The 48075-nt window shown below is 63.0% G+C and carries 43 protein-coding genes, 1 other RNA gene and 2 pseudogenes; 24 read left to right on the top strand and 22 right to left on the bottom strand.

Annotated elements, in window-relative coordinates; all coding sequences use genetic code 11:
* The 3 genes from ligA to smc all read right to left on the bottom strand — a co-directional run.
* The coding region (gene ligA / locus ABT24_RS06465) for an NAD-dependent DNA ligase LigA (RefSeq protein ID WP_286737543.1) at window positions 1–1149 on the bottom strand (1149 nt) is incomplete at its 3' end.
* 33 nt (window positions 1150–1182) lie between these two features.
* Entirely contained in the window at window positions 1183–2238 is a 1056-nt protein-coding gene (locus tag ABT24_RS06460; protein ID WP_276729918.1) for a cell division protein ZipA C-terminal FtsZ-binding domain-containing protein, read from the bottom strand.
* 46 nt (window positions 2239–2284) lie between these two features.
* Complete coding sequence (smc, locus tag ABT24_RS06455) at window positions 2285–5818, bottom strand: chromosome segregation protein SMC (RefSeq protein ID WP_276729916.1); 3534 nt, start codon at window positions 5816–5818, stop codon at window positions 2285–2287.
* A gap of 133 nt (window positions 5819–5951) precedes the next feature.
* Here smc and nth point away from each other — a divergent pair, with 133 nt between their 5' ends.
* From nth to ABT24_RS06375, 16 genes are all read left to right on the top strand, one after another.
* On the top strand, window positions 5952–6593 hold the full coding sequence (nth, locus tag ABT24_RS06450) for an endonuclease III (protein ID WP_276729914.1): 642 nt from the start codon (window positions 5952–5954) through the stop codon (window positions 6591–6593).
* A complete protein-coding gene (locus tag ABT24_RS06445; protein WP_276729912.1) occupies window positions 6590–7480 on the top strand; it encodes a cobalamin-binding protein in 891 nt (296 codons plus the stop codon). Before nth ends, ABT24_RS06445 begins: the two co-directional genes overlap by 4 nt.
* Before the next feature lie 154 nt (window positions 7481–7634).
* A complete protein-coding gene (locus ABT24_RS06440) occupies window positions 7635–8516 on the top strand; it encodes a 4'-phosphopantetheinyl transferase family protein (RefSeq protein ID WP_276729910.1) in 882 nt (293 codons plus the stop codon).
* Between the two features lie 5 nt (window positions 8517–8521).
* Window positions 8522–9340: a serine aminopeptidase domain-containing protein gene (locus ABT24_RS06435; protein WP_276729931.1), complete on the top strand. Its 819-nt coding sequence runs from the start codon at window positions 8522–8524 to the stop codon at window positions 9338–9340.
* The gene (locus ABT24_RS06430; protein ID WP_276729909.1) at window positions 9333–10253 is read left to right on the top strand and encodes a serine aminopeptidase domain-containing protein; all 921 of its coding nucleotides are present in this window, start codon (window positions 9333–9335) and stop codon (window positions 10251–10253) included. Before ABT24_RS06435 ends, ABT24_RS06430 begins: the two co-directional genes overlap by 8 nt.
* The gene (locus ABT24_RS06425) at window positions 10250–11380 is read left to right on the top strand and encodes a glycosyltransferase family 2 protein (protein WP_276729907.1); all 1131 of its coding nucleotides are present in this window, start codon (window positions 10250–10252) and stop codon (window positions 11378–11380) included. The genes ABT24_RS06430 and ABT24_RS06425 overlap by 4 nt, the downstream gene beginning before the upstream one ends.
* Window positions 11377–12183: a polysaccharide deacetylase family protein gene (locus tag ABT24_RS06420; protein ID WP_276729905.1), complete on the top strand. Its 807-nt coding sequence runs from the start codon at window positions 11377–11379 to the stop codon at window positions 12181–12183. The genes ABT24_RS06425 and ABT24_RS06420 overlap by 4 nt, the downstream gene beginning before the upstream one ends.
* On the top strand, window positions 12180–13709 hold the full coding sequence (locus tag ABT24_RS06415) for an O-antigen ligase family protein (protein WP_276729904.1): 1530 nt from the start codon (window positions 12180–12182) through the stop codon (window positions 13707–13709). Before ABT24_RS06420 ends, ABT24_RS06415 begins: the two co-directional genes overlap by 4 nt.
* Window positions 13702–14868: a glycosyltransferase gene (locus tag ABT24_RS06410; RefSeq protein WP_276729901.1), complete on the top strand. Its 1167-nt coding sequence runs from the start codon at window positions 13702–13704 to the stop codon at window positions 14866–14868. Before ABT24_RS06415 ends, ABT24_RS06410 begins: the two co-directional genes overlap by 8 nt.
* A gap of 3 nt (window positions 14869–14871) precedes the next feature.
* Window positions 14872–15720: a polysaccharide deacetylase family protein gene (locus ABT24_RS06405; RefSeq protein ID WP_276729898.1), complete on the top strand. Its 849-nt coding sequence runs from the start codon at window positions 14872–14874 to the stop codon at window positions 15718–15720.
* Window positions 15717–16880 carry a glycosyltransferase gene (locus ABT24_RS06400; RefSeq protein WP_276729895.1) on the top strand — a complete coding sequence of 388 codons (1164 nt, stop codon included), beginning with the start codon at window positions 15717–15719 and terminating at the stop codon, window positions 16878–16880. The genes ABT24_RS06405 and ABT24_RS06400 overlap by 4 nt, the downstream gene beginning before the upstream one ends.
* A 134-nt stretch (window positions 16881–17014) precedes the next feature.
* Entirely contained in the window at window positions 17015–17644 is a 630-nt protein-coding gene (locus ABT24_RS06395) for a YdcF family protein (RefSeq protein WP_286737537.1), read from the top strand.
* Window positions 17645–17666: 22 nt separating this feature from the next.
* Window positions 17667–18377, top strand: coding sequence for a bifunctional 2-polyprenyl-6-hydroxyphenol methylase/3-demethylubiquinol 3-O-methyltransferase UbiG (gene ubiG / locus ABT24_RS06390; protein WP_276729889.1), 711 nt, complete (start codon window positions 17667–17669; stop codon window positions 18375–18377).
* Complete coding sequence (locus tag ABT24_RS06385) at window positions 18377–19045, top strand: HAD family hydrolase (protein WP_276729887.1); 669 nt, start codon at window positions 18377–18379, stop codon at window positions 19043–19045. The genes ubiG and ABT24_RS06385 overlap by 1 nt, the downstream gene beginning before the upstream one ends.
* A gap of 46 nt (window positions 19046–19091) precedes the next feature.
* Window positions 19092–19451, top strand: a transfer-messenger RNA (tmRNA) gene (gene ssrA, locus ABT24_RS06380).
* A 158-nt stretch (window positions 19452–19609) separates the two neighbouring features.
* Complete coding sequence (locus ABT24_RS06375) at window positions 19610–19732, top strand: hypothetical protein (protein ID WP_276729885.1); 123 nt, start codon at window positions 19610–19612, stop codon at window positions 19730–19732.
* Between the two features lie 29 nt (window positions 19733–19761).
* Here the strand turns inward: ABT24_RS06375 and ABT24_RS06370 are convergent, their stop codons facing one another.
* Complete coding sequence (locus tag ABT24_RS06370; protein ID WP_276729883.1) at window positions 19762–20565, bottom strand: exodeoxyribonuclease III; 804 nt, start codon at window positions 20563–20565, stop codon at window positions 19762–19764.
* Between the two features lie 165 nt (window positions 20566–20730).
* Here ABT24_RS06370 and ABT24_RS06365 point away from each other — a divergent pair, with 165 nt between their 5' ends.
* Window positions 20731–21351, top strand: coding sequence for a DUF4124 domain-containing protein (locus ABT24_RS06365; RefSeq protein WP_013105657.1), 621 nt, complete (start codon window positions 20731–20733; stop codon window positions 21349–21351).
* Window positions 21352–21393: 42 nt separating this feature from the next.
* Here ABT24_RS06365 and ABT24_RS06360 read toward each other — a convergent pair whose 3' ends face one another.
* The gene (locus ABT24_RS06360; protein ID WP_276710312.1) at window positions 21394–21837 is read right to left on the bottom strand and encodes a DUF2844 domain-containing protein; all 444 of its coding nucleotides are present in this window, start codon (window positions 21835–21837) and stop codon (window positions 21394–21396) included.
* A 230-nt stretch (window positions 21838–22067) separates the two neighbouring features.
* On the bottom strand, window positions 22068–22616 hold the full coding sequence (locus tag ABT24_RS06355; protein ID WP_013105655.1) for an acetate uptake transporter: 549 nt from the start codon (window positions 22614–22616) through the stop codon (window positions 22068–22070).
* 122 nt (window positions 22617–22738) lie between these two features.
* Between ABT24_RS06355 and ABT24_RS06350 the strand changes: the two genes are divergently transcribed.
* Window positions 22739–23665 (top strand): sulfite exporter TauE/SafE family protein, encoded by a 927-nt coding sequence (locus ABT24_RS06350; protein ID WP_286737530.1) that lies wholly within the window; start codon window positions 22739–22741, stop codon window positions 23663–23665.
* A 133-nt stretch (window positions 23666–23798) separates the two neighbouring features.
* Window positions 23799–24296: a hypothetical protein gene (locus ABT24_RS06345; protein ID WP_276729882.1), complete on the top strand. Its 498-nt coding sequence runs from the start codon at window positions 23799–23801 to the stop codon at window positions 24294–24296.
* Window positions 24297–24330: 34 nt separating this feature from the next.
* On the opposite strand, the gene rimO is transcribed toward ABT24_RS06345, so the two are convergent.
* From rimO to pgeF, 6 genes are all read right to left on the bottom strand, one after another.
* Entirely contained in the window at window positions 24331–25731 is a 1401-nt protein-coding gene (gene rimO, locus ABT24_RS06340) for a 30S ribosomal protein S12 methylthiotransferase RimO (protein WP_276729879.1), read from the bottom strand.
* Between the two features lie 60 nt (window positions 25732–25791).
* Window positions 25792–26337, bottom strand: coding sequence for a polyhydroxyalkanoate synthesis repressor PhaR (gene phaR, locus ABT24_RS06335; RefSeq protein WP_013105651.1), 546 nt, complete (start codon window positions 26335–26337; stop codon window positions 25792–25794).
* A gap of 125 nt (window positions 26338–26462) precedes the next feature.
* The gene (gene phbB, locus ABT24_RS06330) at window positions 26463–27203 is read right to left on the bottom strand and encodes an acetoacetyl-CoA reductase (protein ID WP_013122985.1); all 741 of its coding nucleotides are present in this window, start codon (window positions 27201–27203) and stop codon (window positions 26463–26465) included.
* Between the two features lie 45 nt (window positions 27204–27248).
* On the bottom strand, window positions 27249–28427 hold the full coding sequence (locus ABT24_RS06325) for an acetyl-CoA C-acetyltransferase (protein WP_276729876.1): 1179 nt from the start codon (window positions 28425–28427) through the stop codon (window positions 27249–27251).
* Window positions 28428–28487: 60 nt separating this feature from the next.
* A complete protein-coding gene (gene phaC, locus ABT24_RS06320) occupies window positions 28488–30221 on the bottom strand; it encodes a class I poly(R)-hydroxyalkanoic acid synthase (RefSeq protein ID WP_276729874.1) in 1734 nt (577 codons plus the stop codon).
* Window positions 30222–30335: 114 nt separating this feature from the next.
* Entirely contained in the window at window positions 30336–31175 is an 840-nt protein-coding gene (gene pgeF / locus ABT24_RS06315; protein ID WP_276729871.1) for a peptidoglycan editing factor PgeF, read from the bottom strand.
* Between the two features lie 152 nt (window positions 31176–31327).
* On the opposite strand from pgeF, the gene ABT24_RS06310 reads away from it, so the two are divergent.
* A complete protein-coding gene (locus tag ABT24_RS06310; RefSeq protein ID WP_276729868.1) occupies window positions 31328–32152 on the top strand; it encodes a glycosyltransferase family 2 protein in 825 nt (274 codons plus the stop codon).
* Window positions 32153–32175: 23 nt separating this feature from the next.
* Here the strand turns inward: ABT24_RS06310 and ABT24_RS06305 are convergent, their stop codons facing one another.
* On the bottom strand, window positions 32176–33204 hold the full coding sequence (locus ABT24_RS06305) for an RluA family pseudouridine synthase (protein ID WP_276729929.1): 1029 nt from the start codon (window positions 33202–33204) through the stop codon (window positions 32176–32178).
* A gap of 58 nt (window positions 33205–33262) precedes the next feature.
* On the opposite strand from ABT24_RS06305, the gene ABT24_RS06300 reads away from it, so the two are divergent.
* Window positions 33263–34084: an outer membrane protein assembly factor BamD gene (locus ABT24_RS06300; RefSeq protein ID WP_276729866.1), complete on the top strand. Its 822-nt coding sequence runs from the start codon at window positions 33263–33265 to the stop codon at window positions 34082–34084.
* A 7-nt stretch (window positions 34085–34091) separates the two neighbouring features.
* Here the strand turns inward: ABT24_RS06300 and yoaA are convergent, their stop codons facing one another.
* A complete protein-coding gene (gene yoaA, locus ABT24_RS06295) occupies window positions 34092–36122 on the bottom strand; it encodes a DNA repair helicase YoaA (protein WP_276729864.1) in 2031 nt (676 codons plus the stop codon).
* A gap of 136 nt (window positions 36123–36258) precedes the next feature.
* Here yoaA and ABT24_RS06290 point away from each other — a divergent pair, with 136 nt between their 5' ends.
* A complete protein-coding gene (locus ABT24_RS06290; RefSeq protein ID WP_276729863.1) occupies window positions 36259–37119 on the top strand; it encodes a PP2C family protein-serine/threonine phosphatase in 861 nt (286 codons plus the stop codon).
* Here the strand turns inward: ABT24_RS06290 and ABT24_RS06285 are convergent.
* The 5 genes from ABT24_RS06285 to ABT24_RS06265 all read right to left on the bottom strand — a co-directional run bounded on the left by ABT24_RS06285 (window position 37108) and on the right by ABT24_RS06265 (window position 43275).
* The gene (locus ABT24_RS06285; RefSeq protein WP_276729862.1) at window positions 37108–37914 is read right to left on the bottom strand and encodes an enoyl-CoA hydratase; all 807 of its coding nucleotides are present in this window, start codon (window positions 37912–37914) and stop codon (window positions 37108–37110) included. The two genes, ABT24_RS06290 and ABT24_RS06285, sit on opposite strands and share 12 nt — an antisense overlap.
* 62 nt (window positions 37915–37976) lie before the next feature.
* Window positions 37977–38384 carry a lysozyme inhibitor LprI family protein gene (locus ABT24_RS06280; RefSeq protein ID WP_276729860.1) on the bottom strand — a complete coding sequence of 136 codons (408 nt, stop codon included), beginning with the start codon at window positions 38382–38384 and terminating at the stop codon, window positions 37977–37979.
* A gap of 67 nt (window positions 38385–38451) precedes the next feature.
* Entirely contained in the window at window positions 38452–39384 is a 933-nt protein-coding gene (locus tag ABT24_RS06275) for a dimethyl sulfoxide reductase anchor subunit family protein (protein WP_276729858.1), read from the bottom strand.
* A 4-nt stretch (window positions 39385–39388) separates the two neighbouring features.
* Window positions 39389–40216 (bottom strand): 4Fe-4S dicluster domain-containing protein, encoded by an 828-nt coding sequence (locus ABT24_RS06270; protein ID WP_276729856.1) that lies wholly within the window; start codon window positions 40214–40216, stop codon window positions 39389–39391.
* On the bottom strand, window positions 40213–43275 hold the full coding sequence (locus ABT24_RS06265; protein WP_276729854.1) for a molybdopterin-dependent oxidoreductase: 3063 nt from the start codon (window positions 43273–43275) through the stop codon (window positions 40213–40215). Before ABT24_RS06265 ends, ABT24_RS06270 begins: the two co-directional genes overlap by 4 nt.
* A 198-nt stretch (window positions 43276–43473) precedes the next feature.
* Here ABT24_RS06265 and ABT24_RS06260 point away from each other — a divergent pair, with 198 nt between their 5' ends.
* Complete coding sequence (locus ABT24_RS06260) at window positions 43474–43641, top strand: chloride transporter (RefSeq protein ID WP_276729852.1); 168 nt, start codon at window positions 43474–43476, stop codon at window positions 43639–43641.
* Between the two features lie 91 nt (window positions 43642–43732).
* Entirely contained in the window at window positions 43733–44851 is a 1119-nt protein-coding gene (locus ABT24_RS06255; RefSeq protein ID WP_276729850.1) for an alkene reductase, read from the top strand.
* Between the two features lie 103 nt (window positions 44852–44954).
* Here the strand turns inward: ABT24_RS06255 and ABT24_RS06250 are convergent.
* The 3 genes and pseudogenes from ABT24_RS06250 to ABT24_RS06240 form a co-directional block, all read right to left on the bottom strand.
* Window positions 44955–45968: pseudogene (locus ABT24_RS06250) on the bottom strand (SDR family oxidoreductase).
* 6 nt (window positions 45969–45974) lie between these two features.
* Window positions 45975–47242 (bottom strand): annotated as a pseudogene (locus ABT24_RS06245) (nucleotide sugar dehydrogenase).
* Between the two features lie 24 nt (window positions 47243–47266).
* Window positions 47267–48075, bottom strand: an 809-nt coding sequence (locus ABT24_RS06240; RefSeq protein WP_286737528.1) for a TIGR03013 family XrtA/PEP-CTERM system glycosyltransferase, incomplete at its 5' end; no start/stop codon positions are given.

The raw sequence follows: 48075 nt of genomic DNA, 5'->3' as shown, positions 1-48075 counted from the left end.
GCCCACGCGCACGTCTTTGCGGCGCACTTCGTCTTCGTTGTGCAGGGTGGCGTTGGTCACGGTCACGCCGCCGACGAACACCGGCTCGAGCTTGGCGACAGGGGTGAGCTTGCCGGTGCGCCCGACCTGAATGTCGATGCCGATGACCTTGGTACTGCGCTCCTGCGCGGGGCATTTGTGCGCCACGGCCCACACTGGCTCGCGGTTGCGAAAGCCCAGTTCGCGCTGCAGAGCGAGACTATCGACCTTATAGACCACGCCGTCGATGTCGAAGGGCAGGCTGTCGCGCGCGGCGGCGATGCGGGCGTGGAAGTCGATGAGGGTTTGCGCGCCGGGGCCATGCACGCGCTGCGGCGCGACGGGCAGGCCGAAGGTCTCGAAGGCATCTAGCATGGCGTGATGCGTGTCGGGCTGCTGCGCCCAGCCGGCAATCTCGCCCCAGCCGTAGGCGTAGAAGGCCAGCGGGCGCTGTGCGGCGATGGCCGGGTCGAGCTGGCGAATGCTGCCCGCCGCGCCGTTGCGCGGGTTGACCAGGGTGGGCAGGCCTTTGTCGCGCTGGCGGGCGTTGTAGCGCTCGAAGTCGGCGCGTTTCATCAGGGCTTCGCCGCGCACTTCGAGCACCGCCGGTGGGTTGCCGCGCAATTGCAGCGGCACGCTGCGTATGGTGCGCACGTTCTGCGTGACGTCTTCGCCGGTTTCGCCATCGCCACGGGTGGCCGCCTGCACCAGCTGGCCGTGCTCGTAGCGCAGGCTGATGGCCAGGCCGTCGAACTTCAGTTCGGCGCAGTAATTCACGGGCGGATCGTCGGCGCTCAGGCCGAGGCGGTTGCGCACCCGCTGGTCGAAAGCCGCCGCGCCTTCGGGCGTGGTGTCGGTTTCGGTCTGGATGGACAGCATGGGCACGGCGTGCCGCACCGGGGCGAACTCGGGCAGGGGCGCGCCGCCCACGCGCTGGGTCGGCGAGTCGGTGGTGCGCAGCTCGGGGTGGTCGGCCTCGATTTGCTGCAACTCCCGAAACAGCGCGTCGTAGTCGGCGTCGGGCGCCAGCGGGGCGTCGAGCACGTAGTAGGCGTGATCGAGGCGGGCGATTTCGGCGCGCAATTGCGCCGCGCGCTCGGCGGGCTGCGCGAAAAGATCGGGCTGGGTCATCAGGAAAGCAAGCGGGTCGTCAAAGCCTGTGCGTCAAGAAAACAGCCGCTGCGCGGCGGCGGAGCCTGCGGGCAGGCCGCGTTGTTCCAGCACTTCGTACAGCAGATCGAGCTGTTTTTCGATGTGGTCAAGCGCGGCGTCGGGCAAGGGGGCGTTGTTGTCGTCCACCACGGCGGCGTCGAGTGCGGTCGCCAGTTCACGGGCGGCCTGGCGCATACGGCTGAAGGGCTTTTGCGCGGCCGGAGCCTGCGGCACTTCGAGCAGCAAGGTGGCATGGCTGACGGCGGCAGCGCTGTCGGAAAGATCGGCGCGGGCGTCGAATTGCAGATGCACCAGCGGCGTGGGCGCCTGCTCCACGTCTTGATAGAGCAGCACCATGCGCCCGGCCTCGGCGCCGGGAACGAAACCGGCGGCCTGGGCGCGCTGACGCAGGAAGTCGATGCCCCAGGGCACGCTGCGGGCGCGCAGGGTGATGGAGAGCTGCGCGTCGTTGTCGTTGGCGAAGGCGTCGAGCGACCGGGCCTGTTCGAGGGCCTCGGCCATATCGGGCAGATCGGGCGCCACGTTCAGCGCCTCGCCGAGTTCGTGGCACTTGGCGATGAACTCGGAAAACTCGATGGCATTGATCGGCCCGGCCCGGTTGCTCAGTTGCACCGCGGCCTGAAGTTCGGCATAGGGATGCTGCGGCTGCAGCGGCTCCCATTGCCCGGTTTCGGCGTTGCGGCCCTCGAACAACATGCGCTTGGCCCCGGCGCGCGCGGTTTTGGGCAGGCGCGGCAGCAGCACCTCGCCCGAACGCACGGGTTCGAGCAGGTAGCTGGCGATGGCGTCGATCAGCGGGTCGATCTGCAAGGGCATCAGCCGCGGCCTGGGGGCGACTTCGGGGCTGAGCGCGACGGGTTCGAGCGTGTGGCCGTGGGTGTCTGGCGTCAAGGTGTCGAGCCCGGCTGGCTCGATCGCGGTCTGCACATCGTCTTCGACGGCGGCGCGCTGGCGCTTGAATTTGCCGGATTGCCAGGTGTTGTAGGCAATGACGGCGGCGATGATGATGGCGCCGATGACGATCAAGGCGATTTGCAACTGTCCCATCCAGTAATCCTCGGGGTTTGAGTGTGTGCGCGGCTTAGTGTGTGGATCAAGCGGCCTGGGCAAAGCGTAGCGCCGCGTCCATTTCCACGGCAACGGTGCGTGAGACGCCCTGCTCCTGCATGGTCACGCCGATGAGCTGGTCGGCCATTTCCATCGCGATTTTGTTGTGCGAGATGAACAGGAACTGCGTGCTGGCCGACATGTCTTTGACCAGCCGGGCGTAGCGCTCGGTATTGGCGTCGTCCAGCGGCGCGTCCACTTCATCGAGCAGGCAGAACGGCGCGGGGTTGAGCTGAAAGATGGCAAACACCAGCGCAATGGCCACCAGCGCCTTTTCGCCGCCGGAGAGCAGGTGAATCGAGCTGTTCTTCTTGCCCGGCGGCTGCGCCATGACCTGCACCCCGGCGTCGAGAATTTCCTCGCCGGTGATGATGAGCCGCGCATTACCGCCGCCGAACAGCAGCGGAAACATGCGGCCGAAGTGGTCGTTGATCTGCTCGAAAGTCGTGGCCAGCATGTCGCGGGTTTCGGCGTCGATCTTGCGGATGGCGTCTTCGAGGGTGGTGATGGCGGTTTGCAGGTCTTCGAACTGGGCGTCGAGAAACTGTTTGCGTTCGCGCGCCTGACCCAGCTCGTCGAGCGCGGCCAGATTCACCGCCCCCAGCGCGGCGATGTCGCGCTGCAGCCGTTCATGCTCGCGCGCCAGCGCCGGGGCCTGGGCATCGGTCGGCAGACTGGCGCGCACCGCTTCGATATCAGCCTGCGCCTCGGCGAGCTGCTGCGCGAACTGCTCGGCCTGCAGCCGAAACTCCTGCTCCTTGAGCTGCAATTCGGTGATGCGCTGCCGCAGCGGATCGAGGTCGCGGTCGAGCGTCAGCCGAGCCTCCTCCTGCTTTCGCAGTTGCTGGGCGATGTCGTCGGCTTCGCTGCGGCGGGCGCCCAGCACGGCTTGCGCGCTTTGCTGCTCGGCCAGCGCCGATTGCAGGCCGGTCTGCGCGCCTTGTTCACTCAGCCGCGCGAGTTCGGCCTGCGCCGCTTCACGCGCGCTGGCCTGACGCGCGATCTGTTCCAGCGCCATCTGCGCCTCGCGTTGCAGATCGGCCCGCTTTTGTTGCAGGCTGCGCACCGCATAGCCGCTCTCGGCCGCTTGCGATTCGAGCTGGCGCTGCTGCGCCCGGGCATCGGCGAGCGCCTGCTGCGCGGCCATCACCTCGGTTTCGAGATCGGCCTGCAGCTGCTGCTGGTCGGCCAGGCGCGCGTCTAGCTCCTCGAATCGCGCTTCGCTCTCGGCCTGCTGCGCCTGCAATTCATCGAGTTGGGCGTCGATGTCGCCAAGGTCGGTGGCGATCTGCTGATTGCGCGCGGCGCTTTGCTCGGCCTGCTGGGTGAGTTTGAGCAGTTCCACCTGCACGGTGTGCAGTTGCTGGGTGTCTTGTTGCTGGCGGCGTTGCAGCGCGGCGAGCTGCTCCTGCGCCTGCCCCAGATCGTGTTCGGCCTGATGAAGCTGGGCGCGGCTTTGCTCGCCGATGAGCTGCTCGGCCTTGATCTGGCGCTCCAGATTGTCGATTTCCTGCTGCCGCGCGAGCACGCCGGACTGCTCGGAATCCGGGGCGTAAAAACTCACGCTCTGGCGCGACACCGTGTGGCCTTCGCGCGTGAGCAGCACGGTCTGCGCAGGCAGAGTGGCGCGCAGCGCCAGCGCCTGCTGCAGCGACGGTGCGATAAAAACGGTGGCCAGCCAGTCGTCGAGCAAGCTGGCCAGCCCCGCATCACCGCTGCGCACGCCGTCGCGCAAGGGCCGACAGCCCGCGGGCGGGACGGAAATCGCCCGCGTCTCGGCAGCCGGGGGCTGCACCGCTGCTGAATAGAACGCCAGCTTGGCCGGCGGCGCGTCTGCGGCAAAGCCTTCGGCCATGTCGAGCTGGCGCAGTTCCAGCGCGGACAGGCGCTCGCGCAACACGGCTTCGAGCGCGGTTTCCAGTCCGTTTTCCACCTGCAGGCGCGACCAGAGTTGCGACAGGCCGTCGAGCCCGTGCTTCGCCAGCCAGGGGCGCAGCTTGCCTTCTGTGAGCACCCGCTCCTGCAGCGCTTTGAGCGCAGCCAGGCGCGCGCTGGTCGCGGCAAGCTGCGCGGCGGCGGCCTGCTGCGACTGCTGCGCCTGCTGCCGCGCCTGTTGCAGCTCGGGCAAGGTGTCTTCGAGTTGTTCGCGCTGCGCGCGGGTGGTGTCGAGCACGTCGCTCAGGCTCTCTTGCTGCCGCTGCAGATCGGCCAGACGCAGACTGTCGGGCGCGACCACGGCGCGTTGCTCGGCGCGCAGCCGCTCGGCGCGCTGTTGCAGCTGCTGGATTTGCTGCCCCAGGCCGCGCTGCCGTGAAGCCTCGGCCTGCAGCGCCTGCTGGGCCGCGGCGGCCTGCGCGCGTTCGTCGGCGGCGCGCAGCTGCGCGTCGCTCAGGGCGGCTTCCAGCGTGGGCAGGCGTTCGCTTTGCTCCTGCACGCGGGCCTGCGCCACCTCGGCCTGCACCTCGGCATCGGCTAGGCGCTCGGCGGTGTCGGCGGCCTGCGCCACGGCGGTGTCGTGGCGTTGCTGCCAGTCCTGCGTTTGCGCGTCTATCGACTGCAGCGCGGCCTGAGCGCGTTGACGGCCCTCAACGACGAAACGAATTTCCGCCTCGAGCTGGCTGACGCGCGACTGGGCGGCGTAGAAAGCGGCCTGCGCCCGGTTGAGGGTATCGCTGCTGGCGAACTGTGCCTGCCGCAAGGTTTCGATTTCGGCCTCGATTGCGCGCTGCTCGGCGATGCGGGCTTCGAGCGCATTCATCGCCTCACCGCCGGCCAAGGTGATCTGCTGGCGTTTGGCCTGCGCTTCTTCTTGACGCAGCAGCCAGAGCTGCTGCTGCACCAGAGTCGCACTGGCCTGCAGGCCCTGGTAACGGGTGGCGACTTCGGCCTGTTGTTCGAGCCGCCCCAGGTTGCTGCCGAGTTCGCGCAGGATGTCCTGCACGCGGGTGAGGTTCTCGCGGGTGTCCTGCAGGCGGTTCTCGGTTTCGCGGCGGCGCTCCTTGTATTTGGACACGCCGGCGGCCTCTTCGAGCATCATGCGCAGGTCTTCGGGGCGCGACTCCAGAATGCGGGTGATGGTGCCCTGGCTGATGATGGCGTAGGAGCGCGGCCCCAGGCCGGTGCCGAGAAAAATATCCTGCACGTCGCGGCGGCGTACCGCCTGGTTATTGATGAAATAGCTCGACGTGCCGTCGCGGGTGAGCACGCGCTTGATGGCGATTTCAGTGAATTGTCCCCACTGCCCGGCGATGCGGTGATCGCTGTTGTCGAACACCATTTCCACGCTGCAGCGGCTGGCCTGTTTGCGCTGCCCGCTGCCGTTGAAAATGACGTCTTGCATGGACTCGCCGCGCAGCTCGCTGGCCTTGCTCTCGCCCAGCACCCAACGCACCGCATCGATCACGTTCGATTTGCCGCAGCCGTTGGGCCCGACGATTCCGCTGATGCGGCCGGGAAAGGGCAGCGTCACGGGTTCGGCAAACGACTTGAATCCGGCCAGACGGAGTGAGGTCAAACGCATCGATATGTTCTAACTCTATGATTTACAAAAGAAATTGTGAATCTCACAACGGAAGGAAATCATACCATCGCCCCTCTACCCGCTGGCATGGCCGCCAGAGGGCGAAAACTCGCCGCGTCTATCATCGCGCCGCATGAAACCCGCCCAGATCCAGACCCTGTTCGAGCGCTTCGCCGCCGCCAACCCCGAGCCGCGCACCGAGCTGGAATACCGCACGCCCTTCGAGCTGCTGGTCGCGGTGGCGCTTTCGGCCCAGGCTACCGATGTCAGCGTGAACAAGGCCACCCGGCCGCTGTTCGCCGTGGCCAACACCCCGCAGGCGCTGCTCGACCTCGGCGAAGACCGGCTGCGCGAGGCGATCCGCACCATCGGGCTGTACAAAACCAAGGCGAAAAACATCATCGCCACCTGCCGCATTCTTATCGACCAATACGGCGGCGAAGTGCCGCGCAGCCGCGAGGCGCTGGAATCGCTGCCGGGCGTAGGCCGTAAAACCGCCAATGTGGTGCTCAACGTGGCCTTCGGGCAAGACACCATCGCGGTGGACACGCACATTTTCCGCGTGGCCAATCGCCTCGGGCTGGCCAAGGGCAACACCCCGCTGGCGGTGGAGACCAAGCTGGAGAAGGTCATTCCGCCGCAGTTCCGCCTGCATGCCCACCACTGGCTGATTCTGCACGGCCGCTACGTCTGCAAGGCGCGCAAGCCGGAATGCTGGCGCTGCGGGGTGGCCGATCTGTGCGCCTTCAAACCCAAAACCCCCGCACCGACATGATCCTTTCTCGATGGCTTGGGGCGCTTCTCGCCTTTGCCCTGCTGCCCAGCGCCGCCTGGGCGGCCCCGGTGCGGGTGACCGACGACACCGGCCAGGTGGTTTCCCTGCCCGCACCGGCACGGCGCATCATCGCGCTATCGCCGCAGTTGCTCGAACTCAGCGCGGCGGCCGGGGCCAGCAAATTCGTGGTCGGCCAGATTCAGGGCGCGGGCAATGTGTTCTGGGCGCGCAAACTGCCGGTCGTGGGCGACGCGTTCGCCCTCAATCTGGAAGCCATCGTTCGCCTCAAGCCCGATCTGATTCTGGCCTGGCAATCGGGCACGCCCCCGCGCGAAGTGGCAAGGCTCAAAGCGCTGGGCATTCCGGTGTACTGGAGCCAGGCCAACACCTTCGAGTCGCTGGCGTCCACAGTCAGCCGCATCGGCGAACTGGCAGGCACCGAGCAGCAAGCCGGGCGCTGGGTGCGCGATTTCAACACGCGGCTGGCTGCCATCCGGCAGCGTTACGCCGCCCAAAAACCGGCTGTACGGGTGTTTTACGAGGTGTGGAACCAGCCGCTGATCACCGTGGGCCACAAGCAACTCATCAGCCAGGCCATCACCCTGTGCGGCGGGCAGAACGTGTTTGGCTCGCTGGCGGTTCTGGCGCCCACCATCAGTGCCGAAGCCGTGCTGCAGGCCGACCCGCAACTCATCGTGACCTCCAGTCCCCAAGGCGCGCAGTGGCTCAAGTCGTGGAAGCAGTTTCCGCGATTGAGCGCGGTACGGCACGACCAGTTGGTCGCCCTCTCCCCCAACACCCTGCCGCGCATGGGCGTGGATGTGCTCGACGGGGTGCAGCAGCTTTGCACCGCCATCGCAACGACCCGCCGGGCGTTGCACGAGTGAGCCCAGTTTCCCTCGAAAACTGTGCAGAAGTTGTCACGGAACAACGACGACTCTTGCCTATGATCCGGCCAGAACGGCCTCTAATCCGTATTCCTTGAGGCTCTTGTTTGCCCCCGCTTGACGGGATTGTCTGCAAGACGGCGACGCCTGCATCATGCCGGTCGATGACCTCGAAAACGATTTTTCTGATGCGCAACCTGCTTCATCCGGCCGCGTGAAAACCTTGTCCACCCCCCTGTCACAACAGGTGCGAAGCGCCCTGCGTCTGGGCTCCGCCGCCCGCGCGCACGACCCGGCCGCGCCGCTGTCGCGACCGCAACAGCGCGACGTGCACGTCTGGGAACTCGATCTGCGCCGCCCGCCGGCATGTGCCCTCGATCTGCTCGACGCCGCCGAACAGGAGCGGGCACGACGTTTCGTCTTTGCCGTCGACCAGACCCGTTTCATCGCCGCGCATGGCTGGACCCGGCAGATTCTCGGCCGCTACCTGAAGCGTGCGCCACAAGACCTGCAGTTTGCCCTCGGCCCTCACGGCAAACCGGCGCTGACCGGGCACTCGGGCGATGCGACGCTGTGCTTCAACCTGAGCCACAGCTTGGACAAGGCGCTGCTGGCCGTGAGCAACGGCGTGCCGCTGGGGGTGGACATCGAAGCCATCCGCCCCGATCTGCCCGACGCCGCATTGGCCTCCGGCGTGCTGACCGCAGACGAATTTGCAGAACTCGTGCAACTGCCGCCGAGGCAACAGACCGGGGTGTTTTTCGCCTGCTGGGCCCGCAAGGAGGCCTGCATGAAAGCGCTGGGCCTCGGTCTGGCCCTCGAACCCAAAACCCTGCATATCGGAATGGCCGTGACGCGGCAGCGGGTCGTCCTCAAAGACCTGCTCATTCCAGCGGACCCTCAAATCGCCGCCGCCGATTTCATCGACCTTTCCGCCCTTCAGAGCCCGCCCGGCCATGCCGCCGCGCTGGCCGTGCTGGGCGGTTTTGGCAAAGTGCTGTATCGACAGGCTCTCGCTTCAGGGAGAACCCATTGACTCCCGTGCGTCTTTTCAACGGCAACCGCGAGTTGGTTGGCCTCTATCTCGAACCGGCTGAGGATGCCCAGCCGCAGCAGCATGCCGTGCTGCTGTGCAACCCCTTCGGGCAGGAAGGCATACGCGCGCACCGGCTCTACCGGGTGATGGGCGAACGCCTTGCTGCGGCCGGTTATCACGTGCTGCGATTCGACTATTACGGCAGCGGTGACTCGGCCGGAAGCGATGAGGAGTGGGATGTGCAGGGCAGCATTGCCGATGCGCGGGCGGCGCTGGCGGAGTTGCTTCGCCGCAGTCGTGCGCCTCGCTGGTCGGCCGTCGGCCTGCGTCTGGGCGGCACCATCGCCCTGGAAGTGGCGCGGCTGGCGCCCACACCGGCGCAGCTGTTGATGCTCATCGAGCCGGTGCTCGATGGCAGCGCCTATCTGCGCAGCCTGGCCGACTCCAGTCTCGAATCGCTCCACCGGGGCTATGGCGTGCGCTGGCCGCTGAGTGCCCGCCTGCGCGACACCATGCTGCCAACCCCAGAGAGCGAGGCCCTCGGTTTTTACCTCAGCCCTGCAACCCGCAGCCAGATCGACGCCATCACCCCGGCCTGTCTGGAAACCGTTCTGGCCAGCACGCTGCGTCTGCTCTCGCCCGATTCGCAGGCGACTCGACAGTTTCTGCAACGCGCTGGCGTAACCCTGCCGCCTGCCGTGGAGTTCGTCGATAGCGACGCCCGGATCGACTGGGCCACCGACAGCGCTGCCGCCACGTCCATCGTCCCCATGCACTGGATACGCGATCTGCTGGACCATCTTGCCGAGAGCGCCCATGCGTGAAACCACACTGACCTTCGGCCCGCAGGCCGATCTGCTGGGTACCGTGACATTTACGGACAACGCCGCCGCGTCGCCGCCTCCTTTCGGCGTGCTGCTGTTCAACGCCGGGGTCATCCACCGGGTCGGTGCGCACCGTGTGAACGTCAAACTCGCCCGCGCCCTCGCCGCTGACGGCGTCGCCACCTTGCGTTGCGACTTGCACGGCATGGGCGACAGCCTGCGTGCCGACGGCAGGCTGTCCTACAAAGACCAGGTGGTGGCCGATCTGCGCGCCGCCATGGACGTGCTGCAAAGCACCACGGGCGCACAGTACTTCGCGCTCGTCGGGTTTTGCAGCGGCGCCATGCCCAGCTACTGGACGGCGCAGGTCGACCCGCGAGTGAGTGCCATCGTGATGTACGACGCGCTGAATTTCACTACCCCGCTGAGCGTGGTGCGCTACCTGGGCGTGCGGCTGATGCGCCACGGCTACGGGCCCAAGGCCTGGGCGGTGTGGACGCGCGTGGGTCTGCGTGGCGTGGCCGCAGTGGGCGCCCAGGCTGCTCGAATTTTCACCAAGGGTGCCCGCTTCACCACGATGCAGGCCAGCAGCGCAGCATCGGTTGACGAAGAAAGGGTCGATCGCCGCACCCTGGGCCGGGGCCTGCTTGCGCTGGCCGAGCGCGGCGTCGGGGTGATGGTTTTCAGCGCGGGCACCGATTTCAGCGCGGTGAATTACGCCGATCAGTTGCGCAACGCTCTCGGTCTGCGTCAAGCCCGCAACCCCCGTCTGCTTTTTGCCCACCTGCATGACATCGATCATGCCGTCACCACCCGCGTCGCCCAGCAGCAGTGGATCGACACCGTCCAACGCGGCCTGCGGCAACTCGCCCCGCTCAGAGCGCAGGCGGCCTCGCCCCCGTCCTCGTCATGATCCTGCTTGTTCTGTTCTGGGCCGCGGCCCTGTTCATCCTCTACACCTACGTCGGCTATCCCGTTTTGATCGGCTTGCTGGCCAGGCGGCGCCCGCAGCTTGCCTGCCCCCTGCTCGACAACGAGTCACTTCCCCGCCTCACCGTGGTCATGGCGGGCCATAACGAGGCGGTGCGCCTGCCCGGCAAGATCGCTAATCTGCGCGCGCTCGACTACCCGAAGGACAAGATCGACATTCTGGTGGTCTCCGACGGATCGACCGACGCCACTGCCACCGTGCTACAGGGCGCCCCCGGCGTGCGCACCCTCTCTTATGCCCAGCGACAAGGCAAGGCGTATGCGCTCAACCTGGCGCTCGCTCAGGTGCAGACTGAATTCGTCGTGTTCTGCGACGTGCGCCAGGATCTCGAAGCCGGATCGGTGCGTCGGCTGATTTCCGATTTCTGCGACCCCGCCGTCGGAGCCGTGAGCGGCGAACTGGTGCATCGTCCCAGCAGCACCCAGACCGGGCAGAACATCGGGCTGTACTGGCGCTACGAAAAAGCCATCCGCAAATCCGAAAGCCGCTTTCACTCGACCGTGGGCGCAACCGGAGCGCTCTACGCCATTCGCACCCGCGACTTCTCCCCCATCCCGCCGGACACCATCCTCGACGACTTCGAGATTCCCATGCAAATCACCCGCGCGGGTAAACGAACCCTGATGGAACCCCAGGCCCACGTCTACGACACCCTGCAAACCGAGTCCGCCGCGGAACAAAAACGCAAGATTCGAACCCTCACAGGCAATTTCCAGACCTTTTCGAGAAATTTTTGGCTGTTCAGCCCCATGCAGAACCCGGTATGGTTCCAGTTCCTGTCCCACAAGGTTTTCCGGCTCTTCGTGCCCTACGCCCTCATCATCACCCTGTTCACCAGCGCCTTCATCCCGTCGGCGTTCTACCGCCTTGCGCTGCTGGCGCAGCTTGCGTTTTACCTCCTGGCTGCCGCCGGACACTGGGCGCCCGCGCTGCGCAAAAACAAATTCGTCAGCTTCGCCCATGTGTTTTTCGACATGAATGCCGCCGCCATGCTGGCCCTGCTGAAATTCGCCCAGGGCCGCGCCGACGCCAAGTGGGAAAAAACATGAAGCGCCTGAGCATTCTGATGTACCACGGGCTTTACGCCACCGAGGCGCAGCGTCTGGCCATCGACCCGATCGACCGGCCCTATGCCCTCTCCACGGAGACGTTTGCCAGACAGCTCGATCTGCTAGCCGCAGCCCACATTCCAGTCATCCCCCCGCACGCTCTCGAGCAAACCGGCTCGCCCATTCCCGGCGGCGTGCTACTCACCTTCGACGACGGCCACGCCAGCAATGCTGAACTCGCCCTGCCCTTGCTCAAGCAACGCGGTCTGAGCGCGCTGTTTTTCGTCACCACCGACTTCATCGGTCAGCGAGCGGGTTTTTGCACCTGGGATCAGGTTCGCCAGCTCGCGCAACAAGGCATGGTGGTCGGCGGGCATGGACACACCCACCGCTTTCTCAGCGACCTGCCAGACGACACGCTCAAAAGCGAGCTGCAGCAATCGCATGCCCGCCTCGAAAATGAGTTGCAGATAACAGTCAGGCAAATGTCCTTCCCCGGGGGGCGTTACGACGATCGCGGCCTGCGGTTGGCACAAGACGTGGGCTACACCGTCCTTCATGGATCGGCCATTGGCACCCTGAGCACTCGCCCGATTGCCTCAACGCGCCCCCTGCCCCGCCTGGCCATCCGCGCTGGAACGACAGACGCCACTTTCATGGCCTATGCCCGGGCCGACGCGACCACCTTGCTTCGCGCGCAGATCATTTCGCTCGCCAAAACAGGGACCAAACGCCTCATTGGCAACGCGCGCTACCACCAACTCTATGCACGCGTCAAAGGCGTGCCACACCAGCAGCCATGAGCGTGACCACCCCGCACCCACGCCAAAAACCTGGGGGATTGAACAACAGGCGGCCCGCTTCAGCCCCATCGGTTGAAAATCCGGCTGAAAACCCGGTTGAAAATGCGAACTGGGCTGGCAAGGAGCTGTACTCCATTCTTCGACTGCTCGCCGTACCCGCTTTATTTATTCTCAGCATCATCGTTTTCAAACTCCATCCAGGGAAAATTGGCCTCTACGGTTTTGCCTTGATCTTTGGCCTGCTCCTGCTGGTTCAATTGCGCAAAGGTCCAGAGCCCCTTCTTGCACTGGTCATCATTTATTACCCTTTAAGCAAACTCTACCCAGTTCTGATTGCACCCGGCATCAACGGCACCAATTTGCTGGAATTGTTTTTGATTTCATTCTGGGTCCTGCATGCCTATAAAAATCAAAGGAAGATGTTCAACCCCTTGCCGTTCACGCGATTGGTAGGCATCTGGTTTTTCCTGAGCGTTATTTCTGTTTTTACAGCAATTTATCATATTGGGCTGCATCCATTCATCTGGAACTATCTTTTGTCGGCTCGGGGATTTTTCGACCAGTTTATTATTTTCTTTCTGGTCGTCAACCTGATCCAAGATAAGAATATGGCTAGACGACTCATCGTCTATATGATGTTTTCCGCAGCTGTCATTTTTCTTTACGGCATACACGAATGGTGGCTTACCCGCGGTGCAAGCAGCATCGAAAAATCGCGGCTGCTAGGCCCCATTGGGCAGCCGAACGAATTCGCAGCGCAAATTATCTATTCTCTTGCGCCCTTGCTAGCCTATGGGGCCTATTATTTCCCACGCTGGAAATCGTGGCGCTTGGCGCCCATCGTCCTGATTGGCCTGAAAGTATTGCTGGCGGCCTTTTCTCGCGGTGCTTATCTGGCTTTCGCGATGGAGCTTGCCACGCTTTCATTCGTCAAAAGCAAAAAGTTCTTTGTTCTGGTCTTGCTCGTCATTGGAACAATTTACTTTTTCATTCCTGCCTTGGTGCCCAATTCGATGAAGGCCCGAGTAGCTCAAACCTATCAGGATCACGAAGCTGATTCAAAAATCGACAAGAGTGCAGACTCACGATTTTTGCTTTGGGACGCAGCTATAGAGATGGCAAAGGAAGATCCAATTTTCGGCAAAGGGTTCGATCAGTTTCACAGCTTGGTGCCAAGCTATGTTCCAGGATTCTATGAAGGCTCGACCGGAGATGCTACGGACAATCAGAATATGTTTTTGTATGCGGCCTCCAATATGGGCGTGCCCAGCCTGATCACGCTCCTTCTGATTATTGGAGCACTCGCTTTTCGTGGTTGGTTTGTTTATAAAAAGAGCACCGTAGATATCGACCGCATCATTGGTTTAGGTGCGGTAACGCTGGTAGCGGGATTGGTTGCGGTAAATATGTTCGGGACGCATATTATAGATACCTCGGTCGATGTATTCTTATGGATTTATATTGCCATCGTGGCCCATCTGTTTGATCCGAAACAATATATCAGCGCCAAAAACAGAAATGGATAACCGCGATAAAACCTCCCCACACATCGTCCACATGATCGACGAACTGCCGCGCGACGGTGCGGAAATGCTGCTGGTCGATTTGATGCGCCTGCGCATACCGGGCTACCGTTACACCATCGTCTGCCTGATCAAGGGAGGCCCGCTAGAACAGGAGTTTGAAAAACTCGGCATTCCGGTCGTGATCTTTGGCCGCAAAGGCAAGCTGGATTTTGGCTTGGTCTTCCGCGTGGCTTCGTGGCTTAAGCGCGAGCGTGCTGATGTCGTGCACACACACCTGTTCACCGCCGATACTTATGGCCGTCTGGCTGCGCGCTTGACTGGCGTTCCGGCGGTGTTTTCGACGGTGCACAACATCGTCAACCCGTGGAAAGGGTCGGGCCGCAAACTGATCGACCGCTTGTTCGCGCGACTGAGTACCGCCGTGGTGGGGTGCAGTGAAGAGGTCACGCAAACGCTGGCCTCACGCGACAAAATACCCGCCGACAAGCTGGTCTCCATTCCGAATGGCATTGACCTGCAGAAATTCTCCAGCTTTTCGGGAGCGGGCGTCCGAAGTGAATTCGGGCTTCCAGAAGATCACCCCCTGATCGGCATTGTGGGCCGCTTGCACGAACAAAAGGCACACGGTGATCTGTTCCGGGCGCTGGCCGAACTTCCCCAGGTGCGTGACAAACAATTGAATTGCCTGGTGATCGGCACGGGCGATCTTCAAGACGCGCTCAAGCAGCAGGTCAAGGCTCTCGGGCTGGAAGACTGTGTGATTTTCACCGGCATGCGAACCGATGTGCCCCGCCTGGTGGCGGCCATGGATGTGTTCGTGATGTCCTCGCATTGGGAGGGTTTGCCCATTGCCTTGCTGGAGGCGATGGCGAGTTCGAAGGCGGTTCTGTGTACCCGAGTGGGCGGCATTCCCGATGTCGTCATCGACGGGGATAATGGCCTGCTGGTCGAGCCGCGCGACGTGCCGCAATTTGCCAAACGCCTGGACGACTTGCTGCAAGACCCTGCTTTGCGCGCCCGTCTGGGACAGCGGGCACGGGAAACCGTGATCGCGCGTTTCGACGTTTCGCGAACCGCCGCGGCCTACAACCGTCTCCATCAGCAAGCGCTGGGCCTGTCGTCAGAGCCTCAACCGGCGCGAGTCGCCCCTGCGGAGTAAATCATGCGTCGTCTGCTTGCCACTGCCTTGCTGCCTTACGCCAAGCTGCGCAACACCCTGAGCCCGGGTCTTCGCGTGCTGATGTATCACCGTGTCGCGCATTTGGCCGCCTATGACCAACTCACGGTATCACCCGCGCGTTTTGCCCAGCAGATGCAAGAGTTGTCTTCGCACAACGTGGTCAGCCTCGAAGACGGGTTGCGGGCGATTCAGGCCGGGCCCTTGCGCAAGCCGCTGTTCGCCGTGACCTTCGACGACGGCTATCTCGACAACCTGACCGAGGCCTTGCCCATCCTGCAGCGCTATCGTATTCCGGCGACTATTTTTGTGACCACCCAGTTCTGCGATCAGGCGCTCAGCCACCCCCGCTACGGCAGTCAGCCGACCGAGCGGCTGCACCTCAACTGGGACGAAGTGATTGCCCTCGCCCGGTCTCCCGGTATCACCATCGGCTCGCACACCCGCACCCACCCCTACCTGCCAACCATCAGCGATGCGCTGGCGCAACAGGAAATCGCTACCAGCCGAAGCGAAATCGCCGTCCATCTGCAGCAACCCGTTCAGTATTTCTGTTACCCCTCGGGCGATTTGAGCCCGCGCGAACTTCAACTGGTGCGACAAGCCGGTTATGCCGCTGCCGTCAGCGTGGCGCCGGGGGTCAATCGGCGTGATGCCGATCTGTTCCAGCTCAAACGCACCGAAATCACCGACCGCGATGACATGTCGCAATTCAGCCTGAAAATCGCCGGCGCTTTCGATCCGATTCATCGCTTGCTGCATGCGCGTCGCACCCGCCGATTCGCCCAGAAACACCTCAAACCCAGCGCCTCGTTCGAGGCCACAACGCTATGAAAATCCTGTACTTGATGACTGAGCCCTTCGGCATCGGCGGCGTGCAGTCCGACGTGCTGACCCTGACGGAAGACCTCACCGCCAAGGGCCATATCGTGTATGTGGCCACCACAGACGGCGTGCTGCTCAAAGAGCTGATCGGCAAGGGCGCCATTCATGTCGATATCGACTTTCATTTCAGCGCAGCCTCGCAGTTCGTTCGAGCCCTCAAGCAGCTGCGCGAGGTCGTCAAGCGCGAGGGCATCGAACTCGTCGCGCCGCAATCGGTGCGCTCGTCCATGGTGGCCTACGCCGCGCTGCGGCTCATGCCCTACGGCTACCGCGTCGCGAGCACGTCCCGTCGCGTGCCCATCGTGACCACCATCCACAACATTCACAATCCCAAGAATTTCAAGTGGGCAGGTCGCATCCTGCGGCAAAGCGCGGACTTCATCATTTTCGAGTCGAACTACGAGCGCAACCGACTGCTCGCCAACGGCCTGCCCCCCGAGCAGTCCACCGTCATTCACAGCGGCATCGATCTCGATCGATTTTCCACGGCCACCCGCACAGCCGATTTCGCCCGCCAGTATGGGCTGGAACCGGGCAAGCATCTGATATTCGGCATCGTGGCCCGCCTGTCCGAAGAAAAGGGCCACAACTATCTGGTCGATGCCTTCGCCAAAATCGTGCAGCGCAAACCTGAAACCCGCCTGCTGATCGTGGGCGACGGGCCGCTACTCGATCAAACCAAGGCGCAGGTCGCCCGCCTCGGCTTGCAGAACACCGTGATTTTCGCCGGCATGCAGCGCGACATTCCCTCCCACCTCGCCCTGCTAGACGTCTTTGTGCTGTCCTCAACGCGCGAGTCATTCCCGCTGTCCGCGCGTGAAGCCATGGCGGCCGGCCGCTGCGTGATTGCGCCGCGCATCGGCGGCTGCGGCGAAGTGGTCGAAGACGGCGTCACCGGCTTGCTGTTCACCGCTGCAGACATCGACGATCTGGCTGCAAAAATGCTCACCCTCAGCGAGCGTGACACGGTGGCCGCCATGGGCCGCGCCGGGCGCCAACGCGCGGAACGTCTTTTTTCACGCCATGTCTGGGTGGACGGCGACGAAAAGGTTTACCTTGACTGGGCTGGACTGACCTCCCCCTCCACGGCCTCTGTGGCCCTGTCCTGACGCCGTTGAAGCTCACCCTCGAACTCCTGCTGTCTCCCGTCGGGCTGACCGCTTGCGGCCTGGTCATTCTTTCCCTGTTTGTCACCTGGCGCTCGCACCGGTTTTTCACCCGGTTTCTGACCTATGCCATTACCGTGCTGTTCCTCTTGGCCAGCATGCCCCTCTTTGCCAATCTTGCTCTAGGCGCACTGGAACGAAAGGCGACGCAGGAGAAAATCTGCTCCCCACCCCCACCGGGGGCGCTATTCGTCGTGCTCGCGGGCGGCATAGACGGCAACCCCATGCACGCGCAAGACTTCTCGGCCTTGAAAACCGCGAGTTTGAAACGCCTGCTCGCTGCCGTGCAACTGGCGCAGCACACCCCCGACAGCACGCTGCTCATCTCCGGCGGATGGGGCAGAAAGGTACGCGAAGCCAACCTGATGGGTGCGCTGGCTGTGCAACTCGGCTTTCCGGCCAGCCGAATGATCCTGGATACAACATCGCGTACGACCTTTCAGACGGCCGTCAATATGCGCGAGCGCATCCTCCAGTTTCCGGTCGGCCGCCGCTACCTGGTCACCTCTGCAGACCACATGCCCCGCGCGATGATGGCTTTTGCCCATGAGCGGGTTTCAATCTGCGCCTGGCCGGTAGACTACGAAGCCATTCCGATTCAGGCGCTGGACATGCTGAACCCGCAGATCAGCGCGCTGGACAAGACCACACGCGTCGTACACGAACTTCTCGGCATGCTTTATTACAGGCTGATCAAGTTTCAATGACGCGCCGATTCAGGTGCCGCCCATGACCCCGACAGACCACAACGTCGAAGCTGAAGAAATCGACAAATTCAGCGCCCTCGCCCATCGCTGGTGGGATGAACACGGCGAGTTTCGCCCCTTGCACCTGCTCAATCCGCACCGCCTACGGTGGATTCAAGACCATGTCGGCCTGGGTGGAAAAAGCGTTGTGGACATCGGCTGCGGGGGCGGCATTCTCTCGGAGTCGATGACGGCGGCTGGCACCAAGGTGACCGGTATCGACCTCGCCGATGCCTCGCTGCAAGTCGCTCGCCTACACGCGCTCGATGCCCAGCTCGATATCGATTACCGCCTCGTCAGTGCCGAGCGCCTTGCCACCGAGGCCGCCGGACAATTCGACGTCGTCACCTGCATGGAAATGCTTGAGCACGTCCCCGATCCGGCGTCCATCATTCAAGCCAGCGCCGCCTTGGTGCGCCCCGGCGGATGGGTTTTTGTCTCGACCCTCAATCGCAACGCCAAGGCTTATCTGTTCGCCATTCTCGGGGCCGAATACCTGCTGCGGCTCCTCCCCAAAGGCACGCACGACTACGCCAAGTTTCTCCAGCCTTCCGAAATTTCCGCCATGGGCCGACGCTGCGGTCTTGAAACTGCCGACATTGCCGGGCTCGAATTTCAGCCTCTCACCCAGCGCTTCCGCATCACTCACGATCCCAGCGTCAACTATCTCATGGCCTTGCGCCGCCCGCTCTGATGTCGCCCGCCCGCCCTGTCCGCGCCTGCCTATTCGACCTCGACGGCACGCTGGCGGATACCGCCCCCGACCTGGCCGCTGCGCTCAACCGAGTGCGCAGAGACCATGATCTGACGGAATTGCCGCTCGAACGCCTGCGCCCCATGGCCTCTCATGGCGCGCGCGGCTTGCTCGCGGTAGGGATGCAGGTCACGCCCGAAGAGGCTCGGTACGACGCATTGAAAGAAACCTTCCTCGCTTATTACCTCGAGGCGATCCGTGTGCGCACCACCCTGTTCGACGGCGTCGTCCCGCTGCTCGAACGCCTGCATCAACTCGCCCTGCCGTGGGGCATTGTCACCAACAAACTCAGCACCTATACCCAGCCCCTGGTCACCCAACTCCCCTGGCCGCACCCCCCCGGATGCGTGGTCAGCGGCGATACCGCCGCACGCCCCAAACCCGCACCCGATCCCCTGCTGTACGCCGCCCAAGCGCTTCGCATCGACCCTGCAAGCTGCATCTACGTCGGCGATGACCTTCGAGACATGCAATCCGCCCAAGCCGCTGGAATGCGCGCCATCGCCGCAGCCTACGGCTATTGTGGCCCCAGCGCCCCAGAAAGTTGGGACGCAGATGCGGTCATCCATCACCCCCTTGAATTGCTCACGCTCGACCTCATGTCCTGACAGCGGCGAAACAAAACAAGGTCTTGCCGTACAATCAGCCTTCCATGGGGCCGACCCGGTTTCGACGTGGATAGCAAAACAGACAGGTGCATGCCGAGCCCCAGTACGCTCGATAAACCACTGGAAACAAAGTAACTGCGAACGATTCTTCGTACGCCCTCGCCGCTTAACACCGGTGAGCCTCGCAACGGTTGGCCGATGGGCCGGGGTGGCAACACCTGCGAGGTCATACACATTGGCTCGAGTTGAATTTCGCCACGCGATTCAGCCCTAAACTCAGTGGATCGCCCCAAATGAAGCGCGTACACCCGCGTCATAGGGGTTAAAGCCAAATGGCGTTACTAAGCACGTAGATCCTGCTGTGGAGTATTTGCGGACGGGGGTTCAATTCCCCCCGGCTCCACCATTAACACGTTTTCTGCAGTTCGTAGAAGTCCAGAAGCCCTAGATCGTTGATTTATCTAGGGCTTCTTTCCGTCTGTAGCGGTGCGCTGAAGTTCGTCGACAGCCGGTGTTTTGGACGGTATCCCGTCTTTTGACGGTATCGACCGAGGAAATACCGCCATGCCGCTGACAGACCCCGCCGTTCGCAACGCCAAGCCGACCGACAAGCCCCGCAAACTGCCCGACGAAACAGGGCTGTATCTGATGGTAAAGGTGTCGATTTCTAAGCAATCCCGAGCCTGATCTGTTTTAAATCGACGTCAACACCGACCTCAGGCATAGTCGACTGTTATTGGAGCATGATCTGAAAACCGCTGCTCCGTGTAAATCCAGGCGCTATCCGTTTTGGCCTGCGCCGCGATGCCGGGAGTAGCCAGGTGGTAGTCGATGCGCCATCCCACGTTTTTCGCTCGGGCCTGCCCGCGATTGCTCCACCAGGTGTAGCGATCTGGCGCGGGGTCGAGTTGGCGAAACACGTCCACATAGCCCGCCTCGTCAATCAGTCGGGTCATCCAGGCGCGCTCTTCCGGCAGGAAGCCGCTGTTTTTGAGGTTGCCTTTCCAATTCTTCAAATCAATCTCTTTGTGGGCGATGTTGACATCGCCGCACAGCAGCACCTCGCCTGCGGCCTTCAGGGCCAGAAGGTGTTCGTAGAAATCGGCCAGGAACCGAAATTTCGCCTGCTGGCGCTCCTCGGAGCTGGAGCCTGAGGGGAAGTAGGCAGACACGATGGATAGACGCTCGCCGCCCGGGCGCTTGTAAATGGCTTCGACATAGCGCCCTTCCGCGTCGAACTCGGCATGGCCAAAACCGATGCGCACTTCATCGGGTTCGTGCTTCCAATAGAGGCCGACGCCGCTGTAGCCGGGCTTCTCGGCGTGCTGAAATGCTGCCCCGGGCAATCCACCCAAGGTTCGCAGGCCGGGCGTCATATCGGCTTCAAGCGCTTTGAGTTCCTGCACGCAGAGCACATCCGGGCGTGCCTGCGAGCGCAGCCAGTCATCGACCCCCTTGTTCGCGGCGGAACGTATGCCATTGAGATTGAGAGTGGTCACGCGCAAGGGGAAAGGCAACATATCCAGGCATCCGGTTGGGTCAGGCAATGAACAGGCAGGCACTCGGGTATCTGCTCTGCAACACAGGCAGCGCCTGCAACGCCGCAAAGCAAGGCACAATAAGGCGGCTCGTCAACGCGACGGCCCACTTCGACATTGTTGCAGCAACACTCTCACCCGCAGTTCATGAAATTGACCGTGCGCCAACTTCGCCCCCTCCTCCTCGGCTTGCTGTTGTGCACCGCTCCGTGGGCGCACGCTGACATCTACCTCTGTCGCGACGCGAACGGCACGCTGGTTTCCAGTGATCGCTTGACGCAGGATTGCCTGACCTATGGCGGCAAAGTGATCGGCTCAGACGGCACCGTGCGCCGGCGCATTCTGACCATGAAGGAACAGGCCGAGCAGGCCCAGGCAAAAGAGGCCGCGCAGAATCTGGCCAGACAGCAGCGCGATCAGCAACGTGAGGATCGTGCCCTGTTGCTGCGCTACCCGAACGAAGCCGCGCTGGAGGCCGCCCGCGTCAGCGATTTGAATCGGCCGCAGTCGATGATCGAGGACGCCGAAAAACAACTCGCTACTCTGCAGCGTCAGTTCAAGCGTCTGCAGATCGATGCGCAGTTTTATCCGCAAGGCCCACTGCCCCTCGAACTGCGAACCAAGCTCGATGAGAACAAAGTGCTGACCAAGCAGCAAACCGCACTCATCCAAGGCCAAAAAGCCGAAATCGTTCGCATCAACCACGAATACGATGCGCTGCGCACTCGGATGAAACCTTTGTGGGCCAGGGCATCGGCAAGGCAATAGTCGCCGCCCAGCTATCAGCCAGAGGCGGCCTTTGGACATGCCTCAAGGCGCCAGCCCGTTCGGATCGAAATCCATCGGCATCAATGCGGGCAAGTAGGCCACGCCTTCATTGCCCCACGATTGCCGCGCACTTCGCACCACCGCTTGCAGGCCATGCGCGGCATGGGCGTTTTCAGCCGAGGCTTGAGGGAAGAAATGGCGCACCATGTCTTGCGCTTGCACGCGCTGCGGGCCGGCCCAGGTGATGGCGAATAGCGATCCATCGGCCCCGATGTATTCCTGCACCGGGATGCCCTGAGGCCCCGTTGCGGCGCGGATCTGCAAATTGTCCGGCAACGAGCGCGACACAATCTGTGCGGTCGCGGCCGGAACCATCCGCCGCTTCGATGCGTCGGGTTGTGATGCGTGTGTCTGGACCAGACTGGCCCAGGCAATAGGCGCGGACAAAGCAACGGCCGCGCCGAGAACGATCCAGCGATTTTTCATGATGTGAACAGGCTCTGGGTACGAGTGCCCGGTCTGACCGATAAGCCAGCCGCGCCTGATGGCAGCATCCGACCAGAAGAGCTCGGGACGGACGCAGCACTCTTGCCAGAATGCTGCAGCGCAAAACTGACGCCGTGCTGAATCAGTTCATGCTGATTCAGTCGTTTTGATGCTGCGCTGCAGCGCCGGTTGTATCAAGCATGGGCCTGCCACATCCCCTCAACAGATCGTCAAACCGGCAATACCACGCGCCCCCAAGCCTCGTTGATGACTTCGGCCCCTGCGAGATAAAACGCCAGTGCCGCCGTTATCAGTCCCAGATAGCCCCCGAATACGGTCAAGCCACTGTTGCCGGTCAATGCACCCGCAGCTAGCAAATAGAAGGTGGGAACCAGCGCCGTGAAAACCAGCATCAGGGCGCGACCTTTTTTCCAGGTGGCAATCCACAGATAAGTGGTGAAAACACCCCAGAGCAGCAGATACCAGCCGACGAACGGGCCGCCAACGCCCTTGGCGAAAAAGTCGACGAACAGGGCGAAGCTCCACCAGAACGCGCCGTATCCGCAGAACGCCACAAAGCCAAAGCCGTTGCCAACGAATCCCTCCGCCACACCCGCAACAAACTGCGCCGTTCCACCGAATGCAAAGGCGGCGGCCAGCACCATCGGCACATCCGCGCCGGGGAACCAGCCGGCATTCACCATGCTCAGCAACCACGTGGTCAAGGCAAATCCGGATAGGCCTAATGGCGCCGGGTTGATCGCTTTTTTCTCAGCCATTTCAATCTCCTCGTTGTTTTCAGGGAACACAGCGATGATTTCGCCGTGGTGGCTGGCGCATTGCCAGTCCGCGCGAAGCTTCGACAATCTGCCTGACGGGTCGCCTACATGTCACAAACTTCGTGCAGGCTTTACACCTCGTCACCCGGGTCACTTCCGAAAGACGTAAATCATCGCCTCGCCACAAATCAGCACAAATCCTCACAGAACTCATAAGACTGTTCTTATATGCTGTCGCCACCATGCTCGCAGACCTGACCCTGACCCAACACATCCTGTCCGTCGTTTCTGGCGTGGCAGTCGGTTTTACGCTCGGCCTGATCGGCGGAGGCGGCTCCATCCTCGCGGTGCCGCTCTTGCTCTATCTGGTGGGTTATCCCAATCCTCACGTCGTGATTGGCACGACGGCGTTGGCGGTATCGATCAACGCCTATTTAAATCTGATTCCGCACGCACGCGCGGGCAATGTGCGTTGGAAAGAAGCGGTGATCTTTGCCATCGTCGGCGCTATTGCGGCGTATATCGGTTCTACTCTGGGCAAGGCGGTCGACGGCAAAAAGCTGCTATTCCTTTTCGCCATTCTGATGCTGGTCATCGCCGCCTTGATGATTCGCCCGAAGAAGGTCAAACCCGGCGAAATGGAAGGAAATCCCGGCCAGTTTTCGATGTGGAAATTGGTGGTATCCGCGGCCATCGTCGGCACGCTCTCGGGTTTCTTCGGCATCGGCGGCGGTTTTCTCATCGTGCCGGGCCTAGTGTTCGCAACCGGCATGCCCATGCTGGCGGCGGTGGGTTCCTCGCTGTTCTCGGTAGGCACATTCGGCCTGACCACGGCGGTGAACTATGCAAGTTCCGGCCTGCTCGACTGGACGGTCGCGGGGCTATATATCGCCGGGGGCATTGCGGGCGGTGTGTTCGGCGCACGACTGGCCACCCACTTGGGTAAGAGCAGCAAAGGCACGCTCAACCTGATTTTTGCGGCGCTGGTGGCCGTGGTGGCGGCTTACATGATCTACAAAAACATGTCGGCCTTCGGCATCCATCTTTAAATTCAGTTCGGATGGTCGGCATCAGGCCATCAGGTTTTGACCAGCCGCAATCGGGCAGGTCGAGGATCTCGATCGGGGTGGAACCTCCGGCCTTCGATCTGTTCTGATGTTGCATTCGTTTACAGGAGATCGAATGCAACGCCGTACCTTTCTATCCGCCGCGCTAGTCGCCGCCGTATTGGGCTCCAGCGCCTCACCCGCGCTGGCCTTGGCTTCACCGCTAGGCGTGGGAGGCACCCTGCCCCAGACGCAATTCGAGAATCAGCACGGAAAGATGGAAGACTTTCCGGGTGCTGATACCCGGGTCGTGTTGTTCGCGGTGGAAAAGGCCCCCTCCGACGTGGTCAACGACTACCTGACGGCCTTGGGCGTCGAAGCGATGCACAAACAGGGCATCGTGTTCCTGGCGGATATCAGCGGCATGCCGGGGTTTGTCACCCAGACCTTCGCTCTGCCCAAAATGCGCAAGCGCCCTTACTCCATCCTGCTGGCCAGCAAGGCAGAACAGGCTGCCTTCATGCCGCACGAAAAAGAGGCGGTGACTGTCATGCAGGTTCGCCAGGGCAAGATTACACACATCGGCTTTGCGCGTGATATGGCCGCGCTCAAGGCAGCCATCGGCTCGCAATAAAAAGGGGCTGGGCGCCGCCCGGCCCCGGAGCGGCTCAGACCAATTCACCCACCAGGTCGTGACCGTCGGTGCGCACGATGCGGGCGCGCACGAACTGGCCGCCGCTTTGCGCCAGGCGCATTTTGGTCGAGGGTTTATCGGGCGGCAGCAAATGCACTTTACCGTCGATTTCGGGCGCATCGGCGAAGGTTCTGCCCACTCCGCCCTCGCGGCTCGCCTGATCGACCAACACCCGCATCACCTGCCCCACCCGTTTGTGCAGTTTGCGGGTGGATACCTCTTCAGCCACGGCCATGAAGCGGGCGCGGCGCTCTTCTCGCAGCGCTTCGGGCACCGGATCGGCTAGCGCGTTGGCGGCCGCCCCCTCCACCGGCGAATAGGCGAAGCAGCCCACGCGGTCGAGCTCGGCCTCGCGAATGAAATCGAGCAGGGTCTGGAATTCCGCTTCCGTCTCGCCCGGAAAACCCGCGATAAAGGTTGAGCGCACCACCAGTTCGGGACAGATCTCGCGCCAGCGGGCGATGCGTTCGAGGTTGCGTTCGCCACTGGCCGGGCGCTTCATGCGTTTGAGTACATCTGGATGCGCGTGCTGCAAAGGCACGTCCAGATAGGGCAGGATGCGCCCCTGCGCCATTAGCGGCAGCACTTCATCCACATGCGGATAGGGATAGACGTAGTGCAGGCGCACCCAGGCGTCGTGCTCGGCGGCCAGGCTGCCCAGCGCATCGACCAGTTCGGTCATGCGAGTGCGAATCGGCCGACCGTCCCAAAAGCCCGTGCGGTACTTCACATCGACCCCATAGGCCGAAGTGTCCTGACTGACCACCAGCAGTTCTTTCACGCCCGACGCGAACAGCGCACGCGCCTCGCTCAAGACCTCTCCGATCGGGCGCGACACCAGATCGCCGCGCATCGCTGGAATGATGCAGAAGGTACAGCGATGGTTGCAGCCCTCGCTGATTTTGAGATAGGCGTAATGCTTGGGCGTGAGCTTGATGCCCGCTGGCGGCACGAGATCGACAAAGGGATCGTGCGGCTTGGGCAAGACAGCGTGCACATGCTGCAGCACCTCGTCAGTCGCGTGCGGCCCGGTGACGGCGAGCACCTTGGGGTGCACTTCGCGCACCAGGTTGTTGCCCGTGGCTGCATCGTTGCGCGCACCCAGGCAGCCGGTGACGATCACTTTGCCGTTTTCGGCCAAGGCCTCGCCGATGGCGTCGAGACTTTCTTGCACTGCGGCGTCGATGAAGCCGCAAGTGTTGACGATGACCAGATCCGCCCCCGCGTAACTCTTGGAGGTGTCATACCCTTGTGCGCGTAGTTCGGTCAGGATGCGCTCGGAATCCACCAGCGCCTTGGGGCAGCCGAGCGAGACAAAACCGATTTTTGGCGCCGCGGCTGCGGCAGGCGATGTTGGCGTGAGGGATGTTTCCATCCCGACATTGTCGCTGAAGCCAGGCGGATTTATTCACACCCTCTCAGCTCACCAGAGGCTTCATTTCTTGGGCGCAGGCGGCTGAAAGGCGCCCAGCATCTGCTTGGCCTGCTCCTGCATCTGTTCTTGCATCTGCATGTAGAGGTTCTTGCTCTGCTCGAGGTAATTGCCCATCATGTTTTGCAACATGGGGCTTTGCACGTTGAGAAACTGCGTCCACGCCTCGGGATTGACGGCTGCGTTGTCGTACACGCCGCGCGACTGCTCGGCGAGCTTGTTCTGGATGTCGATGAACGCCTGCACATTCTTTTCCAAGTAGCTGCCCATCATGCCCTGCATGGCGTGGCCGTAGAAACGGATGATCTGCTCGAGCATGACCGAGCTGAACATGGGCACGCCGCCGCTCTCTTCTTCCAGAATGATCTGCAGCAAGATGCTGCGGGTCAGGTCTTCGCCAGTCTTGGCGTCCTGCACCACAAAGCGCACCCCGTCCATCACCAGTTGCTTGACATCGCTCAGGGTGATGTAGGCGCTCGCCTCGCTGTCATAAAGACGGCGGTTGGGGTACTTTTTGATGATGCGCAGAGGAATATCGGACTTGGGCATGGCGGTGGAATGCGGTCGGCAAAAGCGGTCGGAAAAAGCGAAGGTGCACAGGCAAAAGATTTGCGGATTGAACCATATTCCCCGGCGAGCGCCACCGAGGCTTTCCCGCACCGCAGCATCGCGCTTCAGCTCATGTGCAGCCCGCCGTTGCAACTGAATTCGGCGCCGGTGGTGAACCCGGCGTCCTCGCTGGCCAGCCAGACCACGATGGAGGCGATCTCTTCAGGTGTACCCAGACGCTTGACCGGAATGGAAGACACGATCTTGTCGAGCACGTCCTGCCGGATGGCCTTGACCATATCGGTCAGGATGTAGCCCGGCGACACCGTGTTGACCGTCACCCCTTTGGAGGCCACTTCCAGCGCCAGCGACATGGCGAAACCATGCATGCCCGCTTTAGCCGCGGCGTAATTGGTCTGGCCGAACTGGCCTTTTTCGCCATTCACCGACGCGATGTTGATGATGCGGCCCCAGCCCCGCTCGACCATGCCGTCGATCACCTGCTTGGTCACATTGAACATGGAGTAGAGATTGGTTCGCAGCACCAGATCCCAATCTTCATACGTCATTTTGCGCAGCACCGCATCGCGGGTGATGCCGGCGTTGTTCACCAGAATGTCCACCTTTCCGTGCTCGGCGAATACTTTCTGAAAGGCCGCCTGAGTCGAGTCCCAGTCGGCCACATTGCCCTCGGAGGCATAGACATCGAAGCCTTGCGAACGCATGGTTTCCAGCCAACTCTCCTTGCGGCTGGAATTGGGGCCGCAGCCCGCGATGACCTTGTGCCCTGCCTCGCACAGCCGTTTGCAGATGCCGGTGCCGATACCGCCCATACCACCCGTGACATAAGCTACTTTTTTGCTCATTTTGTTCTCCTCGTTTTGGTTTCAGTTTGATCAATCTGCGGTGGTTCAACGCTCCAGCGCCATGGCCACGCCCATGCCGCCGCCGATGCACAGCGAGGCCAGTCCCTTTTTCGCATCGCGCTTGTTCATCTCGTGCAGCAAAGTCACCAGAATGCGGCAACCACTGGCGCCGATGGGATGGCCGATGGCAATAGCGCCGCCGTTGACGTTGACCTTGGCGGTATCCCAGCCCATCTGTTGATTCACCGCGATGGCCTGCGCGGCAAACGCCTCGTTGATCTCCATGAGATCGAGTTCCTGCGGCGTCCACCCTGCGCGCGACAGGCAGCGGGTGGAAGACGGCACCGGCCCCATGCCCATATAGGCCGGATCGAGACCCGCGTTGGCATAGGCCCGGATGGTCGCCAGCGGCTTGAGGCCGAGCTCAGCGGCGCGCCGGGCCGACATCACCACCACCGCCGCAGCACCGTCGTTGAGGCCCGAGGCATTGCCCGCGGTGACCGTGCCGCCCTTGTCGAACGCCGGACGCAGCCCGCCGAGACTCTCCGCCGTCACGCCATGCCGAACGAACTCGTCGGTGGCAAACGCGATGGGGTCGCCTTTTCTCTGCGGCAGCATCACCGGCACGATTTCATCGGTGAAGCGCCCGGCTTTCTGCGCCGCCTCGGCCTTGTTCTGGCTGGCTGCGGCGAAAGCATCCTGCATTTCGCGGGTGATGCCGTATTTCTTTGCCACGTTCTCGGCCGTGGTGCCCATGTGGTACTGATTGAACGCATCCCACAGGCCATCGACGATCATGGTGTCGATCATCTTCCAGTCGCCCATGCGCTGACCGTCGCGCGAGCCCGGCAGCACATGCGGCGAGGCGCTCATGCTCTCTTGCCCGCCCGCCAACACAATGTCGGCATCGCCATCGCGAATCGCCTGGGCGGCCAGCATCACGGCCTTCAGGCCGGAGCCGCAGACTTTGTTGATGGTCATCGCGGGCACCATGTCCGGCAACCCTGCCTTGATGCTGGACTGACGCGCCGGGTTCTGTCCACAGCCCGCTTGCAGTACTTGCCCGAAGATGACCTCGGACACTTGCCCTGGCTCCAGCTTGGCGCGCGCGACCGCCTCCTTGATGACCAGAGCGCCCAGATCGACCGCCGACACTTTCGCCAGCGCACCGCCGAATTTCCCCACCGCCGTTCGCACGGCGGACACGATGACGATATCAGTCATGATCGAATTTCCTTTTGAGTGAGATGACGAATACAAAAATAAAAGACCGCTTGCAGAGCATCAGGCCCGCACCTTGACGTAGCGCCCGGGCGCGGGCTCGATCGGCTTGTAGCGTGCGTTGCCGGGTTTTTTCGGCGCGGCGACTTCCGGCCCGGCCTGTTTTGCCAGCCACTGCGCCCAGTCGGTCCACCAGCTTCCCGGATGTTCTGTTGCGGCGTCGAACCAGGCTTGCGCTTGCGCAGGCAGTTTGCGCTGGCTGGCGGGCGAAGTCCAGTGGCTGCGCTTATTGCGCTTGGCCGGGTTGATGACCCCGGCGATATGCCCCGAAGCGCCCAGCACGAAGCGCATCGGCCCGCCGAGGATGCGCGTGGTTTCATACGCGGTTTTCCACGGCACGATGTGATCTTCGCGCGAGGCGTATACATAGGTCGGCAGCTTCACCGCCTGCAGGTTCAGCGGCACCCCGGCCACGGTGAGCGCACCGGGCTGGCGCATCTTGTTTTCGAGATAGGTGTTGCGCAGATACCAGGCAAACAGCGGCCCCGGCAAATTGGTCGAATCGGAATTCCAGTACAGCAGATCGAACGGCGGCGGCGTTTCGCCCTTGAGGTAATTGCCGACGACGTAATTCCACACCAGATCGTTCGGTCGCAAACTGGAAAAAGCCGAGGCCAGTTCACGCCCGGTCATCAGCCCGCCCTTGCCCAGCGTGGCTTCGCGCAGGGCCACCGAGGCTTCATCGACGTAAACGCTCAAAATGCCCGTATCGGTGAAATCGACCATCGTGGTCAGCAGGGTCGCGCTATGGGCGAACTGTTCGCCCCGCGCCTGCAGCACCGCCAGCGCGTTGGCCAGCAGGGTTCCGCCTACGCAGAACCCCAAGGTGTTGATGGTGCCATCGCTGCCCTGCGCCGCGATGTCGCGCACCACCTCCATGGCGCGAATCACGCCGTCCTGCACATAGTCGTCCCAGGTCAGGTGGCCCATGCTGGCGTCCGGGTTGCGCCACGACACGACGAAAGTCCGGTGCCCCTGCTCGACCGCAAACCGCACCAGCGAGTTGTCGGGCTGCAGATCGAGGATGTAGTACTTGTTGATCGAAGGCGGCACGAACAGCAGCGGCCGCGCATGCACGCGCTCGGTCAGCGGGGTGTACTCGATGAGCTGGAACAAATCGTTTTCAAACACCACTTGACCTGCGGTGGTCGCCACGTTGCGGCCCACCTCGAAAACCGATTCATCGGTCTGCGTCATTCGACCCTGTTTCAAATCCTTGAGCCAATTTTCGACCCCGGCACGCAGGCTTTCACCCTGCGTCTGCACCGCTTTCTCAAGGGCCTCGGGATTGAGCGCCAGAAAGTTGGACGGCGCCGCCGCATCGACCCACTGCTGCACCGCGAAGCGCAGCTTCTGCCGCGTCGTCTCGTCGGTCTGCACGTTTTCGGCCAAATCGAACAGGGCCCGCGCGCCCAGCAGATAGAGCGCCGCGGTGTAGCGGGAAATGCGGCTCTCCGCCCAGGAGTTGTGGGAGAAACGCCGATCATTTTCCGGCGGGGCGGATGTGTTGGCCGCGTCCGCCTCCAGCAGACCGCTCCACAACTGGCGAAACTCGTCAACGTAGCGTTGTTGCAGCGCCTGCAGCCGCGAGGGCTCGAACAGGACGGGTTGCCCCTTTGCCGCGCCTGAAAGCAGCGAAGTCCACACCGGCTGCATGTCGGACCATGCGGCCCAAGGTTCGGTCTGTCCCGAAAAAAAAGGCGGCGCGGCGGAGCCGGTCGAAGTGTTTTGGGCCATGGGGTTGGGTGCGACGGGGAAGGGAGCGAGCCCATCCGCAAAGGCGGCAGGCCACGGCATTCTTGAACAGGCCGCAGGCCGTGTCAACGGCGCTTCCACGATGCGGAAACCTCCCTACTCCACCCAGATGCAGCCGCCCTGCCGCCCAGTAACCGGTTGGCGGCGGTAGGAATAAAACCGCTGGGCAAGGCCAAAGGTGCAAAGACCGCCGCCAGCAATATGCTCGGCCGACAGGCCCGCCGCCTGCAGGCGGATGCGCGCAAGCTGCCAGAGGTCGGCCCACCATTTTCCCGGCTGGCCCGGCAAAAACGCGACGGCTGTCTGCGGATGAAGGCTGACAAAAGCCGCTCTCACCTCATCACCCACCTCGAACGCCCCGGGCCCGATCGCCGGGCCCAGCACGGCCTGCACTTCGGCCGCAGGGCAACCGGCGCGGTCGCAGACGGCCTGAACGCTGGCTTCGATCACGCCGCCCGCTAGGCCACGCCACCCGGCATGCGCGGCGGCCACCGCCCTGCCCTCAGGTGCGGCAAACAACACCGGCAGACAATCGGCGACCAGCACCGTGGCCGCAACGCCGCGCTGCGAAGTGCAGGCCGCGTCCGCCACGGGTTCCGGGGCATCGTGATGGACCCGATCGAGATCGGCCACCACGATGCCGTGCACCTGCTGCAAATAACGCGGCAGTGCGCCGCCCAGCGCGTCGCTGAGCAGCCTGCGGTTCTTTGAGACGGCGGTCGGATCGTCGCCGACATGGTTGCCCAGATTCATTCCACCGCCCAAGGTACTTCGCGCGCAGCCATAGGCCGCGACACTCACGCCCCCGGCGCAGCTGCTGAACACCGCGCGCACCTGCGGGTTTCCCGGCCAGGCAACTTGCAGCCAGGGCGCTTGCGCCGTTGTCGCAGCGAGGTTGTCAGGGCTGAAGTCCGTCAGAACAGGCGTGTGGAGCATGGCGTGTGAGGCAGGCGGCAAGCCGGGCCCGGAAAAAGGGTAAGGGATGTATCAATCTGCTGCGGTCGGCAGAGTCCGCAGCCTGTGGGCTGGGTGCGCAATTTATAGTGAAAGCGTACAACCCGTTTCAGTCCCGATCCTTCTACCCTGCGATGCGCCTTTCCGTCATCATTCCCGCCCATCGGTCGCATGCCTTCATCGGCGATGCGCTGGATTCGCTGGCGGCGCAGCAGCAGCCAGACGGGCTCGCCCTCGAAGTCATCGTGATTGCGGATGACGGCACCGACTATGCCCACCACTTCACCGCTGCCCGCCGACAAACTCTGGAGTGCCTTTCCGCCACGACAGGACGCATCGCGGCCGGGCCGTCGGCAGCGCGCAATATCGGACTGAATCGCGCCAGCGGCGACTTCATCTCGTTTCTGGATGCGGACGATCTCTGGCTGCCCGGCCGCGCCGCCGCCTTGCTCCCTTTGGCCGCAGCCCACGGCGCCGCGGTGTGCCGCATGGCGATCACCGCCCTCGACGCGCCAGGCGCGCCGAAGCTGACCCCGGTATTGCCAAAACACGGACACCTCTCGCCGCAGGACAGTCTGCTGATCGACGGTGGGTTCTGCCCGGTGTACCGCCGCGATTGCATCACCCACACCTGGGACGAAGACCTCGATTTCGCCGAAGACCTGTTGTTCAACCACGCAGCCGTGGTCAACGCCGGTGGTCTGTTCGTGCATCCGCAACCCTTGATGCACTACCGCATTCGCCCCGATTCGGCCACGCATCACATGCCCTCTGCCAGCCACCGGGCCGAGCGGGCCTACGCGCAGATGTTGTCGCGCCTGTCGCCGGCCTCGGGCGAAACCGCGACATTGGCTGCGTGTCTGCGCCGCAAACGACGGCTCAACGCGGCCTATCTGCAGGCCTGGCAGCAAGAGCCCGGGCTGCACTTCGAGCAGTTCGTCCGGGATTCATCCCCCTGACGAGAGCAACAATACCGCGGCGCTCACCAGCCCTGCGGATCGATCTCTTCCGGCTCGCCGCCGCAAGCTTCCCAGAAACTCGCCATATCGTCTGGAATGGGGGCGATGAAATCCATCGGCCTGTCGTTCAGGGGATGGGCAAACGCCAGCCGCGCGGCATGCAGCGCCTGCCGCTGCAGCGGCAGATCGGGCCGCAAGCGCCCGCCATAAACTGAATCGGCCACCATCTCCAGCTTGGCAAACTGCAGATGCACCCGAATCTGATGCGTGCGCCCGCTGTGCAGCTTGCAGCGCAGCGCCGTCAGCGGCCCCCAGCGGGTGTCGAGTTCGGCCAGCGGGGTGAAATCGGTACGGGCAGGTTTGCCGCCATGCACCACCGCCATGCGCAGACGGTCGCGCGGGTGACGGCCAATGGGCGCCTCCACATTGAACGCGCGGCTCACCGAGCCCCAGGCCAGCGCGAGATATTGACGGTGGATGGTGCGCGCCTGTAACCGGCGCACCAACTCGGTCTGCGCCTCCAGCGTGCGCGCCGTCACCATCAGCCCGCTGGTGTCTTTGTCGAGACGGTGAACGATGCCCGCTCGCGGCAGCCCTGCCGTCTCGGGGTAGCGGGCGAGCAAGCCATTGAGCAGGGTGCCGCTCCAGTTGCCCGCGGCCGGATGCACCACCAGCCCCGCCGGTTTGTTGAGCACGGCCAGATCGGCATCTTCAAACACCACGTTGAGTGGCAAGTCTTCGGGCGCGAAAGCGGTGTCTTCAGGCAATGCGGGCAAGGCGATGCGCAGGGTTTCGCCCGCACGGGCCTTGTCGCGCACGCCAGCCACCTGAGCGCCCATGCGCACCAGCCCCGCTTCGCACCACTGCTGCAGGCGGCTGCGGGAATATTGCGAAAACTGCGCGGCAAGCACTTTGTCGAGCCGCTGCCCGGCGTCGGCCTCGGGGACGGCGGCTTCGAGCACCGTCGAATCGTCAGCGGCGCTGTCTTCGTCGAGATCGGCGAAATCGCCGTCGGCCGTATGGGGGGAAATGTGTGGAGAGAGATCGGTCATGAGGGGCAAGCGAGGCTCCCTATAATCTGCAAGCTTTACACCACCCTGGGCGATTGATATGCGTGTTGCGTTGTACCGTCTCTGGACGTTGCGGTTGTTGGGCGCTGCGGCGGCAGTCGTGCTGCTGGGCCTTGCAGGCTGTGCCTCCACGCCGTCGAAAGACGAAACCCTGGGCTGGTCGTCGGCCAAATTGTATGCAGAGGCCAAGGACGAAATGAACAGCGGCAACACCGACAAAGGTGTGAAGCTGTACGAGAAGCTCGAATCGCGCTACCCCTACGGGCTGCTGGCGCAGCAGGCGCTGATCGAGATCGCCTACGGCAACTACAAGCAGGGCGAGCGGGCGCAGGCCCTGGCCGCCGCCGACCGCTTTCTCAAGCTCTACCCCAACAACCCCTACACCGACTATGTGCTCTACCTCAAGGGCCTGATCAACTTCAACACCGATCAGGGCTGGTTCTCCTTCCTGTCCGACCAGAAGTTGTACGAGCGCGACCAAGCGGCGGCCAAGCAGTCGTTCGAGAGTTTCAAGGAACTCGTCACCCGTTTTCCTGAGAGCAAGTACGCGCCCGACGCCCGCCAGCGCATGCGCTACATCGTGAACTCGTTGGCCGAGTATGAAACGCATGTCGCGCTGTTCTATTACCGTCGTGGGGCCTATGTCGCTGCGGCCGACCGCGCGCAACGTGCCATCGAGCACTACCAGGACGCACCGGCCAATCAACTCGCCCTGGCGATACTGGTCGATGCCTACGGCAAACTGGGCCTGACCCAACTGCGCGACGACGCCGAGCGCGTGCTCAAGCTGAACTACCCGCAGAGCACCTACCTCACCGAAGGCCTGCCCAAACGCGACGATCCGTTCTGGAAGCTCTGGTAAGCCTGATTCACTTCGTTCCCTGCAAAAACGCCTGAGCCTCTGCGGTTTGGCTCACGCGCGTGAAGGGCGGCAGGCTCGCCAGAAGTTGTCGCCCCCAGCCGGTCGCCGTCAGGCGCCGGTCGCACACCACCAGCACTCCCCTATCGCTTTCGGTGCGGATCAAGCGGCCCGCCCCTTGCTGCAGCGAGAGTGCGGCCTGGGGCATGCTGTAGTCGGCAAAGCCGCTGCGCCCTTCGGCCTCGATCTGCTTGAGCCGTGCGGCGGTGAGCGGGTCGTCGGGCGGGGCGAACGGTAATTTGTCGATGATCACCAGGGTCAGTCGGTCACCGGGCAGATCGACGCCCTCCCAAAAACTCTGACTGCCCACCAGCACCGCCTGCGGCGTGCTGGCGAAGCGGGCTAGCAAGGCGGCTTTCGATTCGTCGAACTGTTCCAGCACCGCCCTGCCGGGCAGCAGCGCGCGCAGGGTTTGCGCGATGATCTTCGCGGCCCGCAGTGTGGTGGTGAGCACGAACGTGCCGCCGGTATTGCCCGTGGCGAGCTGGGCGGCGAGCGCCCCCACCGATTCCGAATGGCCCGGCTGGTTGGGCAGCGGCAAGTCTTGCGGCACCAGCAAGCGCCCTTGCTCGGCATAGTCGAACGGGCTGGCCACGCGCAATTCGCGGCAACGCGGCGCCACCCCGCCTTCCACCGGCGCACAGCCGCCCTGCTCCGACGTCAGCCCCAGCGCGGCGCGGGCGTGGCGAAAGCTGCCGCCAACGCTCAAGGTCGCCGAGGTGAAAATCCAGGCCTGACTGCGTTGGGCCACCAAGGCGGCAAACGCCGGTGCGATGGACAAGGGCGCGGCTTGCAACCGCAGATGCGCGCTGCCCACGTCGGCCCAGCGCACCTGCGGCGGCGCGTCGGTCTGATCGGGGTCAGGCGCGGCCTGCCAACTTGAAAAGGCCTGGTGCAGAGCGGTGCAGCGATCCATCAGCCGCTCGAACTCAGCCGCCGCCTCGACATGGGCCGACAGCACCTCCGCGGTATGCGCCAGTTGCGCCTGGAGGTCGTGCAAGGCCACATCCCACCCGGGCAGATCGAGCACCTGGGGCTGACTCAGACGCCCGGGGTTTTGCGGTGCGGCCAGGCGCAAATCGCGCGCCGCGCGCTCCAGCGCGCCGCTCAAGGTCTGCCAGTCGGCCAGGCCTTTGGCGTGTTGCAGGCCGCCGGCCAGCACGTCGCGGCTGAGATCGACCACCTGCGCCGTGCCGCAGCGCGCCCCGAGGAATTGCACCCCGATTTCGGCAAGCTGATGCGCTTCGTCGAGAATCAGCGTGTCTGCGGTCGGCAGCAATTCGGCCACGCCTTCACCGCGCAAGGCCAGATCGGCGAAAAACAGATGGTGATTGATGATCACCACGTCGGAAGCCAAGGCCTCGCGGCGCGCCTTCATCACAAAACAGGCTTTGTAGTCAGGGCAGTCGGCCCCGAGGCAGTTGTCGGTGGTGGAAGTGACGAGAAAGTTAAGCGCAGAGTTTTCTTCCAGCCCCGACAGCGCCGACAGATCGCCACGCGCATCGCTTTTGGCGAACTGCGTGATGCGGCGCAATTGCGCATGGGCATGGCGGCCGTGCACCCATTCCGCCGCGCGCTGCAGGCGGTAGAGGCAGACGTAATTCGAGCGGCCCTTGAGCACGCAGGTACTCACCGCCGCGCCCAGCGCACGGCGTGCGGCGGGCAGATCCTTGTTGTAGAGCTGATCCTGCAGATTGCGGGTCGCGGTGGAAATGATCACCCGCCCGCCATGCAGCAGCGCGGGCACGAGATAAGCCAGCGTTTTGCCCGTGCCCGTACCGGCTTCCGCCATGAGGATGGCCCGGTCGGCGATGGCCCCGGCCACCGCCATCGCCAGCTCTCGCTGCCCCTCGCGCACCGACCACTGCGGCAATTCCTCCTGCAGCGGGCTGCCGGGAGAAAACAGCGCGTCGCAATGCTCAGCCAAAGCCGTGGAGGGTTCTGGCGCCTGAGGCGTCGAAGACGGGGAATCAGCGCGCATGCCGATGGCGGGCACTTTCCAGTGCCGCGCAGCATGGCGAAGGCGGACATGCGCGCCCCCTAGAATTAGTGTTTTCCATCAGTTTGTTCATCCGCTCACTCATCGCCGCCTTCTGCACCGAATCGCCGCCGATTCTATGGATCCCACCGATCACTACCCGCCATCCCGGTTGCCGCCCCTGCCCACGCCGGTGCAGCACCGTGCGGGTACCCGCTGGCGGTTAAGCGCGGCAAGTGGCCTGCACAAAGGCGACCGGCCGTATCAGCAGGATCAACTGCGGGTCATTGCCCACCCCCGCGTGCAGGGCTGCGTGCTGGCGGTGATTGCCGACGGCATGGGCGGAAAAAGCGGCGGACGCAAAGCGGCCGATCAGGTCATGCTCACCGCACAGCAACTGTTCGAGCGCTATCACCCGGACAGCGACGACCCGCATGCGCTGCTGCGGCAGATCGTGCAGGAAAGCCACAGCATGATCCGGCTCACCGCCCTGTCCACCGAGCAGGAGCCGCATTCCACCATCGTCTGCGCCCTGTTTCACGCCGACGAAGGCCGCTGCTACTGGTCGCATGTGGGCGACAGCCGCCTCTATATCTTCCGCAACGGTCGGCTGCTGCTGCGCACCACCGATGACTCGTATGTGCAAACCCTGGTCGACAAGGGCGAGATCACCGAAGCCAAGGCCCGCAACCATCCGATGAGCAATGTGCTGACCTGCAGTCTGGGCATGTCGGAGCTGCCGTCCAAGCCGGTGGAAGAAAGCCCGCTGATGCCGGGTGATGTGCTCATGCTGTGCAGCGACGGCGTGTGGCACTACTTCACCGATCAGGATCTGGAAATCGCCACCTCCAAACTGCAGCCGCGCGAGTGCTGTCAGTACCTGATCGACAAGGCCCGCACCCGCGCCGGCGGCCGCGGCGACAACCTGTCCCTCATCGTCATCGAACTGGCGCGGCTGCCCGCGCCGGGCGAGACATCCAGCGCGTCATCAGGCGCCTGAGGCCACGCGCCAGCTTGGTTCGCGTTTTTCGATAAAGGCCTGCACGCCTTCTAGCGCGCAGTCGTCGAGCATATTGCAGGTCATGGTTTGCGCCGCGAGTTGATAGGCCGCATCGATGCCGGTCTCGACTTGGCGATAGAACAGCGCCTTGCCCATGCGCACCGCGGCGGCGGGTTTGTTCAGAATGCTGGCGACGAGGCGCTCCACTTCCGCTTCCAGCGCATCGGCCGGGGCGACGCGATTGATGAGGGCGCGCTGTTGAGCCGTGGCGGCGTCGATGAACTCGCCGGTGAGCAGCATTTCCATCGCCTGCTTGCGCGGCAGATTGCGCGCCAGCGCCACGCCGGGCGTGGAACAGAACAGCCCGTAGTTCACGCCCGAGACGGCAAAGCGCGCGTCGGCGCTGGCCACCGCCAGATCGCAACTGGCGACCAACTGGCAGCCGGCCGCCGTGGCGATGCCATGCACCTGCGCGATGACGGGCTGGGGCAGCCGCATCAATCCGGTCATGACCTTGCCGCAACGGGCGAAGAGCGACTGGTAATAGGCCTGCAAGGGCTGGGCGCGCATTTCCTTGAGATCGTGCCCGGCGCAAAAAGCTCGGCCTGCGCCGCGCAGGATGACCACGCGGGCGGCGTCGTCTTCCGTCAAGGCGTCGATCTGCGCCTGCAGTGCTTCGAGCAAAGCCTCCGACAAGGCGTTGAACGCCTGCGGGCGGTTGAGCGTGAGGGTAACCACGCCGCGCGCATCGCGTTCATGTAGCAGGACGTCGGTCGGGTTCGTGGGGTTGGGCATGGCGGTCTCCTTGGGTTTTCAGTGGATGATGCAAGCACATGCTGAACCTTATCTGACGCGGGTCATTTGGGTGGGCAGGTGGCGCCGGAGCAGTGCAAAAATCCGTCGAGCTGGGCGATTCGGGTGCGGATCATGCCCGACAGACAGTCATCCTGTCGCGTGCTCCAGGCAGCATTTGGCCAATCGGGCGGGCCGTTGCGGAACTCACATTCCGCATTCGCCCAGCGCCGCCACAGATTCTGCGCATGATCGAGCCGCCGCTCGGTGTAGGTGCCCATCACCTTCTGCAATTCCAGGCGATAGAGATGGGTCATGCGCTCATTGAGCGCGCGACGGGTCTGCGCGGCGCAATCAGCGCTACGCGGTTGCGACAGGCAGATGGGCGGGGTCTTCACCTCAATCGCGGCCTGCGCCTGCCCGAAGCACGCCAACACCAACAACCCGCCGCACAAAAAGCCGATTCCACGCATGTTCATCCTCTTTCAAAAGAAGGATGGAGCCGCGCTGCGGGCGGGCGTTCCCGCTGGTTTCAATCGGTCACAGCGCGGCCTGGTAATAGCGGTTTTGCGGATGACGGACCTGGGCGAAAAAATCCCAGCGCTCGGCGAGCATGCCCAGCAGGTTGCTCGCCAGCGCCAGCGGCCAGCCGACCAAGCGCAGCGGCTGCGGCGTGAGAAGCAGCAGCAAAACCGGCAGCACGAAGCCAAACACCACGAAGCCCCAGCGCGCGCTGGCCACCCACAGCGCGCTTCGTCCATGGAAGAACTCGCGGGTGTTGAATGCCCCGGCGGTGAAGCCCTTAGAGGTCTGGCGGATCACCGCACTGCCCACCCCGATGGCCGACTGCATCGACCCCGCAGGTGTCAGACCCCGCACACGCAGCAGCGCCGCCAGACGCCCCACCAGGGCAACGCCCAGCAATGCGGCGGCGGCGCGGGCATAGATCGCCGCCTGCGGCGCAAGCCGCCACAGCGCCAGCACGGAAGCCAGCAGACAGCCGCTGGCCAGACCCATCAGCACGAAGTTCAGCACGGTGAGCGGAGTAGCCCATTCGCGCAGAAACCGCACCCCCGCGTAGATCATGGCGGTGCAGACCCAGAGCGCGAGCGCGCCGATGATCAAGACCGCGGCCAGCAGACCAGGCCAATCGTGCAGGGTTTGAATGCCCAGCAGGCTCAAAGCGGTCAATCCCAGGAAGGTCGGCAGGGCGATGACCTCGCGCGATAGCCAGGAGGTGCGCCACATGGCGGCGGCGCGCCAGGCGCGCTCCGGGCGTCCGAGATGGCCGAACGAGGCGGCCAGCCCGATAACGCCCAACCCCAGGATGATCCACAGACTCAGGCTGCAGAACGCCAGCCAAGAGGCGCTCTGCGCCGCGCCGAACAGCGCTGGCAGCGCCACCACAACCCCCAGCCCCTGCGCGCAGCCAACCAGGGTGGTGAGCACTAAAACGGAAAACGCGGGACGCATGACTTTAGCGAGCCTCCAGTTGAGTGGCCTCGGCGGTCTTGTGGCCCGCGTGCGCTTGCGAGGGCTTTGAGAACGCGCCGAACAGCTTGGCGAACAACCCGCGCGCTTCGACTTCCAGCGCCGCTTCGCTCGGCGCCGGGCGCACCGCAGCGGCTTGTGGGCGCGCCGTGGTCTGGTGCGGCGGCGCGGCCTCTGCGTTCGCCGGTGCAGCGCCTTGCGGCAATTGACGAGGCAGATAGTGATTGGCCGGGCGGGTGCCGAGTTCGGGCATCAGGGCATAGCCGCCGCGTTCGCGGATGGCGCGAGACACCTCGGACTCGGGGTCGTGCACATCGCCAAACAGCCTTGCGTTGGTCGGGCAGGCGTTGACGCAGGCCGGGCGGCGCTGCGCCTGCGGAATGCTCTCGTCGTAGATGCGATCGACGCAAAGGGTGCACTTGGTCATCACCCCGCGGTCTTCGTCGTATTCGCGCGCGCCGTAGGGGCAGGCCCAGGAGCAGTATTTACAGCCGATGCACTTGTCGCTATCGACCAGCACGATGCCGTCTTCCTGGCGTTTGTACGATGCGCCAGTCGGGCAAACGGGCACGCAGGGCGGCTCTTCGCAGTGCAGGCAGCTCTTGGGAAAGTGCACGGTCTGCGTCTGCGGAAACTGCCCCACCTCGTAGGTCTGCACCCGGTTGAAAAACACCCCCAGCGGATTCTCGCCGTAGGGTTCGTGGTCGCTCAAATGCCCGGCCGTACCGGAGGTGTTCCACTGTTTGCAGGAAGTGACGCAGGCGTGGCAGCCCACGCAGACATTGAGGTCGATGACCAGCGCGAGTTGGGTCATGGCTGTTTTCCTTGGCGGGACGAACGCCCGGCGAAATAGCGCAGCACGCTGAGGTGCGGTGCGTGCGGCGCAGGCTGGGGCAGCGCGGCGGGAGGAGCAAATTGCGGCCAGCTCTGCTCGGCGAAAGCAGGCAGGGGCTCGTCGGTTTCAGGCGGGGCTTCGGCGTGGTCGATGCGCACCCGTACGTCATACCAGCCGGCCTGGCCGGTGACCGGGTCGCTGTTGGATATCAGCGCCCCCTGGGCCGGGCTGCGCCCAGCCCGCCCCCCGCGGGGGTCAAGAAAACTTGGGGCGGCCCGGCGTTTTCTTGAGTGTCCCTGCCCCCCACTCAGCGCGTTGGCCGGCAGCTCTTCGCGGATGAGATGGTTGAGCAAAAAGCCGGTCTGCGCCTCTTCGGCATGCGGATGCAGTCCCCAGAAGCCGCTGGCCTTGCCGATGGCATTCCAGGTCCACACCGTGCCGGGCTCGACCGCCTCGCTGTATTGGCAGCGGGCCCGCACCCGGCCCCAGGGCGAGGTGATCCACAGCCAGTCGCCGTCGGCGATGCCTTGCTGAGTGGCCACGGCGGGATTGACGTAAAGCCGGTTGTGGCCGTGAATCTGCCGCAACCAGGCGTTCTGCGAGTCCCAGGCGTGATACATGGCCATCGGGCGCTGGGTCACGGCGGCCAGTGGAAAGCGCGCCAGATCGGTGGCCGCATGTTCCAGCGGCGGCTCCCAGAAGGGCAGCGGATCGAAGTGATGCGCCACCCGCGCCCGCAGCTCTTCGGGCGGTTGCCGACCGGGGCGCTGGCCGCGCGCCGCCAGCCGGAACTGCTGCAGCACGTCGGAGTAGAGCGCGATGATGATGGGCGTGTTGCGCGCGCGCCAGCCCTGCTCCTGCGCAAAGTCGAGGTAGTCGCGGTTCCAGTTGCGCATATAGCGCAGCGACTCGGGCAGGTGGTGAAAGTGCACGCAGTCGTTCTGCGCATACATCTCCCATTGCTTTGGGTTGGGCTCGCCCTTGAGCGACTGCGTGCCGTCCTTGCCGCGCCAGCCCGACAGAAAGCCGATGCCTGAGCCGGGCGCGGTTTCGTAGTTGACGATGAAGTCGGGATAGTTTTTGTACTTGCGGCTGCCGTCGGCGTTCACGAAAGCCGGCAAGCCGAGGCGACCTGCAAGCTCAACCAGCACTTCCTGGAATGGCCGCGTTTGCGCCAGAGGCGGCAGCACCGGCACGCGCACCGAATCCACCGGGCCGTCGAACTCGGAGATGGGCCGGTCGAGCAAGGACATGGCGTCATGCCGCTCCAGATAGCTGGTGTCGGGCAGCAGCAGATCGGCGAAGGCGGTCATCTCGCTCTGAAAGGCATCGCACACCACGAGGAAGGGAATGCGGTAGCTGCCGTCTTCGCGCTTGTCGCGCAACATCTGCCGCACGTCCACGGTGTTCATGGCCGAATTCCACGCCATGTTGGACATGAAGATCAGCAGGGTGTCGATGGCATAAGGGTCGCCGCGCCAGGCGTTGGTGATGACGTTGTGCATCAGGCCATGCACCGCCAGCGGATGCTCCCAGGAAAACGCCTTGTCGATGCGCAGCGGGCTGCCGTCGTCCATCAGCGCGAGATCGTCGGGCGAAGTCGGCCAGCCCAGCGGCGCGCCGTTCAGCGGCGTGTCGGGCCGCACATCCTGCGGGCCGCTCGGGTTGCGCACCTCGGGCGGAACGTCCTTCGGGTACGGCGCCTTGTGGCGAAAGCCGCCGGGCGCATCGATCGTGCCCAGCAGACTCATCAGAATGGACAACGCGCGGATGGTCTGAAAGCCGTTGGAATGCGCCGCGAGGCCCCGCATGGCGTGAAACGCCAGCGGTTTGCTGCGCACCGTGGCGTGCTCGCGACCGAGCCAGTCGGTCCAGGCGATGGGCAGGTCTTCGCCCTGATCGAGCGCGGCCTGCGCCATCTCTTGCGCCAGTTGGCGAATGCGCTCGGCGCTCACGCCGGTGATGCCCGCGGCCCATTCCGGCGTGCTGTCGGCCAGTTGTTCGCGCAGCAGTTGCAGCGCGGGCGCGACCGGCGTGCCATCGGCCAGACGGTAGTGGCCCGAAAGCGCGGGCTGCGCGCCCTCAGCCCAGGCGGGCACGGGGCGCTGGGTCAAGGCGTCCCACCACATCCGGCCTTGCGACTGCGTCGCGCCAGAGGCATCGGGGATGAACAAGCCGTCTTGCGCGTGGCCCGGCTGCACCCGCAGCAGTTGCGCGCCGTTGGTGTAGTGCGCGGTGAAGTCGGCATCGAAGCGGCCGGTACGCAGCAGTTCGTGCATCAGCGCCTGCAGCAAAGCACCATCGGTGCCGGGGCGGATCGGGATCCACTCGTCGGCAATGGCGCAATAGCCGGTGCGCACCGGGTTGATAGAGATGAAGCGCCCGCCCGCCCGCTTGAATTTGGACAGGGCGATTTTCATCGGGTTGCTGTGGTGATCTTCGGCGGTGCCGATCATCACGAACAGCTTGGCGCGCTCCAGATCGGGCCCGCCGAATTCCCAGAAACTGCCGCCGAAGGTGTAGATCATGCCGGCGGCCATATTCACCGAGCAAAAGCCGCCATGCGCGGCATAGTTGGGCGTGCCGTACTGCCGGGCGAACAATCCGGTAAGCGCCTGCATCTGGTCGCGTCCGGTGAACAGCGCAAATTGCTTGGGGTCGGTGGCGCGCAGGTGACGCAGCCGGTCTTCCAGCGTCTGCAGCGCTTCGTCCCACGAGATCGGCTCGAACTCACCCGCGCCGCGCTCGCTGCCGGGTTTGCGGCGCAAGGGCTGCGTCAAGCGCGCCGGCGACACCTGTTTCATGATGCCGGCCGACCCCTTGGCGCAAATCACGCCCTGGTTGAGCGGATGGTTGGGGTTGCCCTCGATGAAACGCACCTCGCCATCGCGCAAATGCACTTTGATGCCGCAGCGGCAGGCGCACATATAGCACGTAGTCGTCTTCACCTCGGTATCGCCGGGAGGCGGGGTCAGCGGATCGTGCAGCGGCTGGCCGTTGGAGAACAAGCGATCGAGCGGTTTGAACAGGGCGGACATGGCAGGGCGCAGTCTCTTTTTAAAGGAATGCCTAGACCTTAGCCGCCGATAATTGATTCAACAAACGAATTGTTCTGATTTTTTATATCTGATTTTGTGATGAATTGAGCGGCTTGTTCGCCTGCCCCTGTCAACAGACGACCGCGCCTTGCCCTGCGCCATCACCAGCGCCGCGGTTGGTTAGGCGGTGCCGCGCGCGTGCCCATCGCCACCAAGCTCATGGCGCCCACCATGCTCGCGGTGGTCATCAGCTTTCTGCTTCAGATCTGGCTGACGCGCAAAGCGCGTTATCCGTCGCTCTACGAGGTCCAACTTCCTGGGCCCGAGCAAAGCCCGATCTACAAAAGCGCTCCAGGCGCGCGCTGAGCCGGGATGCTCGGTCTGTTTTTCAGCACTCGTGCAGGCCTTGCGAAAGCCCCCTACGATATTGACGCACTGCAACAACAAAAGGAATGACATGACTGCACCTACCCTGTTCACCCCTCTGCAACTCGGCGCCCTGCAACTGCCCAACCGCATGGTGATGGCGCCGCTGACGCGCTCCCGCGCGCAACAACCGGGCGACATTCCAGGCGAAATGAATGCACGCTATTACGCCCAGCGCGCCTCCGCCGGACTGATCGTGAGCGAGGCCACGCAAATCTCCCGGCAAGGCCAGGGTTACGCCTTCACCCCAGGCATTTATACCGACGCGCAAGTCGCCGGTTGGAAAATAGTCACCGATGCGGTGCACGCCGCCGGCGGCCATATGGCCATGCAGCTCTGGCATGTGGGACGCATCTCCCATCATCTGCTTCAACAGGACGGCCAGGCCCCGGTCGCGCCCAGCGCCCTGCGCAGCGACACGGGAGAATCCTTCGTCGTGCTGCCTGATGAAGGCCCCAAGCGCGTGCCCTGCGATATGCCGCGCGCGCTCGAAACCGCCGAAATTCCGGGCATCATCGCCGACTACCGACGAGCAGCCGAGCGCGCCCTGCAAGCGGGCTTCGACCTGCTGGAGCTGCACAGCGCCAACGGCTATCTGCTGCAACAGTTTTTGGCGACCAACGCCAACCAACGCACCGATCAATACGGCGGCAGCTTGGAAAACCGCGCCCGCATCGTGCTCGAAGCCATCGATGCACTGATTGCGGTGGCCGGTGCCAACCGGGTGGGAGTGCGAATCTCGCCGCATTTCAATCGTCACGACATTCAGGACGTGCAGACCGAAGAGATTCACCTCTACCTGGCGCAGGAATTCAATCGCCGCGGCATCGCCTACATCCACATCGCCGAACCCGACTGGGCTGGCGGACCGGCGCTGACCGACGAGTTCCGCAAAAAACTGCGTGCCGCTTACGCGGGCCGCATCATCGTCTGCGGCAACTACACCCGGGAATCCGCCGAGGCCCGCTTGGCTTCGGGACTGGCCGACGCGGTAGCCTTCGGCCGCCCCTTCATCGCCAACCCGGATCTGGTGGCGCGTTTTCAGCAAGGCGCTGCACTGAACAAACCCAACCCTGCCACCTTCTACGGCGGCGGCGAAGCAGGCTACACCGACTACCCCTCACTCGACGCCACCCCGGCGACGGTCTGAACGGGTCAATTCAACGCCCGGATTGACGCCCTGCCTTGCTCTCTCAGCAAGCTGCCTATCCGGCAGCTTGCTGAGAGAAAGATCAACGATCAAACCTTGACCTTTACGGCTTGGCAACGTACCACGGCATGGCGATTTTCAAGCCGGCGCGCACGCTGAAATCGGGGCTGTAGCCCAACAGGCGTTTGGCCTTGCTGATGTCGGCAAGGGAATGACGTACATCACCCTTGCGAAAGTCGCGGTAGACCGGCGGGGGGAATTTCACGCTAGTGTCGAGCGCCATGATTTCCTCGCTCAACAACTGGTGAAGGGTGTTCAGGATGGTTTGCTAGCCAAACGCCACGTTGTAGACCTGATTCGCCGATTCTGGATGGGTGCTCAGCCCCGCCAGCACATTGGCCTGCACCACATTGTCGACATAGCAGAAGTCGCGCGTGGTTTCGCCGTCGCCATTGATGAAACAAGGCTGATTGCCGCGGATGGCTTTGGCCCAATTGGGAATCACCGCCGCATAAGGGCCATTGGGATCCTGGCGGGTGCCGAACACGTTGAAATAGCGCAGCCCGATGCTCTGCAAGCCATAGACCCGGCCGAATACGTCGGCATAAAGTTCGTTGAGATATTTGGTCACCGCATAGGGCGACAGCGGCTTGCCGATGAGGTCCTCGACCTTGGGCAAGCCCGGATGATCGCCATAGGTGGAACTGGAAGCCGCGTAAACGAAGCGGCTCACGCCCGCGTCGCGCGCGGCGACCAGCATGTTCAGAAAACCCGTGGCGTTGACCGCATGCGTTGCCAGCGGGTTTTCAATCGAGCGCGGCACAGATCCCAAAGCCGCCTCATGCAACACAATGTTGACGCCCTGACAAGCCCGCTGGCAGGTCTGCGGATCGACAATGTCGCCCTCGATGAAGGTGTGCCGCTTCCAGGCCTCTTCGCCAACGAGGCGCCGCACTTCATCCAGATTGGATTGATGGCCGGTTGAAAAATTGTCCAGACTGACCACGTCCTGGCCATGGGTCAGAAGCGTTTGGATCAGGTGAGAGCCGATGAATCCGGCGCTCCCCGTCACCAGCCAGCGCTGGGGCTTCGAAGACAGCATTTGCTCGATCGACATGGCGGCTCAAAGTCTCCAGACCTGGGCACCGTGCGACTGGAGCGCGGCAGCGTCGTATTGGCACTTGATGTCCATGAAAATGCCAGACGGCAGCAGCTTTTCGAGAGTTTCGGCGACCGACATGTCCTTGTAGGCTTGGTGCGCCACGGCCGCCACGATGGCCTGAGCGCGAGGCAATTCGGCCCAAGGCGTCAGCGTGACGCCATATTCATGCACGGCCTCGGCCGCATTAGCAATGGGGTCGTGCACGATCACGTTGACCCCATATGACGCCAGTTCGCGAATCACGTCGATCACCTTGGAATTGCGCAGATCGGGGCAATTCTCCTTGAAAGTCAGACCGAGAACGATCACGTCGCTCCCCTTGATCGGCAGGCCCGCCTGACTCATTTGCTTGATCGTCTGTTCAGCGATGTATTTGCCCATGCCGTCATTGATGCGACGCCCCGCCAGAATCACTTGCGGGTGATAGCCGAGCATGTCGGCCTTGTGCGTGAGGTAATAAGGATCGACACCGATGCAATGCCCACCCACCAGGCCCGGACGGAATGGCAGGAAATTCCACTTGGTACCCGCCGCCTTGAGCACGTCCAGCGTATCAATGCCAATGCGGTGGAAAATGAGCGACAACTCATTCATCTGCGCAATATTCAGGTCACGCTGCGTGTTTTCAATCACTTTCGCCGCCTCGGCCACTTTGATGCTTTCGGCTCGGTGAACCCCGGCCGTAATCACTGAGGCATAAACATTTGCCACGGTTTCAAGCGTTTCCGGGGTATCTCCGGAAACCACCTTGACGATTCGGGTCAGGGTGTGCTCTTTGTCGCCTGGATTGATACGCTCGGGTGAATAGCCGACGAAGAAATCTTTTTTCCACTTCAGCCCCGACTGTTTTTCAAGAATCGGCACACAGATTTCTTCGGTAGCCCCAGGATAAACGGTCGATTCATAGACCACGATGGCGCCGGGTTTGAGATATTTGCCGACGGAGGTACTCGCGCCCACGAGGGGGCTGAAATCCGGGTTGTGGGCATCGTCAACCGGCGTCGGCACCGCGACGATCACAAAGTCGGCCTCCTTCAGTTTCGAGGCATCGGTTGTCGGCTCGAACAAGCTCGCCTGCTTGAGGTTCTCCTGATCGGATCGACATGCTTGCAATAAGCCGCTATTTTTTCGACCGAGAGGTCGAATCCGATCGTGCGATATTTTTTACCAAACTCGACGGCCAAAGGAAGACCGACATACCCCAATCCCACCACAGCAACTACTGTCATCGTTCTCTTTCTAAAAGTTAAAAATTATCTTGCGCCTTCACCGAAAATCACGACGCGCACCGTCTCGAACAAAATAAAAAAATCGAGAAAGACGCTGTTATTTTTTACGTAGTAAAGATCGAACTGCAGCTTACGCTTCGCATCTTCCACCGAAGCGCCATAGGCGTAGCGCACCTGCGCCCAACCTGTGACCCCCGGTTTGACGCTGTGACGAATCGCATAAAAGGGAATATCCTTTTCGAGCATGTCCACAAAAGTCGGGCGCTCCGGGCGCGGCCCGACCATACTCATTTCTCCGCGCAAGACATTGATCAGTTGAGGCAGTTCGTCAATACGTGTTTTGCGGATGAAAGCGCCGACACGGGTGATCCGGTTGTCATTGGTGCTGGCCCATCGTGCCACGCCATCTTTTTCTGCATCCGTGCGCATACTGCGGAATTTGAGGCAGTAAAAAGACTTTCCAAACAAGCCGACACGCTCTTGCTGAAAAAATACAGGCCCCCGGTCTTCTAATTTGATGAACAGCGCAGCCAATAACATGATGGGCCAGAGGGCAAGCAGAAGAACGCTGGCGCTAATGATGTCGAATAGACGCTTGGCCCAGGCACGGATGTGGCCTTGTGTAAAACCACCCCCATAAATCAGCCAACTCGCCTTCATGCTTTCCAGCGGAACCTCGCCTTTCAAGCGCTCGTAGAAAGTCGGCAAATTGTGAACCGGGGTGCCGAGAATCCGGGCCTCGAGCAGTTGGCGGATCGGGAGTACACCGCCCCGATGTTCGCGTACGGCAACAATGATTTCATCCACCCGCATATCGAGCACGACCTGTTCGA

Origin of the sequence: Thiomonas sp. SCN 64-16 (assembly GCF_001725585.1) — a bacterium.
GTDB classification, from domain to species: Bacteria; Pseudomonadota; Gammaproteobacteria; order Burkholderiales; family Burkholderiaceae_C; genus Thiomonas; species Thiomonas arsenitoxydans.
Note: the sequence above shows the minus strand (reverse complement) of the source record. Positions and strands in the feature narration are given on the sequence as shown.

Bases quoted from the DNA above. Each gene is read 5' to 3' on its own strand.
- phbB (WP_013122985.1), bottom strand. From the start codon at position 27,203: ATGAGCAAAAAAGTAGCTTATGTCACGGGTGGTATGGGCGGTATCGGC.
- phaC (WP_276729874.1), bottom strand. From the start codon at position 30,221: ATGGCCCAAAACACTTCGACCGGCTCCGCCGCGCCGCCTTTTTTTTCG.
- nth (WP_276729914.1), top strand. From the start codon at position 5,952: ATGAAACCCGCCCAGATCCAGACCCTGTTCGAGCGCTTCGCCGCCGCC.
- ubiG (WP_276729889.1), top strand. From the start codon at position 17,667: ATGACCCCGACAGACCACAACGTCGAAGCTGAAGAAATCGACAAATTC.
- pgeF (WP_276729871.1), bottom strand. From the start codon at position 31,175: ATGCTCCACACGCCTGTTCTGACGGACTTCAGCCCTGACAACCTCGCT.
- ABT24_RS06420 (WP_276729905.1), top strand. From the start codon at position 11,377: ATGAAGCGCCTGAGCATTCTGATGTACCACGGGCTTTACGCCACCGAG.
- ABT24_RS06425 (WP_276729907.1), top strand. From the start codon at position 10,250: ATGATCCTGCTTGTTCTGTTCTGGGCCGCGGCCCTGTTCATCCTCTAC.
- ABT24_RS06310 (WP_276729868.1), top strand. From the start codon at position 31,328: ATGCGCCTTTCCGTCATCATTCCCGCCCATCGGTCGCATGCCTTCATC.
- ABT24_RS06285 (WP_276729862.1), bottom strand. From the start codon at position 37,914: ATGCCCAACCCCACGAACCCGACCGACGTCCTGCTACATGAACGCGAT.
- ABT24_RS06355 (WP_013105655.1), bottom strand. From the start codon at position 22,616: ATGGCTGAGAAAAAAGCGATCAACCCGGCGCCATTAGGCCTATCCGGA.
- ABT24_RS06400 (WP_276729895.1), top strand. From the start codon at position 15,717: ATGAAAATCCTGTACTTGATGACTGAGCCCTTCGGCATCGGCGGCGTG.
- smc (WP_276729916.1), bottom strand. From the start codon at position 5,818: ATGCGTTTGACCTCACTCCGTCTGGCCGGATTCAAGTCGTTTGCCGAA.
- ABT24_RS06440 (WP_276729910.1), top strand. From the start codon at position 7,635: ATGCCGGTCGATGACCTCGAAAACGATTTTTCTGATGCGCAACCTGCT.
- ABT24_RS06410 (WP_276729901.1), top strand. From the start codon at position 13,702: ATGGATAACCGCGATAAAACCTCCCCACACATCGTCCACATGATCGAC.
- ABT24_RS06365 (WP_013105657.1), top strand. From the start codon at position 20,731: ATGAAATTGACCGTGCGCCAACTTCGCCCCCTCCTCCTCGGCTTGCTG.
- yoaA (WP_276729864.1), bottom strand. From the start codon at position 36,122: ATGCGCGCTGATTCCCCGTCTTCGACGCCTCAGGCGCCAGAACCCTCC.
- ABT24_RS06460 (WP_276729918.1), bottom strand. From the start codon at position 2,238: ATGGGACAGTTGCAAATCGCCTTGATCGTCATCGGCGCCATCATCATC.
- rimO (WP_276729879.1), bottom strand. From the start codon at position 25,731: ATGGAAACATCCCTCACGCCAACATCGCCTGCCGCAGCCGCGGCGCCA.
- ABT24_RS06370 (WP_276729883.1), bottom strand. From the start codon at position 20,565: ATGTTGCCTTTCCCCTTGCGCGTGACCACTCTCAATCTCAATGGCATA.
- ABT24_RS06360 (WP_276710312.1), bottom strand. From the start codon at position 21,837: ATGAAAAATCGCTGGATCGTTCTCGGCGCGGCCGTTGCTTTGTCCGCG.
- ABT24_RS06415 (WP_276729904.1), top strand. From the start codon at position 12,180: ATGAGCGTGACCACCCCGCACCCACGCCAAAAACCTGGGGGATTGAAC.
- ABT24_RS06375 (WP_276729885.1), top strand. From the start codon at position 19,610: ATGCCGCTGACAGACCCCGCCGTTCGCAACGCCAAGCCGACCGACAAG.
- ABT24_RS06385 (WP_276729887.1), top strand. From the start codon at position 18,377: ATGTCGCCCGCCCGCCCTGTCCGCGCCTGCCTATTCGACCTCGACGGC.
- ABT24_RS06265 (WP_276729854.1), bottom strand. From the start codon at position 43,275: ATGTCCGCCCTGTTCAAACCGCTCGATCGCTTGTTCTCCAACGGCCAG.
- ABT24_RS06405 (WP_276729898.1), top strand. From the start codon at position 14,872: ATGCGTCGTCTGCTTGCCACTGCCTTGCTGCCTTACGCCAAGCTGCGC.
- ABT24_RS06345 (WP_276729882.1), top strand. From the start codon at position 23,799: ATGCAACGCCGTACCTTTCTATCCGCCGCGCTAGTCGCCGCCGTATTG.
- ABT24_RS06325 (WP_276729876.1), bottom strand. From the start codon at position 28,427: ATGACTGATATCGTCATCGTGTCCGCCGTGCGAACGGCGGTGGGGAAA.
- ABT24_RS06300 (WP_276729866.1), top strand. From the start codon at position 33,263: ATGCGTGTTGCGTTGTACCGTCTCTGGACGTTGCGGTTGTTGGGCGCT.
- ABT24_RS06290 (WP_276729863.1), top strand. From the start codon at position 36,259: ATGGATCCCACCGATCACTACCCGCCATCCCGGTTGCCGCCCCTGCCC.
- phaR (WP_013105651.1), bottom strand. From the start codon at position 26,337: ATGCCCAAGTCCGATATTCCTCTGCGCATCATCAAAAAGTACCCCAAC.
- ABT24_RS06255 (WP_276729850.1), top strand. From the start codon at position 43,733: ATGACTGCACCTACCCTGTTCACCCCTCTGCAACTCGGCGCCCTGCAA.
- ABT24_RS06275 (WP_276729858.1), bottom strand. From the start codon at position 39,384: ATGCGTCCCGCGTTTTCCGTTTTAGTGCTCACCACCCTGGTTGGCTGC.
- ABT24_RS06270 (WP_276729856.1), bottom strand. From the start codon at position 40,216: ATGACCCAACTCGCGCTGGTCATCGACCTCAATGTCTGCGTGGGCTGC.
- ABT24_RS06305 (WP_276729929.1), bottom strand. From the start codon at position 33,204: ATGACCGATCTCTCTCCACACATTTCCCCCCATACGGCCGACGGCGAT.
- ABT24_RS06430 (WP_276729909.1), top strand. From the start codon at position 9,333: ATGCGTGAAACCACACTGACCTTCGGCCCGCAGGCCGATCTGCTGGGT.
- ABT24_RS06445 (WP_276729912.1), top strand. From the start codon at position 6,590: ATGATCCTTTCTCGATGGCTTGGGGCGCTTCTCGCCTTTGCCCTGCTG.
- ABT24_RS06280 (WP_276729860.1), bottom strand. From the start codon at position 38,384: ATGCGTGGAATCGGCTTTTTGTGCGGCGGGTTGTTGGTGTTGGCGTGC.